The sequence below is a fragment of the Laceyella sacchari genome (genome assembly GCF_024927925.1).
GTDB lineage: Bacteria > Bacillota > Bacilli > Thermoactinomycetales > Thermoactinomycetaceae > Laceyella > Laceyella sacchari.
The window spans coordinates 1,818,907-1,876,577 of record NZ_CP103866.1 but is presented as its reverse complement, the minus strand read 5'-3'; the positions used below and the strand labels follow the sequence as shown (position 1 = coordinate 1,876,577).

The 57,671-nt window shown below is 48.5% G+C and carries 54 protein-coding genes and 1 pseudogene (1 of these 55 running past the window's edge); 41 read left to right on the top strand and 14 right to left on the bottom strand.

Annotation, left to right across the window (positions count from 1 at the left end; translation table 11 throughout):
* Positions 1-139: 139 nt before the first annotated feature.
* Positions 140-1,426 carry a cation:proton antiporter gene (locus tag NYR52_RS09335; protein WP_259435534.1) on the bottom strand — a complete coding sequence of 429 codons (1,287 nt, stop codon included), beginning with the start codon at positions 1,424-1,426 and terminating at the stop codon, positions 140-142.
* A gap of 595 nt (positions 1,427-2,021) precedes the next feature.
* On the opposite strand from NYR52_RS09335, the gene uxuA reads away from it, so the two are divergent.
* The 25 genes from uxuA to brfA all read left to right on the top strand — a co-directional run bounded on the left by uxuA (position 2,022) and on the right by brfA (position 29,476).
* Positions 2,022-3,098, top strand: coding sequence for a mannonate dehydratase (uxuA, locus tag NYR52_RS09330; protein ID WP_259435533.1), 1,077 nt, complete (start codon positions 2,022-2,024; stop codon positions 3,096-3,098).
* Positions 3,095-3,940, top strand: coding sequence for an SDR family oxidoreductase (locus NYR52_RS09325; RefSeq protein ID WP_259435532.1), 846 nt, complete (start codon positions 3,095-3,097; stop codon positions 3,938-3,940). The genes uxuA and NYR52_RS09325 overlap by 4 nt, the downstream gene beginning before the upstream one ends.
* 36 nt (positions 3,941-3,976) lie before the next feature.
* Positions 3,977-4,954, top strand: coding sequence for a sugar kinase (locus NYR52_RS09320; protein ID WP_132220748.1), 978 nt, complete (start codon positions 3,977-3,979; stop codon positions 4,952-4,954).
* Between the two features lie 13 nt (positions 4,955-4,967).
* Positions 4,968-5,627, top strand: coding sequence for a bifunctional 2-keto-4-hydroxyglutarate aldolase/2-keto-3-deoxy-6-phosphogluconate aldolase (locus NYR52_RS09315; protein ID WP_259435531.1), 660 nt, complete (start codon positions 4,968-4,970; stop codon positions 5,625-5,627).
* 473 nt (positions 5,628-6,100) lie between these two features.
* On the top strand, positions 6,101-7,777 hold the full coding sequence (locus tag NYR52_RS09310) for a hypothetical protein (protein ID WP_259435530.1): 1,677 nt from the start codon (positions 6,101-6,103) through the stop codon (positions 7,775-7,777).
* A gap of 22 nt (positions 7,778-7,799) precedes the next feature.
* Complete coding sequence (locus NYR52_RS09305; protein ID WP_259435529.1) at positions 7,800-9,083, top strand: ABC transporter substrate-binding protein; 1,284 nt, start codon at positions 7,800-7,802, stop codon at positions 9,081-9,083.
* Positions 9,084-9,154: 71 nt separating this feature from the next.
* Entirely contained in the window at positions 9,155-10,072 is a 918-nt protein-coding gene (locus NYR52_RS09300) for a carbohydrate ABC transporter permease (RefSeq protein WP_158283260.1), read from the top strand.
* Positions 10,069-10,914, top strand: a complete 846-nt coding sequence (locus NYR52_RS09295) for a carbohydrate ABC transporter permease (protein ID WP_259435528.1) — start codon at positions 10,069-10,071, stop codon at positions 10,912-10,914. The genes NYR52_RS09300 and NYR52_RS09295 overlap by 4 nt, the downstream gene beginning before the upstream one ends.
* 12 nt (positions 10,915-10,926) lie before the next feature.
* Complete coding sequence (locus NYR52_RS09290) at positions 10,927-12,087, top strand: Gfo/Idh/MocA family protein (RefSeq protein WP_259435527.1); 1,161 nt, start codon at positions 10,927-10,929, stop codon at positions 12,085-12,087.
* Entirely contained in the window at positions 12,084-13,007 is a 924-nt protein-coding gene (locus NYR52_RS09285; RefSeq protein ID WP_259435526.1) for a Gfo/Idh/MocA family protein, read from the top strand. Before NYR52_RS09290 ends, NYR52_RS09285 begins: the two co-directional genes overlap by 4 nt.
* A gap of 35 nt (positions 13,008-13,042) precedes the next feature.
* Positions 13,043-14,758 (top strand): DUF4091 domain-containing protein, encoded by a 1,716-nt coding sequence (locus NYR52_RS09280; protein ID WP_259435525.1) that lies wholly within the window; start codon positions 13,043-13,045, stop codon positions 14,756-14,758.
* A 17-nt stretch (positions 14,759-14,775) separates the two neighbouring features.
* Complete coding sequence (locus NYR52_RS09275) at positions 14,776-15,918, top strand: GNAT family N-acetyltransferase (protein WP_259435524.1); 1,143 nt, start codon at positions 14,776-14,778, stop codon at positions 15,916-15,918.
* Complete coding sequence (locus NYR52_RS09270) at positions 15,918-17,726, top strand: polysaccharide deacetylase family protein (RefSeq protein WP_259435523.1); 1,809 nt, start codon at positions 15,918-15,920, stop codon at positions 17,724-17,726. The genes NYR52_RS09275 and NYR52_RS09270 overlap by 1 nt, the downstream gene beginning before the upstream one ends.
* Entirely contained in the window at positions 17,719-18,957 is a 1,239-nt protein-coding gene (locus tag NYR52_RS09265; RefSeq protein WP_259435522.1) for a DegT/DnrJ/EryC1/StrS family aminotransferase, read from the top strand. Before NYR52_RS09270 ends, NYR52_RS09265 begins: the two co-directional genes overlap by 8 nt.
* Before the next feature lie 22 nt (positions 18,958-18,979).
* Positions 18,980-19,840: a sugar phosphate isomerase/epimerase family protein gene (locus tag NYR52_RS09260; RefSeq protein ID WP_259435521.1), complete on the top strand. Its 861-nt coding sequence runs from the start codon at positions 18,980-18,982 to the stop codon at positions 19,838-19,840.
* Positions 19,837-20,868 (top strand): Gfo/Idh/MocA family protein, encoded by a 1,032-nt coding sequence (locus NYR52_RS09255; protein ID WP_132220724.1) that lies wholly within the window; start codon positions 19,837-19,839, stop codon positions 20,866-20,868. Before NYR52_RS09260 ends, NYR52_RS09255 begins: the two co-directional genes overlap by 4 nt.
* Positions 20,865-22,106 carry a neutral/alkaline non-lysosomal ceramidase N-terminal domain-containing protein gene (locus NYR52_RS09250; RefSeq protein ID WP_259435520.1) on the top strand — a complete coding sequence of 414 codons (1,242 nt, stop codon included), beginning with the start codon at positions 20,865-20,867 and terminating at the stop codon, positions 22,104-22,106. The genes NYR52_RS09255 and NYR52_RS09250 overlap by 4 nt, the downstream gene beginning before the upstream one ends.
* Before the next feature lie 51 nt (positions 22,107-22,157).
* Positions 22,158-23,126: an ROK family protein gene (locus NYR52_RS09245; RefSeq protein ID WP_259435519.1), complete on the top strand. Its 969-nt coding sequence runs from the start codon at positions 22,158-22,160 to the stop codon at positions 23,124-23,126.
* Between the two features lie 37 nt (positions 23,127-23,163).
* Positions 23,164-24,213, top strand: a complete 1,050-nt coding sequence (locus NYR52_RS09240) for an SIS domain-containing protein (RefSeq protein WP_259435518.1) — start codon at positions 23,164-23,166, stop codon at positions 24,211-24,213.
* Positions 24,214-24,307: 94 nt separating this feature from the next.
* A complete protein-coding gene (locus NYR52_RS09235; RefSeq protein ID WP_259435517.1) occupies positions 24,308-25,180 on the top strand; it encodes a class II fructose-bisphosphate aldolase in 873 nt (290 codons plus the stop codon).
* 34 nt (positions 25,181-25,214) lie between these two features.
* Positions 25,215-26,006, top strand: coding sequence for a glucosamine-6-phosphate deaminase (locus NYR52_RS09230; RefSeq protein WP_259435516.1), 792 nt, complete (start codon positions 25,215-25,217; stop codon positions 26,004-26,006).
* Positions 25,993-27,186, top strand: a complete 1,194-nt coding sequence (locus NYR52_RS09225; RefSeq protein ID WP_259435515.1) for an N-acetylglucosamine-6-phosphate deacetylase — start codon at positions 25,993-25,995, stop codon at positions 27,184-27,186. Before NYR52_RS09230 ends, NYR52_RS09225 begins: the two co-directional genes overlap by 14 nt.
* Positions 27,179-27,934, top strand: coding sequence for a sugar isomerase domain-containing protein (locus tag NYR52_RS09220; protein ID WP_259435514.1), 756 nt, complete (start codon positions 27,179-27,181; stop codon positions 27,932-27,934). Before NYR52_RS09225 ends, NYR52_RS09220 begins: the two co-directional genes overlap by 8 nt.
* A gap of 90 nt (positions 27,935-28,024) precedes the next feature.
* Entirely contained in the window at positions 28,025-28,993 is a 969-nt protein-coding gene (locus NYR52_RS09215) for a 1-phosphofructokinase family hexose kinase (protein ID WP_259435513.1), read from the top strand.
* Between the two features lie 285 nt (positions 28,994-29,278).
* Complete coding sequence (brfA, locus tag NYR52_RS09210; RefSeq protein WP_259435512.1) at positions 29,279-29,476, top strand: ribosome rescue factor BrfA; 198 nt, start codon at positions 29,279-29,281, stop codon at positions 29,474-29,476.
* Between the two features lie 42 nt (positions 29,477-29,518).
* On the opposite strand, the gene NYR52_RS09205 is transcribed toward brfA, so the two are convergent.
* The 3 genes from NYR52_RS09205 to NYR52_RS09195 all read right to left on the bottom strand — a co-directional run bounded on the left by NYR52_RS09205 (position 29,519) and on the right by NYR52_RS09195 (position 32,416).
* Entirely contained in the window at positions 29,519-30,394 is an 876-nt protein-coding gene (locus NYR52_RS09205; protein WP_259435511.1) for a carbon-nitrogen hydrolase family protein, read from the bottom strand.
* 3 nt (positions 30,395-30,397) lie between these two features.
* Positions 30,398-31,024 carry a GNAT family N-acetyltransferase gene (locus tag NYR52_RS09200; protein ID WP_132220702.1) on the bottom strand — a complete coding sequence of 209 codons (627 nt, stop codon included), beginning with the start codon at positions 31,022-31,024 and terminating at the stop codon, positions 30,398-30,400.
* A 270-nt stretch (positions 31,025-31,294) separates the two neighbouring features.
* Entirely contained in the window at positions 31,295-32,416 is a 1,122-nt protein-coding gene (locus tag NYR52_RS09195) for a CapA family protein (RefSeq protein WP_259435510.1), read from the bottom strand.
* A 211-nt stretch (positions 32,417-32,627) separates the two neighbouring features.
* On the opposite strand from NYR52_RS09195, the gene asnS reads away from it, so the two are divergent.
* From asnS to NYR52_RS09180, 3 genes are all read left to right on the top strand, one after another.
* Positions 32,628-33,920 (top strand): asparagine--tRNA ligase, encoded by a 1,293-nt coding sequence (asnS, locus tag NYR52_RS09190; RefSeq protein WP_132220698.1) that lies wholly within the window; start codon positions 32,628-32,630, stop codon positions 33,918-33,920.
* A gap of 170 nt (positions 33,921-34,090) precedes the next feature.
* Positions 34,091-34,819, top strand: a complete 729-nt coding sequence (locus NYR52_RS09185; protein ID WP_158283257.1) for a DnaD domain protein — start codon at positions 34,091-34,093, stop codon at positions 34,817-34,819.
* Positions 34,820-34,987: 168 nt separating this feature from the next.
* Positions 34,988-36,265: an ammonium transporter gene (locus tag NYR52_RS09180; RefSeq protein ID WP_259435509.1), complete on the top strand. Its 1,278-nt coding sequence runs from the start codon at positions 34,988-34,990 to the stop codon at positions 36,263-36,265.
* A gap of 63 nt (positions 36,266-36,328) precedes the next feature.
* Here NYR52_RS09180 and NYR52_RS09175 read toward each other — a convergent pair whose 3' ends face one another.
* A complete protein-coding gene (locus tag NYR52_RS09175; protein ID WP_259435508.1) occupies positions 36,329-36,886 on the bottom strand; it encodes a hypothetical protein in 558 nt (185 codons plus the stop codon).
* Positions 36,887-37,019: 133 nt separating this feature from the next.
* On the opposite strand from NYR52_RS09175, the gene ku reads away from it, so the two are divergent.
* Positions 37,020-37,901: a non-homologous end joining protein Ku gene (gene ku, locus NYR52_RS09170; RefSeq protein WP_132220690.1), complete on the top strand. Its 882-nt coding sequence runs from the start codon at positions 37,020-37,022 to the stop codon at positions 37,899-37,901.
* 232 nt (positions 37,902-38,133) lie between these two features.
* Positions 38,134-38,919 (top strand): arylamine N-acetyltransferase family protein, encoded by a 786-nt coding sequence (locus tag NYR52_RS09165; protein WP_132220688.1) that lies wholly within the window; start codon positions 38,134-38,136, stop codon positions 38,917-38,919.
* 72 nt (positions 38,920-38,991) lie between these two features.
* Here the strand turns inward: NYR52_RS09165 and NYR52_RS09160 are convergent, their stop codons facing one another.
* Complete coding sequence (locus NYR52_RS09160; protein WP_132220686.1) at positions 38,992-39,534, bottom strand: GNAT family N-acetyltransferase; 543 nt, start codon at positions 39,532-39,534, stop codon at positions 38,992-38,994.
* 688 nt (positions 39,535-40,222) lie between these two features.
* Complete coding sequence (locus tag NYR52_RS09155; RefSeq protein WP_259435507.1) at positions 40,223-40,834, bottom strand: superoxide dismutase; 612 nt, start codon at positions 40,832-40,834, stop codon at positions 40,223-40,225.
* A gap of 410 nt (positions 40,835-41,244) precedes the next feature.
* Here NYR52_RS09155 and NYR52_RS09150 point away from each other — a divergent pair, with 410 nt between their 5' ends.
* From NYR52_RS09150 to NYR52_RS09140, 3 genes are all read left to right on the top strand, one after another.
* The gene (locus tag NYR52_RS09150; RefSeq protein WP_132220682.1) at positions 41,245-42,180 is read left to right on the top strand and encodes a zinc-binding dehydrogenase; all 936 of its coding nucleotides are present in this window, start codon (positions 41,245-41,247) and stop codon (positions 42,178-42,180) included.
* A gap of 185 nt (positions 42,181-42,365) precedes the next feature.
* Positions 42,366-43,457 (top strand): PAS domain-containing sensor histidine kinase, encoded by a 1,092-nt coding sequence (locus tag NYR52_RS09145; RefSeq protein WP_132220680.1) that lies wholly within the window; start codon positions 42,366-42,368, stop codon positions 43,455-43,457.
* Entirely contained in the window at positions 43,429-44,085 is a 657-nt protein-coding gene (locus NYR52_RS09140; protein WP_259435506.1) for a response regulator, read from the top strand. The genes NYR52_RS09145 and NYR52_RS09140 overlap by 29 nt, the downstream gene beginning before the upstream one ends.
* 87 nt (positions 44,086-44,172) lie before the next feature.
* Here the strand turns inward: NYR52_RS09140 and NYR52_RS09135 are convergent, their stop codons facing one another.
* Both NYR52_RS09135 and NYR52_RS09130 read right to left on the bottom strand, forming a co-directional pair.
* Positions 44,173-44,544: a DUF5367 family protein gene (locus NYR52_RS09135; RefSeq protein ID WP_246026861.1), complete on the bottom strand. Its 372-nt coding sequence runs from the start codon at positions 44,542-44,544 to the stop codon at positions 44,173-44,175.
* Positions 44,545-44,554: 10 nt separating this feature from the next.
* On the bottom strand, positions 44,555-45,142 hold the full coding sequence (locus NYR52_RS09130) for a TetR/AcrR family transcriptional regulator (protein WP_259435505.1): 588 nt from the start codon (positions 45,140-45,142) through the stop codon (positions 44,555-44,557).
* A 218-nt stretch (positions 45,143-45,360) separates the two neighbouring features.
* Between NYR52_RS09130 and NYR52_RS09125 the strand changes: the two genes are divergently transcribed.
* The 3 genes from NYR52_RS09125 to NYR52_RS09115 all read left to right on the top strand — a co-directional run bounded on the left by NYR52_RS09125 (position 45,361) and on the right by NYR52_RS09115 (position 46,390).
* Entirely contained in the window at positions 45,361-45,807 is a 447-nt protein-coding gene (locus tag NYR52_RS09125) for a hypothetical protein (RefSeq protein WP_259435504.1), read from the top strand.
* Positions 45,797-46,009 (top strand): hypothetical protein, encoded by a 213-nt coding sequence (locus NYR52_RS09120; protein WP_259435503.1) that lies wholly within the window; start codon positions 45,797-45,799, stop codon positions 46,007-46,009. Before NYR52_RS09125 ends, NYR52_RS09120 begins: the two co-directional genes overlap by 11 nt.
* Positions 46,010-46,144: 135 nt before the next feature.
* Complete coding sequence (locus NYR52_RS09115; RefSeq protein ID WP_259435502.1) at positions 46,145-46,390, top strand: hypothetical protein; 246 nt, start codon at positions 46,145-46,147, stop codon at positions 46,388-46,390.
* Here the strand turns inward: NYR52_RS09115 and NYR52_RS09110 are convergent.
* A pseudogene (locus tag NYR52_RS09110) lies at positions 46,371-46,693 on the bottom strand (nucleoside triphosphate pyrophosphohydrolase). The gene NYR52_RS09115 and the pseudogene NYR52_RS09110 overlap by 20 nt on opposite strands.
* Before the next feature lie 125 nt (positions 46,694-46,818).
* Here NYR52_RS09110 and NYR52_RS09105 point away from each other — a divergent pair.
* Positions 46,819-47,280 (top strand): hypothetical protein, encoded by a 462-nt coding sequence (locus NYR52_RS09105; RefSeq protein WP_259435501.1) that lies wholly within the window; start codon positions 46,819-46,821, stop codon positions 47,278-47,280.
* 333 nt (positions 47,281-47,613) lie between these two features.
* Entirely contained in the window at positions 47,614-47,949 is a 336-nt protein-coding gene (locus NYR52_RS09100) for a hypothetical protein (protein ID WP_132220664.1), read from the top strand.
* A 73-nt stretch (positions 47,950-48,022) separates the two neighbouring features.
* Here NYR52_RS09100 and dinB read toward each other — a convergent pair whose 3' ends face one another.
* Complete coding sequence (gene dinB / locus NYR52_RS09095) at positions 48,023-49,069, bottom strand: DNA polymerase IV (RefSeq protein ID WP_259435500.1); 1,047 nt, start codon at positions 49,067-49,069, stop codon at positions 48,023-48,025.
* A gap of 152 nt (positions 49,070-49,221) precedes the next feature.
* Here dinB and NYR52_RS09090 point away from each other — a divergent pair, with 152 nt between their 5' ends.
* Both NYR52_RS09090 and NYR52_RS09085 read left to right on the top strand, forming a co-directional pair.
* Positions 49,222-50,976 (top strand): cell wall-binding repeat-containing protein, encoded by a 1,755-nt coding sequence (locus NYR52_RS09090; protein ID WP_259435499.1) that lies wholly within the window; start codon positions 49,222-49,224, stop codon positions 50,974-50,976.
* A 383-nt stretch (positions 50,977-51,359) separates the two neighbouring features.
* Positions 51,360-52,844: an AAA family ATPase gene (locus tag NYR52_RS09085; protein WP_259435498.1), complete on the top strand. Its 1,485-nt coding sequence runs from the start codon at positions 51,360-51,362 to the stop codon at positions 52,842-52,844.
* A gap of 52 nt (positions 52,845-52,896) precedes the next feature.
* Here the strand turns inward: NYR52_RS09085 and NYR52_RS09080 are convergent, their stop codons facing one another.
* From NYR52_RS09080 to NYR52_RS09070, 3 genes are all read right to left on the bottom strand, one after another.
* Positions 52,897-54,375 carry an IS1182 family transposase gene (locus tag NYR52_RS09080; protein ID WP_375163142.1) on the bottom strand — a complete coding sequence of 493 codons (1,479 nt, stop codon included), beginning with the start codon at positions 54,373-54,375 and terminating at the stop codon, positions 52,897-52,899.
* Between the two features lie 797 nt (positions 54,376-55,172).
* On the bottom strand, positions 55,173-55,802 hold the full coding sequence (locus NYR52_RS09075) for a LysE family translocator (protein ID WP_259435497.1): 630 nt from the start codon (positions 55,800-55,802) through the stop codon (positions 55,173-55,175).
* Positions 55,803-55,887: 85 nt separating this feature from the next.
* Positions 55,888-56,511 (bottom strand): FMN-binding negative transcriptional regulator, encoded by a 624-nt coding sequence (locus NYR52_RS09070; RefSeq protein WP_259435496.1) that lies wholly within the window; start codon positions 56,509-56,511, stop codon positions 55,888-55,890.
* A 133-nt stretch (positions 56,512-56,644) separates the two neighbouring features.
* On the opposite strand from NYR52_RS09070, the gene pdxR reads away from it, so the two are divergent.
* A protein-coding gene (gene pdxR, locus NYR52_RS09065; protein ID WP_259435495.1) for a MocR-like pyridoxine biosynthesis transcription factor PdxR crosses the window boundary here: on the top strand, positions 56,645-57,671 show its 5' portion. 356 nt of this gene lie beyond the right edge of the window; only the first 1,027 of its 1,383 coding nucleotides appear in the window; its start codon is at positions 56,645-56,647; its stop codon lies beyond the right edge, outside the window.

Sequence of the window (57,671 nt, the reverse complement as noted above, 5' to 3'; positions counted from 1 at the left end):
ATCCCTCCAGTGTTTGATTGATGCATACATTGAGTTGCAGCAATGCTGGCCAGTGAAGCTGCTTTGGGCTGCGCCTGTTTGGAAACGGGCGTATGTATGCGAATAGGTAATTGTTATTTCCGTAGGGGATTGAGCGCCATTAAGATTGTTTGGGCAAAGGTTTCAAGTCAATAACTCCTCGTTTCTCCTTCGGATGTGTGGGATAAAGCAGGTTGAAAACCGGCGTTGCCCCAATGGTTGTCACCAGGGTCATTAACACCAAAATGGCGAACAACTCGGTGGTGATGATATGATAGGAAATTCCGATGTTGACCAAGATCAGTACCATCAACCCTCTGGCGTTCATCAACATCCCGATGGCGGAAGCTTCCCGCCAAGAGTATCCGATGCTTTTCATAGCCAGCGCGCATCCGCCGTATTTACCGGCGATCGATGCGATCAGCACGACTATAGCAGGGATCAGCAGGGACATGTTGCTGAAAATGGTGGTTAAATCGGTGTTTAACCCAGAATATGCAAAGAAAATGGGCAACAACAGTGAAATGACGACCGGCTGGAATTTGGATTGCAATTCGCGAGCAAACACTTTATGTCTCGGCATTGCAAGACCGACGATAAATCCGCCGAATACGGAATAGATGCCAATATAGTCAGTGAACCAAATGGCGAGGAGGAGGAGCAAAAGAATGAGAGAAAAGTGATTGATCGAAAGGGAACCTGCTTTTTCGACTTTGTCTCCCAAACGCACCATCCATTTTTTTACAAGCAATAACATAAAACACGCAAATATAGCGCCAAACACAATGGCAGATACACCGGCAAAAACCCCTTGGGCTTGAGCCAACGCAGTGATTAATGCTACCAAACACCACGCCAGGGCGTCATCGATGGAAGCCGCTAGCAAAGCCAATGTGCCAAAGTGTGTGGTCGTTAGATTCCGCTCTTGGATAATCCGTGCTAGCATGGGGAAGGCCGTCAGTGACAGCGCAGACCCGATGAATAAGGCGAACAAGAATGGATGAACGTTTGGAAGGGATAGTTCAGAATAGTAGAAAAAACCGATTGCCACTCCTAACAAAAGTGGAACCAAGATCCCGGATGTAGAGAGAATGGTGCATTTGCGAAGGAGGCTCTTAGTCAGCTTATTTTCATCCACCTCCGCCCCAACCAAAAACATGTACATGCCCAACCCCAAATTGCTGAGGATGTACAAAATGCTTTTAACATCGGCAGTGAAAAGAGTAGACATGGTTTGTGGTGCGAAAATTCCTAAAAACGAAGGGCCGATCAGTATTCCTGCAATCATTTCACCGACAACTTTGGGTTGTCCAATATATCGGGCTAAATTGCCGCATATATATGAAGCGACCAATACCAAAATCAATGCCGGGATAAAATCTAAAAACAAATGCATATTGTTGCCCAAGATTTTATTTGCCCCTTTCGATAAATTAATTTTTTCGCACTTGATTTCATATGATTGCCAGTGGCGAGAGGGTGGATATGGGCGTCTGAATCCCAAGAAAAAAGCTTATTTTCTTTATCACCTCCATATTAGTTCGGAAAATGGTTTATATTCTGCATTATATAATATTATATAAGATTATAAAATATCCTCTTACTAATTTACTATTTTAAAAAGTTTTTTTTAAATACATCCATGGCGTTTTTGTTGGTATCACTTTAGCTCGCTACGTCATTGATAACGGTGAAAAAAAGTCTGGATGTGATGCTTGGTGCCGTACCTCTCCTTTCCTGAAAATGGATGGATGGTTGTTATATTCGGGAATCAAAGTGGTCTGTTTTGGATTTGAATGGCTGATAGACCAAAAGAATCTGTTGCCGGCTGTTTCGTCTGCTGATTTGATGGATGAAAGAGGAAATTTCCCATTAATCGAGAAGTTATTGAATAATTCAACTTGAATATGATGAGGTAAGGAGGGGTTGTAGAAAGGTTTTATGTTTATTAAACAGAGTATTTGGCGTCCTGGCGGTTTCATGCCTGAATGGAGGGATCAACAGTGAGAATGGTGTTTCGCTGGTATGGTGAGGGCAATGATACGGTCAGTTTGGCTCAAATCAAACAAATTCCCGGTGTGGAAGGGATTGTGTGGGCTCTGCATGATGTGCCGGCAGGTGAAGAATGGCCGCTCGAGGAGATATTGAGAGTCAAACAGGTCGCTGAGGAGCATGGGTTGCACATTGAGGTTGTCGAGAGTGTGAATGTGCATGAAGATATTAAATTGGGATACCCTTCTCGTGAAAAATATATTGAAAATTACAAAAAAACAATCGAAAAACTGGCACAAGTCGGGGTGAAGGTGATTTGTTATAATTTCATGCCTGTGTTTGATTGGACCCGGACGGACTTGTATAAAGAGATGGAAGACGGGTCAACGGCGCTTTTTTATGAAAAAGCAAAAGTGGATCAGATGGACCCTGACGAGTTGGTCAAGCGGATGGCGGACCAACGCGATTTGACCATGCCCGGTTGGGAGCCGGAGAGATTGAAGGATCTGGAGAAGCTGTTTGCGGCGTATCGGCATGTGACTGAAGAAGACTTATGGAACAACTTGAAGTATTTCTTGGAACAAGTGGTTCCCGTCGCAGAGGCGCATGACATCAAACTGGCGATTCACCCTGATGATCCGCCATGGCCGGTGTTTGGATTGCCCAGGATTATCACGAGCAGGGAAAGCATCAGAAGGGTGTTGAGTCTCGTAGACAGCCCTTCCAATGGAGTAACTCTTTGCAGCGGCTCTTTAGGAGCCAACCCGGCCAACGATGTTGCTGCCATGGTCAGGGAATTTGCCGATCGTATCCCATTTGCCCACATTCGCAATGTGAAAGTTTACGAAAATGGCGATTTCATTGAGACATCGCATCGAACTTGCGACGGCTCGCTCGATATATGCGATATTGTGAAAGCGTATCATGAGAGCGGATTTAAGGGTTACGCACGGCCGGATCACGGCAGGCACATATGGGGAGAGAAGTGCCGGCCGGGCTACGGTCTGTATGATCGGGCTCTCGGGATCATGTATTTATGGGGGATTTGGGATGCGCTGGAACAAGCGAGGCAGGAGAGACGTGCATGATAAGGAACGAGAACTTACAAGGAAAAGTGGCGGTGATAACGGGCGGAAGCGGGGTTTTGTGCGGTGAAATGGCGCGGGAGCTCGGTCGGCAGGGGGTAAAGGTGGCCATTCTGAACCGAAGAGTGGAACGCGGTGAACAAGTGGCGCATGAAATCGTGCAATCCGGAGGTGAAGCGATTGCCATCGCTTGTGATGTACTGAACCCAGACAGTGTGAAAAAGGCGGAAGAGGTCGTATCCAGGCGTTGGGGCGCATGCGATATATTGATCAACGGCGCGGGCGGAAATCATCCGCAAGCAACCACGACCCATGAAACATGGAAAGCGGAAGATGACAACAAGGAGGGGATCACCACCTTTTTTGATTTGACGAGTGAAGGATTTCAAGCAGTGTTTAATCTCAACATGCAGGGTACGCTTATTCCGACACAGGTTTTCACAAGGAAAATGGTCAACCGGAAAGGGGCGGTGGTGATTAATATATCTTCGATGAGTGCTTCTTGCCCGTTGACCAAAGTGCCCGCTTATAGCGCAGCCAAAGCAGCGGTGGAGAACTTTACCAAATGGCTCGCCGTGCATATGGCCGAAGCGGGGATTCGCGTGAATGCGATTGCACCGGGCTTTTTCCTGACATCACAAAACCGGGCATTATTATTGAAGGAAGATGGGTCGTTGTCCGAACGATCCCAAAAAATTTTGTCCCACACGCCGATGAGTAGGTTTGGTGTCCCACGAGATTTGCTTGGTACGTTAATCTGGTTAGCCGATGAAAACATGTCCGGCTTCGTCACGGGTGTCACTATTCCGGTTGACGGCGGTTTTGCCGCTTATTCCGGGGTTTGATGTTGCAAGGGAACGAGGCGTTTGAAGGGAGATGTGATGAGCTTGGCTGATCGGCATCCATCTTTTCCGCACGTTGATGTGGTGACGTTTGGTGAAACAATGGGTTTATTTACGCCGATGGGTGGCAAAGGTATTGCCCATTCCACGCTATTTGAAAAATCCTTCGGCGGTGCGGAAAGCAATGTGGCCATCGGCATCGCGCGCTTGGGATATGCAGCGGGCTGGTGCGGCTTGTTAGGGGACGATCCGATCGGGCGCCACATTGGCAAGGTATTGCGGGGTGAGGGGGTTGATGTATCACAAGCCCGTTTTTTAACGGATGCAAACACCGGCCTTATGCTCAGGGAAACGATATCTGAGCGGTCTGCTGTTTATTATTACCGCAAACATTCTGCCGCCAGTTTGATGTCGCCAGCTGATTTGAACGAAGCATATATCACCAACGCCAAAATTTTGCATATCACGGGAATCACGCCCGCGTTGAGCGATTCTTGTCACCAAACGGTGCTTCGCGCAGTTGAGGTGGCCAAATCTCAACAGGTCAAAGTTTGCTTCGACCCTAATGTACGCCTCAAACTTTGGTCTGTGGACCAAGCGCGGCCGATTTTATTGGAGCTTGCGAAAATGGCCGATTATTTTCTCCCCGGGTTGCCGGAATTGCGGTTGCTTTATCAAACGGACGATTTTGCGGAGATTTTGGAACATGTGCAAGCGTTGCCGGGCGCTACGATCATCAAAGGTGGGGCCAATGAAACTTACGTGCACGAGCGCGGAAAAATTACGGTTGTCCCCCATGTCAGAGTTGAGCGACCGACAGATACGGTGGGGGCGGGTGATGGCTTTTGCGCTGGATTCATCGTCGGACTTCTGAAAAACAAAAGCCTAGCGGAATCGGCGCATTTGGGCAATGTGGTTGGAGCCATTGCCGTTGGTTCGCCGGGTGATTGGGAGGCATTGCCTACATGGGAAGAAGTGGAGCAAGTACTTGGTACGCGCAACCATATTGAAAGGTGAGAGGTGGCGGGGAGTGAAGAAGTTGAAAACATTGCAGTCATTGATGGAGGCAGGAGTGGTGGCCGTCGTGCGCGGACGTTCGGCGGAAGAAGCAATCAACATCTCGCGGCATGCGATCAACGGGGGAATCAGAGCGGTCGAAATCGCTATGACTGTCCCGAACGCCTTAAATGCGATTGATTCATTGACAGCAGAGTGTGCCAGTGAGGGTGTCGTGATCGGTGCAGGATCGGTGCTTGATCCGGAGACGGCGCGAGCGGCCATTCTCTGCGGGGCCGAATTCATCGTGTCTCCCGGCTTATATGAAAACACTGTCATCTTGTGCAATCGCTATCGTGTGCCTGTGATTCCTGGAGCGGTCACATTGCGGGAAATGCAAAAAGCGCTGGAGATGGGTGCGGACATAATAAAGTTGTTTCCTGCAAATCAGTTTTCCCCCAGCCTGCTCCGTGCGGTGAAGGGACCATTGCCTCAAGCCAATCTGATGCCGACGGGCGGGATCACCCCTGAGAGAGTGGGAGAGTGGATCGCAGCTGGGGCGACGGCGGTGGGAGTTGGTTCGGAACTGACCAAAGGGATGGCGCCCGGTGGGGATGATGCCGTGATCGCCAAAAGAGCCAGCTTGTTTATGCGTGCGTATAGGGAGGCGAAACAGAACGCGGCCAACCAGTAGAGTAAAGGCGGTGGCCTTGACTGCTTGGAAAATTCATGATATTTTGAAATATATATGGTTGAAATTAACATACAAGTTTTCCCTGTTAACCCTGTTGTTTTTTCATGCGGACATATGCCCTTTGTGCGGTGCAGGCGGACTGGCTGTCAATCGTTGTCCCGGGTTTGCCACCCTGCCCCCGATTTTTGGTTTCCTGGTGTGATGTTCCATCGAAGCCAGACACATGAGATTTGTTCCGACAAACGCATGATCCAACCCATCGTCGAATAGAATGATGTTGGAGTTGTTGCTGTTCCTAGTTATCAGTCTAAAGGCATTTTTCCGTGCAGTTTTATGTTCGGGCTGACATCGGTGCCCAATATATAGCCAGCTTCGTCAAATCCCGAGGGGAACGGAGAATCGGGTGGTTTGTTTGGGTTTCTCAGTGGTTGCTGCGCTTGTACGGTTTAAATCCATTTACAGGGGAGAGCAGAATGAAAAAAGGGATGTACTGGTTGGCCCTGATTGTCATCCTGTGGGGGGCGTTGAACATCGGCCCACCCCCGGTTGTGAAAGCGGAACCTGTGTCCAGCCGCAGTCACATAGACGCCAAACTGTCCGATTATGCGGGATTTGAGCGGGAAGCCACACCACGGGCCGACGGTGTCCGGCATGTGGACACTCCGGCTATGATCAAAAAACTGAAAGAATTAAACGTCAATACGTATTACTATTTGAATTGGTACCAACCGACTGATTGGGATGACTTCAAAGACGAGTTTTTGCCTGCTGCCAAGAAAGCCGGCATCAATGTTGTTTTGTATTTGGTTCCCCCGTCGGAATCGACAGGTAGCCGCAAATCTTACCCATACACAACGGATTATGTGGCGTGGGGGAAAGCGATTGCTGAGCTTTCTGTACAATATGACAATCTCATCGGTTGGGCGATTGATGACTTCAACCATAATCTTGATTTCTTCACGCCAGAATATATGGCGAAGATGAGAGAAGCCTCCACAGTGATTAACCCCAATCTGAAGTTTTTGCCTTCGTTTATGCCCCTCATGTATTTCCCTGCTTTAACAGAAGAATTTCTAAGAACCAGAGGAGACTATATCGATGGTGTGATTGTAGCTTATCGCGATGATCCTTACCGTAACACCTCGGTCTGGTCCACTGAGCAACAACAGATTGATGAAGCTTACCAGTTGTTAAAAAAATATAATTTGCCCCTCGTGTGGATGGTTTACACTTCGTACTTGACCAACACGCCTGGCAACCCATCGGTGGAATATGTTCGCGAAACAGTCCAGACTGCAGTGGACAATCTGCGGAAAGGTAAATTGGCAGGCATTATCACGTATGAATTGGAGAAAGAGTTTATTGCAGAGCCTGACAAGAAGGCGGCTACTGGCAACGGTTATATGAGCTTCTTTGTGCCGTCGGGGGTTTCGACCAAGCCGGGTGATAACGTTTCCGCCAGCCAGGTTATCCATCCGGATGGATCGGGCAACTATGCGCTTTCTTTCCGAACGATGGCCGAAGGTCCCAAATTGGAGGGCTATCACGTTAAGCAACTGTTGATTGATGAGCAGGTGGTGTGGGAGCAGGATGTAGCCCAAAACACCGTGAGCGGCCAGTGGGAAGAGGTGAATCTGGACTTAACCCCTTACCTCACTGGGAAAAAATCGGCGACATTGACCATCCGGTTGTATGAAAAAAACGGGGTTGGAAATTACTGGGATAATGTCGGGTTTGATGACTTCAACGCACGCGGTTTTACGATGAAGAACAGCGGCTTTGAGAAAAAAAGCGGCTGGAACATTTCCAGCAGTTACGCCGGGATGATCGGCGAGAATATCATTTACGACCCCAATCGCCGCGAAAAGGCGTTCCGAGCGGTCGAAGCTGCTTACGTTTCCTATAAATTGCAGGATGAGATCGCCAACGCTGATCTTCGTCATGGGATTAAGCGCAGCCTGTTGAACAAGATGAACCGGGCCATCGACGCCCATTTTTCGGAACGGAATCGTAGTGCTATTCAGTCACTCAGTATCTTATCGCTTGAGATCCGTGCATTGACGGGCATCCATATTCCAAAAGAAACAGCGGCATTGTGGAATGGCAAGATCGAACGATTGGTTCAACTTTATCGCATGAAATTGGAATAAGAGGGCCAAGGGGGAAACAAGGATGAAAATCAGTCGTGCGGCAGCTTGGATCTTGTCCTTCTTGTTGGTTGTGGGGATGACAGGTTGTACTGGCTCCGACCCGGCGGCTGACAATTCCGAACGGATTAAGCTGGAATTTTGGACGATCAACCTGAAGAAAAATTTCTCGGGCTACATCGAGGGTGCCATTCAGGAGTATGAGAGAAACCACCCCAACGTGGATATCCATTGGGTGGATGTTCCCGGGGCGGACATGACCGGAAAGTTGTTCACTGCTTTGTCAAGTGGCAGCGCTCCCGATTTGGTCAATGAGACGAGTGAAGGGTTATCCGTTTTGCAAGGCTATCATGCATTAAGACCGATTTCAGAAGTGGTCGCCAAAGAGAAAATGGCCCCTTATATTGACGGGCTGGTTAAAAGTGTGACCAACCGTAATGGCGAAGTGATGGCCATTCCTTGGTACCATGCGGGGCCGCCAATCGGCTTGATTAACACCGAGCTGTATCAAAAAGCGGGACTTTCGTCCGACAAGCCGGCGCAAACGTGGGATGAACTGTTTGCATATGGCAAACAAATTCATCAACGATTGCCCCATGTCTATGGCTCCAATGACTTGCCTGGGTTGGAAACGTTCGCCACCGAAGGATTGCCGATATTAAGCGCCGATGGGAAGAAGGCTGTATTCAATTCTCCTCAACACATCGCATTTGTGGAAAAATTCATCCAAGCGTACAAGGACGGGGCGATTGCTCCGGGAGCGCTGGTAAAAGATGATCGGCAATTGCAGCAAACCCTTGACAACGGATTGACGGCGCACGTCGGTTTGGCCAGCTCGTTTCAGTTGAACAACATTGAGAAAAACGCGCCCAATGTCCTGTCCAAACTGAAAGTGGTTCCGCCAGTTACCACGACGGGAAAAGTGGCGGTCAAGGATATCCAGCTGTTTGTGATACCAAAGAAAGCAAAACATCCCAAAGAGGCGGCCGACTTTGCCCTATTCTTGACCAGCCCGCAAAAACAGTTGGAATTTTGTAAATTGGTCCCGATCTTCCCTTCGACGGAAGATACGTTGAAAGACCCCTTTTTCACTAATTTTGAGGTGAAAACGATTCAAGACCACGCGCGCAAAATGATGGTTACCTACGCTCCCCACCTCACCTTGACTTACATGGGCCACCCCAAGCAAAAAGAACTGCGTGAGTTTTACCTGGAACAGATCCGGGCGGCCATGCTTGGGAAAAAAACGGTGAAAGATGCACTTGATACAGCAGTCAAGCATTGGAATGAAGCCCTTGCCAAGTCATAGCCGCCCACATGGGCACAGGCGGCGAAGCATTTTTTCGCCGCCCGATTTTCTTCAATGGGGAGAGATGCGATTTGGGCAATGAAACCGTACCAACCGCCGAATATCGCGCATCTAAAAAAAAGAGGAGGAACATTCCCTTACTCCCTTATCTGTTTTTACTTCCGGCGTTGCTATTGTTCTTCACCTTTGACTATTTACCTATTTTCAGTGCGTTTTATTATTCATTCACTGAGTACCACATCTTGTCTCCCGCCGAATGGGTAGGATGGGAGAATTATCGGGCATTGATGCAAGATACGAAGTTTTGGATCGCGGTCAGCAATTCGTTGACATATTTCCTTATCATCGTTCCTTTACTGTTAACGGTGCCTTTATTCCTCGCGATATTGGTCAATCAGAAACTGCGAGGCATCCAATTGTTTCGAGTGGTCTATTATTTGCCTGTGGTCACCTCGATGGTGGCGGTGGCCATCGTATGGAAATATTTATACCATCCCGCCGGCTTGCTTAACGCTGTTTTGCAGGGAATCGGCCTCCAAAAAGAGGCCGTCAACTGGCTTCTAAACCCCGACACTGCCCTCCCTGCCGTCGCTGTGTTGGAAGTTTGGAAATCGCTTGGTTTTTACATGGTGATCTATCTCGCCGGCTTGCAGACGATTTCACAGGAGTTGGTGGAGGCCGCCAAGATGGATGGTGCCGGCAGAGTAAGGGTATTGTGGCATGTCTATTTGCCGCAACTACGACCGACCATTGCCGTGATCCTTGTCTTATCCACGTTGGCTAGCGTACAGATGTTTACCAGCATTTATATCATGACGGGTGGCGGACCATTTGACAGCACGTTGACATTGCCGCTGTACATTTATCAAAAAGCATTTGTGGAGCTGGATATGGGGTATGCGACGGCGATGGGGATGGTGCTCTGGCTCATTTTGATGGTCTTGACGATCATTAATTTCAAGTTGTCCAACGGGGGGCGGGTAGGATGAATGCGGAGCGCAAGCGCATGGGGATTGCCATCGCGCGCAAAGCGTTGATGTATCTGGTGCTTCTTTTGATCGCACTCTTGTTTGTCGGTCCCTTTTTGTGGCTGCTGTCGACAGCGTTCAAATCGAATGCACAGGATGTATTCACATTTCCGCCTGACTTGATCCCGAAACCGCCGGTATGGGATCAGTTTGTGGAGGCTCTGACGGTAATCCCATTCCCGAAATATTTGTTGAATTCTTTCATCCTGATCGTGGTGATGGTGCCTGCCCACCTGTTTTTAACCTCATTGACCGCGTATCCGTTGGCGAGGATGACATTTCCGGGCCGAGATCTGATTTTTTATGCAATTATCGGCACCATGTTTTTTCCGGAAGAAGGCAAACTGGTGCCGTTATTTATCATTACGCAAAAACTGGGGCTCATCGATTCGTGGTGGGGATTGATCATTCCCGGATTGGTGGGCGGATTTTCCATCTTTTTGATGCGGCAAGCGTATCTCAGCATTCCGAAAGAGCTGGAGGAAGCGGCCATTTTGGACGGATGTGGCCCGTTTAGGATGTGGTGGAGCATCATGTTGCCATTGACGAAACCGACACTGGCGGCGTTAAGCGTATTTTCGTTCATATCCGTGTGGAATTCCTTCATCTGGCCGTTAATCGTGTTAAAGAATGATGACTTGTATCCCTTGGCGCTGGGGCTTGCGTATTTGTCGGGCACCTTTGGCGATGATGTGCGAGTCATGGCTGCTGGCACGGTGGTCTCCCTGTTGCCGATCATCGTTTTCTATCTGATGATGCAACGTTATTTCGTTTCCGGCATGCAAGGGGCCATTAAAGGATAGGAGGGAACTGCGGTGCGGTTGGGTGTTATCGGGTATGGACGGCGGATTCGGCACATGGTGGCGGAAATGCGCCGAATCGATCCGGATTGTCGGGTGGTGGCCATCAATGATTTGCAAAACAATGTTATTAAGCAGGAGTTGGGAGAGGAAGCGACAGAGATCGTTTTTTATGACAGTCCGGAAGCAATGGTGCAGGGGGCCGAATTGCATGGCATATTGATCGGCACCCGGTGTTCGCTACATGCGGACATGGCCATCAAAGTCTTGCCGAGGGGGATTCCCCTGTTTTTGGAGAAGCCGGTGGCTACAGATGAGCATGCATTGCTTCGACTCAAACAGAAATACGAGGCGACCGGAACCGAAGTGGTGGTATCCTTCCCACTTCGGGCGGCGCCATTGGTGACATTGGTCAAAGAGATTATCGATTCGGGAAAGATCGGTACGGTGGAGCATGTGCAAGCCGTTAACAATGTGCCCTATGGCGGCGTGTATTATCATCACTGGTACCGCGATGAAAAGGAAACGGGCGGATTGTTTTTGCAAAAAGCGACGCACGATTTTGATTACATCAATTATCTGTTGGGGATGCAGCCGACGCTGATTTGCGCGATGACGTCCAAGCAGGTGTTCAAAGGGAATAAGCCGGCCGGGCTCAAATGCGTTGATTGCGATGAGCAGCATGCATGTCCTGATAGCACAGTAAATATTCGCAGATTGCCCCATGAAACACCAGCCGGTGAATACTGTTGCTTTGCGGTGGATACGGGGAATGAAGATGCAGGAAGCGCGTTGATCCGGTATGAGACCGGGATGCACGTCTCTTATTCACAAAATTTCTTCGCCAGAGGGAAGGCTGGAAGCAGGGGAGCCCGCTTACTGGGCTACAAAGGAACGTTGGAGTTCGACTTCTACACAAATACAGTCAAAGTTTACATGCATCATTCACCAGTGGTTGAGACATACGAAATGACTGAAGAGGCGGGCCACTTCGGTGGAGACGCAGTGCTCGCCCGCAATTTCATCGCGGTGATGAAAGGGGAGGCGAAGTCGATTGCGCCGATGGAAGCCGGATTGCTAAGTGCGTTGATGTGCTTGAGGGCGAGAGAGTCGGCGCTGACCAACGCTTTTTTGCCTATTGGCTGGCCGGAGGATCAAGAAGGGAGCAATTCGTGACGGAAGAGGTGAAAACCTTGAGTGCATTGAGATTGGGCATCATCGGTTTGGATACGTCGCATGTGACGGCGTTTACGAAATTGTTGCATGATCCAAAAGAGCCACATCATGTGCCTGGTGGGCGGGTCGTTGCGGCATATCCTGGTGGGTCCCCTGATTTTGATCTGAGTCGAACACGCGTGGAAGAATATACGCGTCAGCTGGCCGATCAATATGGAGTTGCCATTGTCAGCACGCCTGAAACCGTCGCCGAACAAGTCGATGCCATCTTGTTGGAATCGGTTGATGGGCGGGTGCATTTGGAACAATTTAAAAAAATTGCTCCCTACGGCAAACCGGTGTTCATCGATAAACCATTGGCGCTCACCAGTACCGATGCGGATAAAATCTTTGCTCTCGCCGACCGATATCAGGTGCCGGTATTGAGTTGCTCCGCGCTCCGATACGCGGAAGCGCTGACAACGGCGCTAGCTGAAACGGAACCAGGTGATGTTTACGGAGTGGATTGTTACGGCCCCATGCCGCTTGAACCGACGCAACCCGGCTGGTTCTGGTATGGGATTCACACCGTGGAAATGCTGTTTGCCATCCTGGGCAAAGGATGTGTCCGCGTCACTGCGGCAGGCAACGATGAACAGGATGTGGCGGTAGGGATATGGGAAGATGGACGTATCGGCGTTGTTCGCGGCAACCGCAAGGGAAACAATGGGTTCGGCGCTTTAATCCATCGATGTGGAGGCACGCGCGCCGTGGATGTGAACGCCAGCGCCAAACCGTACTATGCCAGTCTGCTCACGCATATCATGGAGATGTTCACCACAGGGAAACCACCTGTTGATTTCCGGGAAACACGGCAAATCATCCGCTTCATCGAGGCGGTGAATGAAAGCCGCCTGACCGGAGAAACCGTTGCGTTATAACCCCATCTTAGCGCTTGCAGTCTGGAGGGATCGCGTTGCATTTCGGTTTGGCCACGATGTTTCACAAATATGTAAAGGGATCACTCACTTGGGAGGAAGTGCGGCAGGTGACGGCCACTAAACGTCTGGATCTCGCTTGTTGTCGGAGAGATAGCGTTGCTTTCCAAGTGCTCATGGCTGCAGATGAAGCATTTCTGCTCACTACAAGCACCGATCCCCTGTTTTGGAAAGGCGGTCCGCTCACCATTGTGCGGTTGGAAATTGACACGGATGCGCCGGTGCGGACGGAAGTCCGTTTGATCGGATTGATTGAGGATGATGATGGGTGTTTGAAATCGGACGTGTTGCTGGAGCAAAGTACGGTGTTTGTAGAACGTCGGCATTTGCAACAAGTGTGGGTGGAGTGCGAAACGACCGATGCCAGCCAGCCAGGTGTGTATAGCGGCATGGTGCGAATATATGCTCGCACGTTGTTTGAAGATGAGCGGCTGTTGGGTGAGTGCCCGTTTTCCCTTACCATCAAAGATTACTTGTTGCCGGAACCATCGCAATACCGGTTTTATCTCGATTTGTGGCAGCACAACTCCAACATCGCCAGAAAGTACGACGTCCGTCTGTGGTCTGACGAACATTTTGCAATTCTTGACCGTTATCTGCACAGTTTGGCGCAATTGGGGCAAAAAGCGGTGTCCGTGGTGGTGTCGGAAATTCCGTGGTCGGGACAACACAGTCATCGTGATCCGGAACCTGCCGATTTGTTCGAATACAGCATGGTTCGGGTCACTCGGCGCGGGGACGGCCAGTTTGTATATGATTTTTCTGCCATGGACCGCTATGTAGCTCTGGCGGAACGATATGGGATTGCAGAGGAGATCGAATTATTCGGATTGTTGAACATCTGGCAGGACCCCGAGGCGGGTTATGGGTCTGTCATCGCGGATCATCCCGATGGTGTCCGCATTCGCTATTATGACAGCGGGTCGGGTACATTTCGCTTTATGCGCCGGAGAGAGGATTTCGACGCCTACGTGCGGGCGTTGCAAGCGCATTTCATCGAAAAAGGTTGGATTGACCGCGTCCGCGTTCTTGCTGATGAGCCAAAAGAGTTTGCCGTGTTTAAAGAGAGAGTGTCTGCTTTGCGGCAAGTCGCTCCCTGTTTTCGTTATAAGATTGCCATCGCTCAAACGGCATTTCTCCACCACAATCTTTCCGAAATCCATGATTATGTTCCCATCTTGCAATGTGTGGCCGCCGAGTATGAGCAGCTGCTGGAACGAAAACCGCAAATCCCCGGAAAGTTGTTGTATTATGTTTGTTGTCACCCCGACTTTCCCAACACGTTCATCGGGTCGCCGCCGGTGGAGTGCCGACTGATTCCATGGCTAGCAGAAAAGTGGAAGTTGGACGGCTTTTTGCGTTGGAATTACACGGTTTGGCCGGAGCGCCCCTTGGAAAAGTTGTCATATCGGGCGCCGGTTTGGAAAGCGGGAGACATGAATTTTGTTTATCCGGGGGCTACCGGAAAACCGTTGTTGTCGCTTCGATACAAATGGTTGCAACGGGGAATCCGGGATTATGAATTGATGCAGCTGTTAAAGGAGTCGGGGCAGTCGGATCAGGTGGAGCGAGCATTGAACAGGGTGTTTCTGTTTCAGGATGCAAGCGAGTTCTGTCCCGAAGCGAAAAAGAGGCGCGCCGAACTATACAGTTTAAATCCAGCTGACTATGATCGATTGATTCTCGAATTGTGAGAAAGGGGAGCATGCCCATGGTCGATGTCCGTTTGTTGCATGCTGATGAATTAAAGACAGCTGTTCGGCTTTCTGACGAAACGTTTCGCACGTCTAGCCAGCCTTCAATGGCGCAGGCTTTTCCCCATGTATTTTCATCTAGTCTGGGCCAGTCATACGGCGCGTTCGCGGATGGCGGGCTTGTTTCATTTGTAGGCTTGGTGCCGAGCATTGTGCGCATCGGTAGCGCCCGGTTGAATGTGTTTTCGGTCGGTTCGGTTTGCACTCATCCTGACTATCGCGGAAAAGGGATTGCCGGAATGATTCTGCGGCGCATCTTGGCTCATATCGACGAAGCGGAAGCTTCTTTATTGCTGGTGTCCGGCTATGGGCCGTTGTATGAGCGGATAGATTGTTTCCGATTTGGCACGGCTACCCGTTTCATGATCGGATCGGATTCAGCATCGGAGATTGGCCGGAACGTCTCGGCGGATGCGGAGGTGCATCTGAGGGAGTTAGAGCCGACGGATTGGTTTAAGGTGACGGAATTGGCGCGGAAGAGAGAAGTCAGATTTGAGCAGAGTGTTTGGGATATAGCCGCCCTGATGCAGGCAGAAGCGAATGCCAGTTGCATGAACTTGCGTCACCGCGTGTTGATTGCTGAAGTCGAAGGGCAGGTTAAAGCCTTTGCGGTAGTGGCTGTGCCTGCGGACGAGGGAGCGGCAACGCCTGCCCTGGCCATCGAATGGGCAGGGGAACCGCACTTGGTCGCGCTTGCGTTGGCGCATGCTGTTAAGCGTTATCGGCTTGAGCGCTTGGACGCTCCGGTTTTATGGCATGAGACGGAGTTGGCACAAGCCTTGGCGCCTGCGGAACAATGTGCTGAGCAAAATCTGGGAACCGTGCGCATCGTCCATCCGGAAAGGCTGATGCAGCAACTGCGCCCATATCTGCAGGAGAAACACCAGCGCCTGGGCACCGGTTTGGAAGTGCGGGCTTTGCCAAATGGCCGCGCGGAACTGCGTCTTGATGGGGAGACGGTCATCTTGGATGCACAGGCGTTTGTGTCGTTGCTGTTTGATCCGGCCCCTCACACGAATCACCTTCAGGGTTCGTTCTCTGTTTTGAAAGAATTGTTTCCGATTCCGTTTCCCTATGCCGGTGGATTAAATTATGTCTGATGGCGGATTTGAGTGACTTTTCCAAATGGAATGAGAAGGTGGATTTGGCGATGAAGATGGCCCGAGTGGGTGTGTTGTTGGATCGGAAAGCAGCTCTTAGAAGATGGGACAATGGATTAAATGTGTTTCAAGTCTATCTTGGCGAAATATTGTCCCATGCCGGCATTCCGTTTGAATGGATTGATGATGTCGAGCAGTTGACAGAGCGGGCATTTGATGTGTTGTTGGTGGCGTTAGACCGAAAAGAGGAGAAGGCGGTAACGCCGATTTGGCGCTTTGCGGAGCAAGGGGGGATCGTGATTGCCTATGGGGGGCTGTCCTCTTTGGCGGGTCGGCTCGGATTTGCCGACAGGGGCTCCGTTGGCAAAGGGTATGCGTGGTTGCCTATGCACGTTGGCGTATCGCATCCGCTCAGGTACTTGCGGGCTACTCCCTGGATCGCGATGTCGGAAGACGGGCCTCCTTATAGCGCGATTGGCCAGATTCACTCGGAGCATCCGCAGGGAGCCAGCCTTGGTTCTGCTTTGCTTCAATTCGATGTGGGAAAAGGGATCATTGATCGCTGGGCGGTTGATATAGCGGAAACCGTCGTCGGTTTGCAGCAAGGTGCCGAGCCGGTGATAGAAGATGGGATTCCGGCGCTGGATGGCACTGGTTCCATTGATGATGGCATGTTGAAAGCAGACGATGGCATGGCGATGGATTGGGAATTGGATCGCTTGACAACGGAGACCGCTACCCCCTATTTTGCACATCCTTATGCTGATTGGTGGCGAGAAGTGTTGATTGGCCATCTGCTAAACAGGGTGGTCGACAGGGGATTGACGTTGCCTTTTGTTGGTTATTGGCCCGCAGGCATAGAGCAAGTGGCTATGATTTCTCTCGATAGCGATTTGAATGTGAATGAATCGGCCGAAACGACGCTGGCGGTGTTGCGGGAACACGGTGTCAAAGCTACTTGGTGCATGATGGAACCGGGATATGACTCTCACATTTATCCACGGGTATTGGCCGAGGGACATGAGTTGGCTTTCCATTACAATGCAGTGGAGCATGACCGGGGAAAGTGGGGGGAAGCGGAATTCCAGCGCCAATTGCAGTGGCTAAAAAAGGCAACTGGCTTGACAGAAATCCATTCCAACAAAAATCACTATACTCGATTTGAAGGCTGGGGCGAATTGTTTCGGTGGTGTGAAACCCATGGCATAGCGTCAGACCAAACGAGGGGGCCGAGCAAAAAAGGAAATGTCGGCTTTTTGTTTGGCACATGCCACCCTTACTTTCCGATCTCATGGGCGGATGAGAAAAACCGTCTATATGATGTGTTGGAAGTCGGTTTTTTGACTCAGGACTTGAATCATCCCCGGTTAGCTGACATGAGTGTGACTGTCCCGTTTCTTGAACGGGTTCGCCAGGTGCGAGGGGTGGCCCATTTTCTGTTTCACCAGGTTCACATCCACAATCAACCCTCGGTGCGTAAGGCGTTGCGAAATGTCGTGCATGAAGCCAAACGTCGGGGATTCGTCTTCTGGACCGGCAAACAGATCAGTGAATGGGAGCGGACTCGTCGCACTGTGCGCGTCGTAGGAATGAACGAGGATGGAACGGTACAGCTGACCAGTGGCAAAGACGTGGCTGATTTGGTCGTGTGGGTGCCGGTTCCACGGGGCCAGCGCCACCTGTCAGCAGAAACGATGGCACGTCCGTTTGGGGTTTCCTGTATCAAAAAGGTGGTGTCAGTGAACAAAGCCGAGGAGGATCGCGGGGGTAAGCAAGGAAAATGGGCGGGAGGGATGCGGCATGGATGAACGTCGGTTGGCGATTCATGGTGGACCGAAAGTGAAAACGACGCCGTTTGGCACGGGGAAACGCTTTGGCGAGGAAGAGGCAAGAGAATTGTTGGAAGCGCTGGAGCAAAATACGCTTTTTTACCATCATGGAAAAAAAGTGAAACAATTTTTGCGGGATTTCAATGATCTATATGGTGTGGATTACAGTGTAGCCGTTTCTTCCGGCACGGCCGCCATTCATGTCGCTTTGGGGGCGGCCGGGGTGACGGTGGGTGATGAAGTGATCACCAGCCCGATCACTGACCAAGGCACCTTGATCGGCATCCTTTATCAAAATGCAATTCCCGTTTTTGCCGACTTGCATCCCCATACTTACAACATGGATCCTGCGTCGATCGAGTCCCGCATCACCCCGCGAACCAAGGCCATCCTGGTCGTGCATCTGGCGGGGAATCCCTGCGACATGGATGCGATCATGTCCATCGCCCGCAGGCATGATCTGAAGGTGATTGAAGATTGTGCCCAAAGCTACCTGTGCCGATACAAAGGTCGATTGGTCGGTACGATTGGCGACTATGGCTGTTTCAGTACCAATGACTTTAAGCATATCTCCACCGGGGATGGCGGAATCGTAACAGTCAATTCGGGGGACGAAGAGGAGTATCGCCTGGTTCATGCTTTTGCCGATAAGAATTATCAGCGGTTGCAGGGGCAAGTGCGACGGGAACTTTCTTATTTGGCTCCCAACTATCGGATGACCGAACTACAAGGTGCGGTCGGCGTAGCCCAATTGAAAAAACTGCGGCAGATTTGTGAAACACGGAGACGCTACGGGGATCGCATCACGGAAGGCATCAGCGGACTCCCAGGTATTCAGCCGCATCAGGTATATGAAGGAGGAACATGCTCTTATTGGTTTTACATGTTTCGCCTTGATTTGGATGCGCTCACATGCAGTCGTGCGGAATTTTCCGAAGCGCTGGCGGCTGAGGGCATTCCCAACCAACCGGGATATATTCCGGAAGTCGTATATTTGCAACCGCTCTTTCAAAAGCGACAAGCGTATTTGAACAGCCATTTCCCATTTGACTTGTCGGATGTTACTTATCCGCGAGGCTTGTGTCCGACAGCGGAACAAATCTTGCAGACAGCGGTGCGCATTGGGGTGAGCGAGTTTTTCAATGAGCAGGATATTGAGGACATTATCCAAGGTATCCGCAAAGTGACTGCGCATTTCCAAAAAACATGATGAGAGAAAGGGGGTGGCGTGCATGCTCAAACGGTTGGGTGTGGTGACCGACGAAGTGTCGAGTGACTTGACTGAAGCGTTGGATTGGGTCGCAGACCAGGGGTTGTCGCATGTGGAAATCCGTATGGTGAACGGAAAAAATGTTGTACATTTGACCGATCACGAGATCGCGTGGGTGTACGAAGCGGTGGTGAAGCGTGGCTTGTTTGTGTCGACAATCGCTTCCCCGTTGTTCAAATGCGCCCTTGATCCGTCACGCCCGGTGGCTTCTGGGGACAGGTTCGGCCAACCTGAAGAGGATATAGCTACACACTTCGCTATGTTGCACCGCACGATCCAGATAGCCAACATGTTGCAAACGAGAAATATCCGCCTGTTTTCGTTCTGGCGGGAACGGGAACCACGGCGGTATCAAGCGGAGATTGTCGGTCATTTGCGACAGGCAGCCGCAATAGCGGAACAAGAACGGATGTTGCTTTTGCTGGAAAATGAACCGTCTTGCAATGGTGGATATGCCGAAGAAGTAGCCAGTCTTGTAGAAGAAGTCGATTCTCCTGCCCTCCGGGTGCTGTGGGATCCCGGCAATGAAGAGTACGGGGGTCGCCCTGCTTTTCCGGAAGGGTACAGATGGGTGAAGGATTGGCTTGGCCATGTGCATTTGAAAGACGCGTTGGTCGACGACCACGGTAAACCGCAATGTGTGCCGATTGGCCTTGGCCGAGTGCGCATGCTAGAACAGTTGCAAGCGCTAGAAGCCGATGGGTACAAAGGATACTACACCATTGAGACGCACTACATTCCGCCGGGCGGAACCGCAAAAGATGGCACGCAACAGTCGTTAAGAGGGTTGCAAAAGCTCCTGAAGGAGGCGGAGTGGTTGTGAAAACCTGGGGGTTTGCCTTGATTGGTTGCGGGGCGATCGCCGAGTTCCACCTGCAAGCGATCCGCAAGATAAAAGGGACCCGGCTGGTAGCAGTCGCCAGCCGGGATGAGCGGAAAGCACGTGCTGTCGGTGAGCGTGAAGGATGCAAATGGACAACGGATTACCGTACATTGTTGCGCAATAAGGAAGTGGACATCGTTTGCGTGACGACCAGCAGTGGTAGCCACGGCGCCATCGGCTTGGAGGCGCTACAGGCGGGAAAACATGTGGTGGTAGAAAAACCGCTTGCGATGAGCGCGGTGGAGGCGGATCGCCTGATCCAAGCGGCAGAAGCAAACGGTCTTTATTTGACGGTGGTGTCACAACGTCGCTTTGAACCGCAACACCAATTGGTCAAACGCGTCTTGGACAGCGGGGGGATCGGTAAATTGCTGATGGTGGAAGTGGCCTGTCCATTTTATCGCCCACAAGCGTATTATGACAGTGCAAAGTGGCGGGGGACGTTGGCCGAAGACGGCGGGGCGCTGATGAACCAGGGCATTCATTCCATCGATTTGATGTTATGGTTGGCTGGCCCGGTTCGGTCGGTTTTCGGCAAAACAGCCACCCAGACGCACCGTATGGAGGCAGAGGATATGGGCTTGGCTGTACTCACGTTTGCCAATGGAGCATTTGGCACACTTCTCTCTTCCACCAGTATTCGGCCGGGCTTTGCACCCACTCTCTCTTTTTATGGGGAAAGCGGCACCATCAAATTGGAAGGGATGGCGATCACACATTGGAGCGTTCCCGACATGCCACGGCCGCAACTTGACGGGGGGCGTGGCGACGGAGCGGGTGTCACTGATCCACGTGCCATCCCATCTGAATATCATCAATTGCAACTAACCGACTTTGTGAACGCATTGGCTGAAGGAAGATCCCCTGCTGTTGCTGCCCGTGAAGGAAGAGATGCAGTACGGTTGATTGAGGCAATTTACCAGTCCAATGCATCGGGTAAGGAAATACACTTGGGGGATGACACATGACACCGGCATTGGCATTGGGAACGGCCAAGGTTGACATCACCCCGACTTGGCCGGTGCCATTGGCGGGATTTGAAGGGCGGGTAGGGAAATGTCGTGGTGTATCTTTGCCATTGCGCGCCCGAATGTTGTTTTTTGAACAGCGGAACGACGCCGGGCAAACACAGTCGGCGTTGCTTGTGTCGGCTGATCTGATCTGGTGGGGGCCAGAATTGGTTGAGAGTTTGCGCCGCCGCTTGGCGAAGAGATGGGGGATCGAGGCGCCGTTTTTCATCCTGCATGCAACACACACCCATTCGGGGCCACAGACAACCCACCGTTTTTCTCCCGCATTGGGAGAAGCCGATCCAGGGTATCTAACATGGTTGGAAGAGAGACTGCTTCAGGGGATTGCATTGGCTACTGCCAATGTGGAGCCGGTGGTAGTGGAGCGGGGAAAGGGCGCCTGCCGCTTCAGTATCCACCGTCGCAAATGGGTTGCCGGAAAGATTGAGATGGCGCCCCATCCCGACGGACCCGTCGATCCGGAAGTGCATGTGGTGCGTTTCCGCACGAAAGCGAACCAAACCAAAGCGTTGCTCGTCCATTATACTTGCCACCCCACGACCACGGATGAGCCGCTCGTTTCGTCCGAGTATCCCGGCGCGGCTATGGCACTGCTTGAAAGCCGTTTGGATTCGGGGGCAGTGGCCGCATTTTTACAGGGATGTTGTGGTGATGTTCGGCCTGCATTGGTCAAAGAGGGGCGGTTTTATAGAGGCGGTGAGCGGGATGTTTACCAGCTGGGCAAGTTGCTCGCGGAGGAAGTGACCCGGGTCTTAAACCAACCAATGGAAACATTGGCTCCATGTCGTTTGATCGGGAGAATGACGCATGTCCCGTTGCCTTTCCAATCATTGCTGGTCCGGAATGAGTTAGCGAGGGATGAACCTTGGCATCATTTGCCTCCCATCCCGTTGGAGATGGCTTGGTTGAAGCTGTGCGAGGGGCTGTCGTTGCTGATGATGAATGCGGAGATGGTGGTCGAATATGGATTGTTCATCAAACAACGATTTGCGGGGGCTGTGTTGCCCGTGCCTTATAGCAACGGCATGATCGGATATGTGCCCACGCAACGCCAGGTGGCCGAAGGCGGTTATGAGGCGCGGGAGTCGATCGTTTATTTCTGTCTGCCTGCTCCGTTCAAAGCCACCATCGAAACGGCCATCCATGAAGCGATCAACCGGTTGATCAATCAGTGATCACTTCTTGCAGATGGTGCGGCGATTGTCGTGAAACGGGGGCGAATCATCATGAAATATCTGGTGGGAATTGATGTGGGTGGCACCAACATCGTATGTGGGCTGTTGGATGGTGAAGGTCGTCTGCTTGAAAAAATCAAGCGGCCAACCGAAGCCTATCTTGGCAGTGATCATGTGCTGGAGGTGATCGCCCAGACGGTGAGGACACTGATTTCATCTCGAAATACGGATACCAGTCAAGTGTTGGCCGTGGGAGTGGGGAGTCCCGGACTCGTTGATCCGGAACAGGGGATTACCCTATTTGCTGGAAACCTCGGTTGGCACCGTGTGGAAGTGGCCAAACAGTTGGGCGAAAAACTGAATCTTCCGGTTTTTGCTGACAATGATGTGCGGATGTATGTGTTTGGCGAAGCGATCACGGGTGCCGGCAAGGGATATGACCATGTGCTGGGAATCACGCTTGGCACGGGGGTAGGTGCGGCAGTGATCGTCCGGGGTCAAGTCTATTATGGCGGCGGTTTTATGGCTGGCGAACTCGGACACATGAGGATGGAGGGGGAACAGGCTGCTTGTGCTTGTGGCATGCAGGGGTGTTTGGAGACGGTCGCTTCGGCCACGGGCATTGTCAGGCAGGTGCGCGAAGCTGTTGCCCAGGGGGAACAGAGTGTTTTAGGTACTTGGTTTCCCACTGCCAATCTGTCGGGATTAAAGGCGGCCGACGTCTCCAAAGCGTATGACGCCGGTGACCGGGTGGCGCAGGAAGTGCTGGATCACACCGGCAGGGTGTTGGGCCGGGCTTTAGCATACGCCGTGACACTGTTCAGTCCGGACGTAGTCGTGATTGGCGGGGGAGTGGCCGAAGCGGGAGAGCGGTTGCTTGCGCCGATGCGGGAAGAATTGCAACGATCCGTTTATCAAGGATATTGGTCGCGCCTTGCGATACGCACGGCCTATTGGCCGGATGATGCGGGGGTGATCGGCAGCGCGCTTTACGCCAAGCAAAAAATGGAGGAGGCGTGACGGCACATCACTTAATTGAGAAAAGAGGAGGAGACGGATGGTGCAAACACACACCTACCGGGAAATCAAACAACAGCCAGAGACTTGGCGGGAGACGATCGAATTAGTGCTTTCCAAAGCGGCGGAGTTGAAACAACTCTTTAACAATCTCCATCCGGATGAAGTATTGTTCACTGGATGCGGAACGTCTTATTACATTGCGATGACCGCGGCATCGACATTTCAGGAAAAAACGGGAATTTCCGCTAAGGCGGTACCTGCTTCGGAAGTTTTCCTCAATCCCGGTGCCGTTTTTAGTAAGAACAAACGGACGGTGTTGATTGGTTCCTCCCGTTCGGGAAACACCACGGAGGTTGTTCGAGCAGTTGCCTTTGCCCAGCAAAACAAACTGGCACATTGCCTCGGGATTACCACCCGACCAGATAGTGAGTTAGCCCGCATAGCAGATGAAGTGATCAGCTTGCCTCACTCCCAGGAGAAAAGTGTGGTCATGACTGGCTCATTTACAAATCTGTTGCTTGTTTCACAGTTGCTTGCGGGTATCCTGTCTGCGGACGAAGGTTTTTTGACGGAATTGTCATGCTTGCCCGACATCGGTGCGTCGGTTATCGCCCGTGTCGAACCAACCGCAGAATCAGTGGCGGCGGATGAAGCGTATGGTCATTTTATTTATCTGGGTCTTGGCGCATATCTGGGTTTGGCCTATGAAGGGATGTTGAAGTTAAAGGAGATGACGCAACTGTACGCTGAAGCGTTTAACCCGCTTGAATTTCGCCACGGCCCGATTTCGGTACTGGACGGGCAATGTCGGGTTCTTCTGTTGAGTAATGGGGCGATTCGCTCATATGAGCGAGCGTTGGTGGATGATATGCGGAAGTTTGGAGCTGACGCGGTGGTGTTGGGCGATGGATTGGATGATTTCCATTGCAACGTGAAAATTGCATTGGACAGCGGTTTGGGCGATCTCAGCCGGAGTCTGTTGTATTTGCCATTTTTGCAACTGTTTGCTTATTACCGTACGTTGAAGATGGGCTTAAATCCTGACTCACCGCGTAATCTGGAGCAAGTGGTTGTGCTGGATGAGTAGGTCTTGTTATCTATTCGCTTGGCAGGGGTGCAAGACAACTGCTTTTCCAGTCAGTTGAGGCAATGGGCGGAATGGATGAGGAGGGGATGTCGCCATGCCATTGGTAACTTCAAAAGCCATGCTGGAAGATGCATATCGCCATCATTACGCTGTTGTGGGATTTGCCATCCATAATCTGGAGGTTATGAAGGCTGTGACCGAAGCGGCGGAAGAGCTGGAGGCCCCTGTCATTTTCCAGACAACCCCACGGACGATTCACTATGTTGGGCTGGATTATATGGTGTCGATGGCAAAGGTGGCCGCACAGTCTGCCAAGGTACCGATTGCGTTGCACTTGGATCACGGAGACAGCGTGGAGACGGTAGTCCGATGCTTACGTGCTGGATATACGTCATTGATGATTGATGGCTCTCATCTTCCATTTCAAGAGAATGTGGCGCTGGTCAAACGGGTTGTGGAGATCGCCCATGCCGTTGGCGTGCCCGTGGAAGCGGAGTTGGGTACCATTGGCGGAGCCGAGGAGGTAGGTTCTGTCGGTGAAGCGGAAGCCACTTATACGGACCCCGCTTTGGCGGAAGAGTTTGTTGCCCGAACCGGAATTGATTTTTTGGCTCCGGCGTTCGGCACGGCGCATGGCGTTTACAAAGGCGAGCCTCAACTGGATTTCGCCAGGTTGCAAGCGATCTCTCGGCGCGTCGCCATCCCGCTGGTCATGCATGGAGCGTCAGGTTTGCCGGATGATGGGGTGCGGCGGTCGGTGCAATGTGGTGTCAGCAAGGTGAATATTTCTACTGAGCTGAAATTGCCGTTTGCCGAAGCATTGCGAGACTACTTGCTTGCACATCCGAATGAGGCCGACCCCCGCCGCTACTTCCTTACAGCGCGGGAAGCGGTCAAACAAGCAGCCAAGAGAAAAATCCTGCTGGCGCAACAAAGCAAAGGGGAAGCCAACGATTCGTCGACGTAAGCACCGCGTCCAATTGCGGGAAAGGGGGAGGGGCATGGATGCCAGATGGCAACCGGTCGTGCAAACCACTGTGGACCATTTGCGGATTCGCGTCTATAAGAGCCGAGATGCCATGGGTGCGGCGGCCGCGGCCGAGGTTGTGAACAAGATGAAGGAAGTGCAAGCACGTAAGGGAAAGGTTCGTATGGTGTTTGCGGCCGCACCGTCGCAAAATGAACTACTCATGCATCTTTGTCACGCAGAAGGAGTGGATTGGTCATGTGTTGAGGCGTTTCATATGGATGAATATATCGGGTTGCCGGAGGACTCACCTCAGCGATTTTCCTATTATCTGCAAGAACATTTGTTTCGCCACGTCCACCCGGGGCAAGTGCAACTGATCCGGCCAGACGGTGATCCAGAGCGGGAGTGTACCAGGTACGCCCAGTTGTTGAGCGAAGCGCCGATCGACATTGTGTGCCTGGGGATTGGGGAGAATGGACATATCGCATTTAATGATCCTGACGTGGCTGATTTTAATGACCCCGCTGTTATCAAATTAGTTTGCTTGGACGAAAAATGCAGGCAACAACAGGTAAACGACGGGTGTTTCCCTGATCTTGCATCCGTTCCCAAGACTGCGCTGACTCTGACTGTGCCAGCACTGATGTCCGCCGATCACCTGATTGGCGTCGTACCAGGTCCGACAAAGCGCGAGGCGGTGCGCAGAGCTCTTACAGGTCCCGTGTCTGAGGACTGCCCTGCGTCGATCCTGCGCAGGCACCAAGATGGGGTATTGTTTCTGGACACGGTTGCATACGGGGTGAGCGAATATGCAGAGGACTGAGATCCGACACATCGAGGGAGTGGATTATCGGACGGGATGTTCGATTGCGGTGGAAATCGAGAGGGGAATTATCAGCCATATCCACCGTATTCAGAATCGATCGGGTTTGCCGTGGCTGGCTCCCGGACTGGTGGACTTGCAGGTGAACGGATTCGGTGGGAAGGACTTGAATACACCGCCTTTTTCCCCCGATTTGGTCATCGCCTTGACTCACATGTTGTGGCGGGAAGGGGTGACTGCTTATTTGCCAACCGTTATCACCAACCATGACGAAGGAATTGAAGAAGCGGTACGGGCCGTTGCTGAAGCGATCCGGCAGTCTCCTGCACTTGACCGTGTGATACCGGGAATCCATTTGGAAGGCCCGTTTATCTCACCGCAGGACGGCCCGCGAGGAGCTCATGATCCCGCCTTTGTTAAAGCTCCGAATTGGGAACTGTTTGAGCGATGGCAAAAGGCGGCGGACGGACGAATCCGCTTAGTGACCTTATCGCCGGAGTGGCCAGGCGCACACGAATTTATAGAAACCTGTGTCCGACACGGGGTGAAAGTGGCCATCGGTCACACTGCGGCCAATACTGAGCAACTTGCATTAGCGGTGCGGGCTGGAGCAACCCTGTCTACTCATCTCGGCAACGGTGCACATCCGATGCTCCCCAGGCATCCCAATTACATTTGGGATCAGCTAGCCGAGCCGGACTTGTGGGCGTGTATGATTGGTGACGGGTTTCACTTGCCTGATTCGGTCATCAAGGTGATTATGCGCGTGAAGCGGGACAAAGCCATGCTGGTCAGTGATGTGGTGCAGCTGGGCGGGCGTGAGCCGGGAGAGTATGAGACACATATCGGCGGCCGTGTGGTGTTGACACCGCAGGGCAAACTCCATCTGAAAGGTAGGCCGCAGCTGTTGGCCGGTTCTGTCCAGACCTTGCGGCAGGGCGTATGGAACTTATTTAAGAAACAACTGTGCGGATTGCAAGATGCATGGGACATGGCATCGATAAGACCTGCCGCTTACTTGGGATTGTCGGCGCGGCGGGGATTGGCTGTCGGTGCGCCGGCTGATTTGGTCGTGTTTGAACCGGAGGATGAGGAGGTGCGGATACTCCGCACGATCAAACAAGGGGCGATTCTGTATGAAGCAGACACCCATATGCAAGGGGGCGGTGCCGATGGCTGATACCATCATGGAACAGTATTTGCGGAAGATCGTCGCTCACTTGGAATCACTGCGTGAGGAAGCGGACGCGGTCAATCGAGCGGCGCGCCTGATTGCCGACCATGTCAGCCAAGATAAGATCGTTTATGTGTATGGCCCAGGGGGTCATTCCAATCTGGGGGCGCAGGAAGTCTTTTTCCGGGCCGGGGGGCTGATGCATGTTAGTGCCATCCTTGATGAAGGAACCCTTTTGAGCGGAGGCGCCTTGCGCTCGATGGCCATCGAACGCACTCCGGGATACGGGACGATTGTCATCGACGATTACAATCTGCAAGCGGGTGATTTACTTATCATCGTCAACGCGTATGGAATCAACGCGGCGACGATCGACGCGGCGCTGGAAGCGAAACGGCGGGGAGTGACCACCATCGGCGTCACCTCTGTGAAACATGCCACTGCCACACCGGAGAACCATCCAGCACGCCATCCGAGCAAAAAAAATCTGTTTGAATTGGTTGATGTGGTTTTAGACTGCAAGGTAGAAGTGGGAGATGCGGTCATCAACATTCCAAATCTGGATCAACCGGTCGCCGCCATGTCTACCTTTGCTAACGCTTACTTATTAAATTGCGTGATGGCGGAGGCGGTACGACTGATGGTGCAAAAAGGGATCACACCACCGATTTGGATGAGCGGCAATGCACCAGGCGGAGATGAGGCCAATGCGCGGTTTATCGAACGGTTCAAGGGGCGCATTAAAAAGTTGTGACGATATAAATGGGTGCTATCTCTGAATTGGTTGTCATATTTTTCCGTCAATGCCACGCGCTCGATTTGTAAGGCAGATGAGGAGGGGGATATGAGCCGGATTTTGACAGTGACATTAAATGCCGCTTTGGACATCACGTATGTAGTGGATAATTTTCAAGCTGGGGAAGTACACCGAGTGCGGCAAAAGTATACCCAGGCGGGAGGAAAAGGCATTAATGTAGCCCGGACCATTCACCGTTTGGGAGGGACAGTGACGGCGACCGGGTTTGTGGGCGGGGACAATGGGCAAACCATCATCAGAAAATTGCGGGGAGAGGGAATAGACGCTGTATTTTGCGAAGTCCCGGAGGGAGAGTCGCGCATCTGCTTATCCATCATTGATGAAAGCTACCTGAAGGCGACAGAGATTTTGGAGCCGGGCTTACATGTGACAGCTGGCCTAATGGAGCGGTTAAAAAGGCGTCTCCAATCTCTGATCACTCCAGGTATGATCGTCGTGTTTTCCGGGAGCTTGCCGCCAGGTCTTACGATGGAGGAATGGCGTAGCTTGCTTCGCTTTGTCCGTCAGCGGGGCGCGCGTGTGGTTGTTGATACCAGTGGTACGGCCTTGGCGGACGCCATTGCTTGTCAGCCCAGCATCATAACACCGAACCAGTATGAGTTCGCGGCTTTGACGAAAGCGGATGCCGGGGAGCAACCGACGGCGCCAATCCTCCAACACTGGCGCAAACCATTGGCTGACTTAGTCTTAAAAGGAATCGACTTTCCCATTATTACGCTGGGTGACCAGGGGGCTGTCGCTTATCACCGATCGATCTATTACCATGTGCCTGCACCGCGAGTCGATGTGGTGAATCCCGTCGGCTCAGGCGATGCATTTTTGGGGGGACTTGTGTGGAGTCTGGCCAACGGTTCTACTGCAAAACGTGCGCTGGCCACAGCGGTGGCGGCTGGAGCGGCGAACGCGGCGCACCCGGTGGCCGGCATGGTTGATAGAAATGTTGTCACCACACTGGCTGATCGTGTCTTGGATGAGATCGAAGAAGAAGGAGAATGATAGGGTGATTTGACTTGTTCATTTATCGAGATCATAAAGTTGGGGAAGCGTGAAACGAATGAGAAAATGGTTTTGGAGGCGCTAAATTTCAGAAGAGGGCTTAGGGTTGCTCGCTGACGATCTCGATGGCTTTTGTTGGGCTTGCCTTGATGATGTTTTTGTGATCAGTCACCTGAGTGGGGCGAATGCATGATTAACCCGGTTCCAAAACAGTTATAACATGGCTATTGGAATGGGATCACCAGTTGATACACCATAGGAAACAAAAAGGGAGAGAAACGAACGATGGCCAGAAGCAAAGCGAAAAAACACCGACTAAAACAAATTAGGGAAGGCAAACTTGATCCTGCCTTAAGCCGTGAGATGTGGGCGATCAATCCCGTAGCTAGAAAAACGCCAACAAAGGCGGAGAGAATAAGAAAGCGTGAGAAAAAGCACTTCTCCAATAGTCTGGGGGAGGCTTTTTATTTGCATATAGCATAAGGCACGATCCCTGATAACGATCGTGCCTTTCGTTGATTATGTTTATTGAGATAGTTGGCCGGCCAACTGTTGGTATAACTCAGGCTTCCGATCCCGATAAGGAGAGACTTGCCCTTCTTCCCAGTTGCGCTTCAGTTGGGTAAGATCGAGATCGACAATGACCAGATCTTTTTGCATGCGATCTGTGATACACAGTACGCCATTAGCCGGGAATGGAAAGTCGCAAGGTGAGAAACAGCCGCTTTTGGCGTAACCTGCATCGATCTGCGGAATGTACGGCAAGCTTCCAACCATTCCGCTCAAGGCGACAAAGCGTTGGTTCTCGATCGCCCGCGCTTGGGCGCAGTGGCGGACGCGATAGTAACCGGACGCTTGATCGGTATAAATGGGATTGAGGATGAGCGCCACTTCCTGTTCAGCCACGATGCGGGAAAGTTCCGGGAATTCGATGTCATAACAGACGAGAATAGCCACTCGTCCGAAATCTGTCTCAATGATATTAAGGCGGTTGCCTGGGGTCAGATGCCAGCAATTGCGTTCCTCAGGTGTCAAATGGAGCTTCTGCTGGGTCTCGATTCTACCGTCCGGGAAAAAGAGATAGGCTTCATTTACATAGCCGTTGCCAACGCGGTGGATGTGCGTCCCCGCCAGGATGATAATGCCAGTGTCGTGACTTAAATCGCTGAAAAAGTGGATGTATTGATCGGTGAACTGATCAAGGTAAGGAGCCGCTTCATCGTGGGCGAGCGGCTCGCTCAAGGCCAAGAGGTGGGCGGTTAAGTATTCTGGATAAATCAGCAATTGTACCCCGTCAGCTTTCGCTTGGTTCGCATCGCGCCGGATGCTATTCCAAAAGTCCACTTCCGACTTTAAGGGTGCCAGCTCGTATTGCACAATGCCGATGCGCAGTGGTTTCATTGTTCATCCCTCTTTTTTGTATGGATTTTTCCATTCCACCAAGACGGCAAAATGGCAAGACTCCTCATCATCCAGGTAATGTTCCAAAATTTGCAAAGGTTCAAGTCCCTGACTGAGCATAAAGCTAAGTACGCTATCTCTTATTTCGTTTTGTTTCACTTTCCTCACGTATGCATCAACCGACAGCGCCTGCTGATAGCGGTGATAGCCTGGGATTCGGCATCCGGCGATCAGCCGCGTCAAGCCTAAGCGCACCACCAGCTCTTTGCGCGCTTGATATAGTGCTTGCGCTATGCCTTGACCGCGGAATTGTGGCCGCACGCAAACATCGATGCCGTATAGACTGTCCCCGTCTTGGACATGGGTTCCTTTGATATACCCGTTGTCAGATACCTCTGCCCACGTGTGGGGCTTGCCTGTGTAGTGGACAATCAAAGCGGTCGCCGAACCGGCCGCTACCCCATCCACTTCAGCCAGAAGGGCCCCTTCGGGAAATGTGTGGACATGGGCGGAGATCTGATCGCGGTTCCACAGAAGATCCTCGGGAAACGGAGGCGGAAAGGACTCTTTTTGGATCTCCAGCAGTTGTGGGAAATCGGCGAGCGTGTAAGGTCGGACCTGGATGTTCATGGGGAGCCACCTTTCTTTTAGATTGGATACATCAATTTATTATATCTTAATTTTTTTGTGAACTGGGCGACAATAAAACCGAACGTTTGGAAAAGGTTGCCTTGCTAATGCGGTGTATGAACTACAAATGCCGGAAGCACAGGGATAGTGGGATGAAAAAAGCACTTTCACATGGAGAAAGTGCTTAAGCTGTTAGATTAATTTAAAAACGACATGACTGGAAACATGAATTAAGTGAAGCGCGTTAGGGCTTTGCCCATATAATGGGGGTCATGGGCAATATACGGGAAAGGTTCCTTTCGCGTTGATTAAGGAAGTGGTGTGTTGCCATACGCTTTGCCATTTCGCTTTGGTGATGCCAGGATATGGCGGCAGTCGCTCCGGCAATCGTTCCGTGAGTGGAAGCACGGTATATTGTAAGCCTTTTTGACCGATATAGCGGTGGGTCAAAGTCGGCAAATACGCGATGTTGTCCAATGTGATCTGCTTGGTGTCCGGGTGTTGCACCACATCAAAATACCAAATGATCCCCTCGTCAGTGTACCGTTTTTGCTGGTTGGAGATGAAGTTACCCATCGAATAAATGATCAGCTTGTCCTGGCCATTGATGTTTACTTTTTCGGCATGTTGCACCACATGGGGATGGTTGCCCAATATTACGTCCGCCCCGCTGTTCAAGATCTGTCGGGCGATACTGATCTGCTTGGGGTTTGGTTGGCGTTGGTATTCCACCCCGAAGTGAAGAGACACGATGACCGTGTGTGCCCCCTGCTTTTTCGCGTCAGTAATATCTTTTGCAACCTGCGTAAGGTTTAGCCGGTTGACCAGATAAGGTTTTTCTTTGGGGACGGGCAGGCCATTGGTCGATTCGGTGTAAGCGAGAAAAGCCAGGGTTAAGCCGTTTTTGCGCACCAACACCGGCTTTCTGTCCTTTGCCGACGGGGCTGTGCCGATCGGCTGCATGCCTGCCTTCCGCACTTGTTGGTAAGTTCGTATCACCCCTTTTTCGCCGGTGTCCATCGCATGATTGTTGGTTGTACTCAAAAGGTCTACGCCGGCGTCAGTGAGGGCTGTCAAGATTTCATCAGGCGCGTTGAATCGGGGGAAGCCGCTGAAAGGCAATCGTTTGCCGGCCAAAGTCATTTCCAGATTGCCGATGGTCAGGTCGGCGACGGAGAGGTAAGGCTTGATGTCCTTGAAAAAGGGTCGGAAGTCGTATCCCCCTGCCGCGGTTTTGCCCGCTTTTATTTGCGGCATATGCATCATTACATCGCCAAATGCCGCTATTGTAACAACCTTGGGTTGAGAGGGTACCGGGTTGGCTCTGGGCGGGTTCTTTGAGGAAGGGGGGTGCGCACGCGGAATCCAGAAGGAGGAAAACAGAATGGCCAAAATGAGGAGAAAGAAAAGGGCTGCAAATGTTACTGTCTTTTTCAGAGAGAGTCACCTACTTCGTTGTTAGTAATTTATTTAACTTTAATTTATATGTTATAAACTTATGGCATGTTTATGCATGAGTGGGATGATGGCGGTTCATTGACTGTTCAAAATGCAGAGTTGTATAATTGAATCGGTTTAACTTAAGAGATGGGGGTTTACATACGTGCTAACTACGATTAAAGACGTAGCCGCGCATGTTGGCCAGGAGGTCAAATTGGGCGGTTGGCTATATAATAAGCGCTCAAGCGGAAAGATCCAATTCCTGCAATTGCGTGATGGCACCGGGTTTATTCAGGGCGTGTTGGTGAAGAGCCAAGTCGCTCCGGAAGTATGGGAAGACGCGAGCAAATTGACGCAAGAAAGCTCCCTGTACGTGACCGGGACCGTTCGGCAGGATGACCGGGCGCCAAGCGGATTTGAGCTTGATGTGAAACATGTGGAAATCATTCAAGTGGCAGAGGAATATCCGATTACTAAAAAAGAGCATGGTGTCGACTTCTTGATGGACCATCGCCACTTGTGGTTGCGTACACCGCGCCAACGTGCGATCCTTACCATCCGCGCGGAAATCATCCGGGCCATTCAAGAATTCCTTGATCAAAAAGGATTTACCTTGGTTGACCCGCCCGTGTTGACGCCTTCTTCTTGCGAAGGAACGACCAACCTTTTCCACACCAAATATTTTGATGAAGACGCGTTTCTCACGCAAAGCGGCCAGCTCTACATGGAAGCGGCGGCTATGGCTTTGCGCAATGTATATTCTTTCGGTCCCACGTTCCGTGCCGAAAAGTCGAAAACGCGCCGCCATTTGATTGAGTTCTGGATGATCGAACCGGAAATGGCTTTCGTCGAACATGAGCAAAGCTTGGAAATCCAAGAACAGATGCTCAGCTATGTGGTGCAGCAAGTGCTGAAAAATTGTGAGCGTGAATTGAAAACACTGGATCGGGATATCAGCAAATTGGAAAAAGTGCAGGCACCTTTCCCGCGGATTACCTATGATGAAGCGGTTGAGTTATTGCATCGGGAAGGGTTTACCGATTTCAAGTGGGGTGAAGACTTTGGCGCACCTCATGAAACGAAAATTGCCGAAAGCTTCGACAAGCCTGTTTTCATCACGCATTATCCGACCGAGGTCAAAGCTTTCTACATGAAACCAGATCCCAACCGTCCGGAAGTGGTATTGTGTGCCGATTTGATCGCTCCGGAAGGATATGGAGAAATCATCGGCGGAAGCCAGCGGATTGACGATCCTGCCTTGATGGAAGAGCGTTATGCCGCGCATAACTTGCCGCTTGAGGCATACCAATGGTACCTGGATTTACGCAAATACGGCAGTGTACCGCACTCTGGCTTCGGATTGGGCTTGGAACGGACCGTTGCCTGGATCTGTGGCTTAGATCATGTGCGTGAGACCATTCCATTCCCACGCATGTTGAACCGACTGTATCCGTAATAGGAGACGCGCATCGTTTGTGAAAGCCATTTTTTCACCGCCGTTCGTTGTGGGGAAAAATGGCTTTTCGCATTGCGGGCTGGAAATCTTTCAACGTGTTTTTGTTTTTCAAGTCTATATCTGATTATCCGTGCGTGATATAGTAAAGTGGATAAGTGAGGTGGATGAACATGGATCGAAAAGGATCAGTGCAGACCGCTCTCGTTCATCTCCTTGAACAAGGTTCGCTTTCGCTGCCTGTGCTGTTGTTGACGGAATATAAACGGGTAGGTTTGACAGAGCCGCAAGTGATGCTGATGATCCATATCATGCTCTATCAGCAAAAAGAACATAAGGCGTTTCCGACGGCAAGCGAATTGTCCGAACGCATGAACATGACAAAAGAACAGATCGTCGGTTTGATTGAGCAGTTAGTGCGGGGCGGCTTTTTGCATATTGATGATGAAGTAAATGAATACGGGTTGCGCAGCGAGCGGTTTTCATTGACGCCGCTGTATCAGCAACTGGTCTCTTCCTATATCGCCAAGGAAGAGGAAGACACTTCAACCAACGAGGAATCCTATCAATTTATTTTCCGTTTGTTTGAACAAGAATTTGGCAGAGCCTTGTCTCCCATGGAGTGCCAAATGTTGGCGCGGTGGCTGAGTGAAGATGGACACCGGGAAGAACTGATTGAAGCCGCGTTGCGTGAAGCCGTGTTTTGCGGCAAATTGAATTTCCGCTATATCGACCGGATTTTGTTTGAGTGGCAACGCAACCAAGTCCGCACAGCAGAAGATGCTGTGGAATATTCCCGTAAATTCAGACAAAAAGGGATGCTGTACCAAACCAACGTACAAGAGAGAGCTACGCGGCCCAATGGCTTTTCATTTTATAACTGGGTGAACCAAGAACAATAAATGATGCAGAAACTGACCGGCATGCCGAAAAGGATCGGCAAGGCTGGTTTTTTATTTTCTGCTCGATTTATATGTCATATTATCTAACATGATTGTGGTTAGGAGATGCTTTGCATGTTAATATGCCCTTAAGATGTTAATTAACGTGACATAAAGGGGCGTGCGAAGATGTCAGCCATGTTGGCAGTAGATGGTGTTTGGGTGATGTTGTCAGCCATTCTCGTCTTATTTATGCAAGCGGGGTTTGTTTTGTTGGAAGCCGGGGCCACCCGGATGAAAAATGCGGGTCACATTGCTGGCAAACAATTGCTCGGGTTTTCAGTAGCCGCATTGGCTTTCTGGGCTGTGGGTTACGGTCTGACTTTTGGTGAGGGGACATGGATTGGCCAAACAGGGTGGTTTCTTGATCTGCCGGAGGAGAAAGGCGCCATACCCAATGAACTTTCGTTTTTGTTCCAGCTTTCCTTTGTGGCGGTTTCCTTGGCCATCGCTTGGGGGGGCTTTGCTGAACGAGCCAAATTAAGTGTGTATCTGATTTTTGCTTTTATTTATACCGTAGCCATCTACCCGGTGGTCGGGCACTGGATTTGGGGCGCGGAAGGCTGGTTGCACAGCTTGGGTAAACAAGATTTCGCCGGATCAACGGTCGTTCATTTGCAAGGAGGTGTCGCGGCGCTGGTCGCTACGCTGATGTTGAAACCGCGATTAGGCAAATACAACCGTGACGGTTCATCCAATGTGATTCCAGGACATAACCAAGTTTATTCCATATTGGGCGTGCTGATCATTTGGTTGGGTTGGTTCGGTTTTAATCCAGGAAGCACACTTAGCGCGCAAGACGGATTTTATGGGTATGTGGCGCTGACCACGGTGTTGGCGGCGGCAGCAGGGGTTTTGGCGGCCTATTGTACCTCGCTCCTGTTGACGGGAAAAGCGGAAATTCCAGCCATCTTAAACGGAGTGCTGGCCGCTTTGGTTGCGATTACTGCGGCGTGTGCGTTCGTGGAGGCATGGGCGGCAGTGGTGATCGGATTGGTGGCTGGTTCCCTGACCACATACACTGCTGTCTATTTCGACAAAAAAGGCATTGATGACCCTGTGTTTGCTTTCTCTGTCCATGGCATTGCCGGAATCTGGGGCAGTCTGTCCACGGGATTGTTCGCTGCGCCGCGCTTGGTGGAGAAAGTGGGAATCGGCAAAGCGGGATTGTTCTATGGCGGTGGATTCAGCCAATTGGGCGTGCAAATGGTCGGTGTGGTCGTGGCGGCTTTGTATGTTGCCTTGGTTACTTTTATTGCACTTTGGATATTGGATAAAACCATGGGGCTCCGCGTGTCGAAGGAAGATGAATTGAAGGGGTTGGATATCAGTGAACATGGCAGTTACAGCTATCCTGAACATGTGATGTTTATGAGACATGAGGAAGAGATTCGACGCGTCATGTAATAAACATGGGTAAACCCCATGTTTTTTTGTTTGGTTATGTAAATGGCGGGTAAGCGGGTTTTTTCAGCTTTCTTTGTCCAAGAGAGCGGCGATATCAAATGTTCGTTTGAGCAGTTCCACCAGATGGGGTTGGATGACCTGCTTGAGGGTGGCTAAGGGATCATCCTCCTTGAAAATACGGGAATGTGGAACCGTCTCAACTAATTCATCCGGGTCAAAAAAGAACTGAACCCCTCCCTCTTCTTGCGCTTCGTCCAATATTTCTACAAATGCATCGTCTTCCAGCTTCGCGTAATCTTCCATTGTATGCAGGTCAGCACATCGCAAAGAGAATGTTTCGTTTTGGAAATTGGTCGCAGTGAGCATGGCGGCGCCGTCGCTTTCCCTATTGTCCACAAACTCGGCATGCGCGACAAACGGTTCGATTTGTGGTTTCACCTCTTCGCTGATTTGGGCGAATAAGTTAAACAGCTCGTCGGCGTGGTCAATCCATTTGTTGTTGATGTTCGCTTTTTTTAGTTCTTTTTGTTTCTGTTGCTTGTAATTCTCCACCTGCGAAGATACGAACTCCTCAAAAATCGTCCCTTTGGCTTTGGCTTTGATTTCCGCTAATCTTTCCAACACATTCCACACCGTCCGCATTTCAATTTGGATATAGGGTGGCCTGGCAAATAGACCTTTATGCGTCGGGGTGCTGAGTGATTCAGGAATAGGTTGGAGAACATAAGTGAAAAGAGCGAAAGGGTGGATGTCCATGCGATCCATGTGGAAAGGGAGCATCAGTTTTGGGTTGGTCAATATCCCCGTCAGCCTGTACAAGGCAACGGAAGACCACAAGACCAGCTTTCGCAGTTTGCATGAAAAGTGTAAGCACCCAATTCAATACAAAAAATGGTGCCCGGTATGTGACCGTGAAGTGGGAGCCAAAGAGGTGATTCGCGGTTATGAATACGCTCCGGGAAACTATGTCATCATCACTGATGACGACATCAACGAATTGCCTTTGCCTACCTTGCGCACGATTGAGATTCTTCATTTCACAGACAAAGATAGCATTGATCCCGTTTACTATGAGAAGTCATACTATCTGGGGCCTGGAGGATATGGAGGAAAGCCGTACAAGTTGTTGCATGAAGCGATGAACCGGACAGGGAAGGTGGCAGTCGCCAAAGTTGCGTTTCGCACCAGCGAACATCTGGCGGTTATTCGGGTCCACAAAGATTGCCTCTTGCTGAACATCATTCATTATCCGGCTGAAGTGAGAGCAGTTGAAGGCGTGCCCGGCATCGAGGGGATTGCGGCAACAGAGGTGAGTGAAGCGGAGTTGGAGATGGCAATCAAATTAATAGAGGAAATCAGCAAGCAATTTGGTGACGATTATAAGAGCAACTACGAAGAAGCACTAAAAGAGTTGATTCAAGCTAAAATTCAAAACAAGGAAATTGAAGAGCCAGATGCTGCGCCGCGAACAGACAATGTGGTCGATTTGATGGAAGCGTTGCAACGTAGCTTGAATGCGTCCAAAGTGGCACCGACAATGACAGATACAGGGATGGGGACGGAGACGCGAAGGGCGACTGGAACCGAAACCGGTCCGGCGGCTAACCCGACACCGCGCAGGAGACGGAAGATGTAATTACGAGCGATGCGTTAACCCCTTTGGTCTATATGAAAAGGGGTTAACGCGCATGAAAAAACATGGTAGCACGAATGAGTACGGAGAATAGCTGTTATAATGCAAAGAGGGTTTATGATGACTGATTATTTGGAATTTGACTTTTTATTTCACAATTTACAAGGATTGAAAAAGCGGCAGTAGGGGTATTTATAGAATGTAGAAAAATACGCAATATTAGGAGTGGTTATTTATGACGTTGACAATGCATGCCTTGTTTTGCAAGCGAATTGGGTTTCCCGTCGATGAAAAAGTCACATTTGAAGCCTTGGGACGAATTCTAGAAAAGACAGCGACGGCCATCCCGTTCGAAAATTTAAGTGTCATCCGCAAGGAAAGGAAGGCTATCACCAAGGAGAATTTGATCGACAAAGTATTGGTGAGAAATGAAGGCGGCCTGTGTTATGAATTAAACACGCTTTTATACTATTTCTTGTTGGAGCATGGGTTTCATGCCATCATGGTCAAGGGGGCGGTGTACAACGTCGAAATGCAAGACTTTGAGGAAGTGGGGAGAACACATGCCGTCATTTTGTTGACACATGAAGGAAAAACCTATCTAGTGGACACCGGATTCGGGGGAAATCTGCCCTTGCGCCCTGTACCGATGAGCGGCGAGGCCGTCACATCGCCGAATGGAGAGTTTCGAGTGGAACAAATGGATACCGAATACGGTGATCATGTTTTGAAAATAAAAATAAAGCATACCGACAAGGACTGGCGGATCGGATATGCGTTTGATTCCAAACATCCGGTACAAAAGGCAGCAGAATTGGAAGAGATCCAATCCATCATCGCCGAACACGAAAAATCTCCCTTTAACAAAAAGCCGTTAATCACCCGTTTGACGGAAAGGGGAAGGTTAACGTTAACAGAAGGATCTTTCACGCGGTGGGTTGACGGACAGGCGACGAAAGAAGAGATTGACCAAGAAACCTTCAATGAATTGGCCAAACGGCACTTTGGTATCAGCAGCTAGGTCGCCAGTGGGAAGGAAGGGAAAATGACTTGAGGCGCTATGTGGACTCAAGTCATTTTTTGTTGTTCTTCCTCAATCTTCTTCGTTAATGATGGCGAGATGCACATGATCTTCCCATTTTCCGTTGATTCGCACATTTTTTTTATTGATGCCTTCGGTGTGGAATCCTGCTTTTTTCAAAACTTGGATTGAACCGAGGTTATGGGGCATCACTCCGGCTTCAATCCGATGCAATTTCAGTTCGCTGAAGGCATAGGAGACGACTAGGCGGACGGCTTCGGTCATATAGCCTTTGCCGTTGTGACGTTTATCCAGATAATACCCGATCCAGCAACTTTGCAAGTGGCGTCGCATCACTTCCGAAAGAGTGATTTTGCCGATCAATTCCCCGTTTTTGGCTAGGAAGATCCCAAACCAGTATTCTTGATCAGCAGCTTTTCTTTTCTCCATTTGTTTGAGCAGTTCCTGTTGCCTTTCAACCGTGTAAAACGCTTCGTCACGCGAGGGGGTGTACGCTTGAAAAAAATCGCGGTTTTCCGTTTCAAGACGCGCCAACGCCGGAGCGTCACCAACTTCTAGCATTCGGATGAAGATTTCTTTCCCTTTTAATTCCATTTACTATAACCTCCTCATTCATGCCCCAAATACTCGTCCTGGATAAAAAACGCCACAGGTTGGCCCTGTGGCGTTGGTATTGCGATATACGAAACCACGGGGCTAACGACCCGTGGTGTGTGATCCATCCTTCATTTTATAACCTTTCTGATCAAAGGGTGACGAGTCGTTGGTAAGCTTTGTTTTTAGACAGACTGATCCCGTGATTAGAAAGATTGTAAAAAACAGCTGTCGAGTACCCAACACCTTTGGACAAAAATACCAGTGATTTCTTTTTCATGTGGGTACTCTCCCTTTCGCTGGTTTATCCGTATTGTAGCATTTACTATTTGCGCAAGCAACATAATTAATATTTTTAATATTATTCGGTGTAAATAGCAACCAAAGAAGGTTAAATAAATGAATTTATAGAAAATAAAAAACGGAGGTGAAAGCGGGATGAAACATCTGTATGGCGAACCGCCACAAGCTTAAGGTTACATAAGGAGTATGTCGAAAAGCGCACACAGTATATGGATGCCATGACACATAAAGCATTAGGCCCTTCACATAACCAGGAGGGCTTATTCCATTTCCAGAAGCGGGAGCGTCAGTCTGCTTTTTTTAATCAGTATGTTTTTAAATGAAATAAACGACTGAACGCACATGGCTCAGCCGTTCATTTCTGCGCTGGCGTAATGGATGAAAGTTACGCGCGCGCGGCAAGATAGCGCCGGTTTACTTCATTCCAGTTGACCACATTCCAGAAAGCCTCGATGTAAGCCGGGCGCTTGTTTTGGTATTTGAGGTAGTAAGCGTGCTCCCATACGTCCAAGCCCAAGATTGGTGCAGCCCCTTCCATCAGCGGGCTGTCTTGGTTAGGGGTGCTGGTCACAGCCAACTTGCCATCTTTCACCACCAACCAAGCCCAACCGCTACCGAAGCGTTTGGCCGCTGCATCGGTAAATTGTTTCTTGAAGTTGTCGAAGCTGACAAAGGTGTCCGCGATTGCTTGGGCCACTTCACCGATCGGCTCACCGCCGCCGTTGGGACTTAAGATTTCCCAGAACAGGCTGTGGTTAGCGTGGCCACCACCATTGTTACGAACAGCGGTGCGCACGTTCTCCGGCAGTGCATTCAGGTCGGAGATCAAGGCTTCCACGGAAGTAGCGTTCACTTCTACCCCTTCCAGAGCGGCGTTCAAGTTGTTCACATATGTGGCATGATGGCGGTTATGGTGGATTTCCATGGTTTGCGCGTCAATATGCGGCTCCAAAGCATCAAAGGTGTAAGGCAATGCGGGCAGTTCGAACTTCGCCATATCAGAACCCTCCTATGTAAATGGTTGATTTCATTCCTTTCTAACTTAATTATGCAATAACTTGCTCATTTAATCAATATATTAAATTAAAAAGTGTAAAAATAGCGACCGGGAATTGCTACCGAAATGTCCGGTAGATTTTTATGCTGGATCAGTGAATTCCCTGAAATACAATTATGACCTGATGTTTTAAGATAGACGTGAAGAGTTGGCAGATGCGGCATGCCAATCGATCGGAATGCGGAGAGCCCATTGGGTCGTCCTTTGCCTGAATACCGGATACAGATTAACACAACCAACCGTTCGGTTATGACCATAATCGACCATTACCCATAAATAAAGAAAGCCAACTCAACGGATCACTTTGCGGTGGGGATTTTAACCAACATCGGTGATGTAGGAGGAGTAAAATGAAAGTGGCTGTTGTGAATCGGTTTTTTAACCAGCTTGAACTGAAAGAGATGTCTGCGCCCTTGATTGGAACTGGTGAGGTATTGATACGAATGCATGATTGCTGCGGGGGTTGTCACATAGGATGCCACTCAACCGCCTGTGTCACAGCGTCTTCCAATCGCCCTTCGCCACAATACATGGGGATCGTATGCGGCATTGGCAAAGGGGTTTCATCGCTGGCCGTGGGTGATCGTGTTGGCCTTCCCTGCTTTCATTCTGCTTGCGGCGAATGCGGGTATTGCCGGTCCGGAAAGGAGAAGATGTGCGAACATCAGCTGGAAGACAGTGAGGCAGTGTTTGGCGACGGTGTCGATTATGGTGTTTTCCCGGCTTCGCATGTGGTCAAAATTCCTGGAAATCTGCATTTTCAAGAGGCAGCTCCTATTTTTTGCAAGGGCGTCTTGATTTACAAAGCGTTAAAAGAAAGCGGTGTCAAACAAGGTGAATGGGTAGCCGTGTTTGGAATGGCAGGCCAGGGACATCTTGCCGTGCAGTACGCCAAAGCGATGGGCTTGAGGGTAGTAGCAGTGGATGAACGGCGAGAAAACAGAGAGTTGGCGAAAAAGTCGGGAGCCGACATGATTTTGAATGCTGAAGAGGCGGATCCCGTTGCCGTGATTATGCGAAACATCGGAGGTGTGCATGCGTCCCTCTGTTTGGATATCAGGAAAAATCCGTTTCGGCAATCTTATCTGGCTGTCCGGCGGGGCGGAACCGTTGCCCTGGTTTGGAGTCCCCATGAGGAGTTGAAAGTACCGCAATTTGACAAGGTGTTGTTTGGAATCAGAATCAAAGGCTCGATTGTGGCTACGAGAAAGGATGTCAAGGAAGCGCTCGATTTTGTGGCTGGTGGCAAAGTAAAGGCATGCTTGAGAAGGTTGAGCATTGGATAGCCTCGGTTGTTTGTACAAAGGGGCACCGGGTGGAGCACTCATCAGGGAATTCCCCCATGGCGTAGTCTGCCTGCTCCAAGGTAGACTAAGAGTGGAAAATATGTTGGTTAGATTTCAATGAATCATGGTAAGCACCCCGGGGTGGCAGGGGTGCCATTTGAACTGTTTGATGGAGGGGGCGATACATGATGTCTTATTTGAGCGGCGAGAGCGATTTGGATGTTCCTTCTTATTATGAGGCCATTTTTCAACACGCGGCGGATGCGATCTTTGTCGTTCAGCCCGGCGGTGTCATCCGGGAAGCCAATCGGGCCGCTTTGACATTGACCGGATATAGTCGATCAGAATTGAACAACATCCTTTTTTGTTCGATTTGCAAAGGGATTGCGACGTGTGTGGAGGAGGCCAGTTGTACAGGCTGTTTTTTCAACCATCAGTCGCTGTCTTCCTTTGAAATGCAGATCAGGGCCAAGGATGGCAGACAATATCCGGTGACGGCGAGCGCGGCGACCTTGCCCGAAGATCCGCTGGGCTCTATGGTCATCGTCATCAGAGATATGTCGCAATTGCAACGCACAGAGCGGGAGCGGCATCATCGGCTTGTTACCAATAAAATCATTCAAGCGCAGGAAGAGGAACGTAAAAGAGTGTCCCGCGAACTGCATGATGGTGTCGGACAAGCGCTTTACAGCATTTTGATCGGCTTAAAAGTGATCAATCATCTCCCACTTGATGACGAGAAAAAGAGGCATTTGCTTGATGTGCAAGCGATGGTTGAGCAGACGTTGGATGAAGTGAAAAACCTGGCTACCGATTTGCGGCCGTCGGCACTTGACGACTTGGGATTTTTGCCAGCGATCCGTTCATACGCCAAAAAATTTGAAGCCACTTTTGACATCAAGGTGGAACTTGTGGTGAAAGGTCCCAAACGTCGCTATTCGTCTACCGTAGAGACGGCATTGTATCGGATTGTACAAGAGGCGATGATTAATGCAGCCAAATACGCGGCTACCGACAAAATCAAACTCAGTCTCATCGACACTGCGGCAGAAGTTCGCCTGTTTATCGAGGATTTTGGCAAAGGCTTTGATCCGTCCCAAGTGGAGGGAGAGGGGACCGGATTAGGTTTGTACGGGATGAAAGAGCGGGCCGCGCTGTTGGGGGGAGCATTGCGGATCGAATCAGCTCCCAATGAAGGAACAATGGTGTATGTTCGTATACCAATAGACAGAGAGGGGGAGTCTGTTCATGCCGACGAGGGTACTCATCGCGGATGATCATGCCATTGTCCGTTCAGGGCTGACATTGCTTATCAATTCTCAGCCCGACATGGAAGTGGTTGGGGCAGCGATCGATGGCAAAGAAGCAGTGGATCTGTCTTTAGAACTTCAGCCGGACATCGTTTTGATGGATTTAAGCATGCCTCCCGGAGAGAACGGATTGACGGCCACCAAAAAACTGAAAGAAGCGGCTCCGGAGATCAATGTACTGATTCTCACCATGCACGATGACGAAGAATACTTGTTTCGGGTATTGCACGCGGGCGCTTCTGGATACATATTGAAAAATGCCGAAGATATGGAGTTGATCCGGGCCATACAAACGGTTTCCCAAGGGGAGGCCTATTTATACCCTTCAGCCACCAAGATGTTGATACAAGAATTTCTTAACCGTGTGCAAATAGGGGAACAGCTGGAAGATTATCATATTTTGACGCAGAGGGAGCAAGAAGTGTTGAGTTTGATCGCCCAGGGATACACGAACAAAGAAATCGCTGAGAAACTGGTCTTATCTGTTAAAACGATCGAATCGCACAAAGCTAACATCATGGAAAAACTACATTTGAAAACGCGGCCAGAATTGGTTCGCTATGCTCTGAAAAAAGGGTTGCTTGATTTTGTTTGACAGACCATCGGAGATAGAAAAGAGCCGGTACATCAACAGTCCGGCTCTTTGCATTAGGTTTAAAGGGGCATTTTATCAATGCTTAAGTCAACTTTTTGGGGTGACTTGTTTTTTGATGAAACCACAAGAGATGATGATTCCATATGCCCACAGTAACCATGCGGCTAGCAAGGTGACTTGCTGAGGGTGAAGCGCGGGAAATACGCTCTCGTGAAAGATTAAGCTGAAAATGTCAAGCAACATCCCGGGAAGAGCGATTAACACTGTACTGTGCAGCCGCATGTTCACAGGGATGCGCTTGAGCGCCGGCAAAAGCGGAATCGCCATGATGGGCACGGCAACGAACAGAGCGACAAGGACAAGCGGATGTTCCACATCAAGCAGATTGGTACCGAACGCCCGGAAGATCAACGTGGCGATAAGCCATAGCGAAGTGCCGAATAATGGAAAATACACCATCAAACTCACCTCATTTTTCATTCTTTTTGATTCTCTTCGTTAACAAAGACTCCAACTCACTGTAAACAAGATCAGCAGGAAAATTTCGATTTAACAACGCTTGCAGAGCCAATCCGTCAATCAGCGCATTGAATAAAATACCTGCGGTTTGCGGTGACATCTCTGGGGGGAGAAATTCGGCTCCCAGCCGCTCAAGTAATTGTGCCAGATAATCGTTCTCCTTCTGAAATAACGCCCCCAGTTGTTCACGCATGGTTGGGTGATGAAAACTGGTGACGACGAGCGATAAGAGCACTTGATGATAGAATGATTCATAATCGCATCGGCTTCGGGCCGAATGAAGTGCTTGTGCTACGGCTTGTTTAAGATCAGAATGTTCCGTGTTGACGAGCTCGTTCCATGAAGATTCACATATTTCTTTGACAATTTGAAACAACAATTGCTCCTTGCTCTTGAAATGGTAATACACAGTCCCTTGCGTAACGCCGGCACCTTCGGCTACTGCCTTGAGCGACAATTTGCCGATGCCGTTTTCGGCAATGCAACGCATGGCTGAGGAGATGAGTTCCTGCTTTGATATGCCATTGGGTTTGGCCACGAGAATGTCCCTCCCTTAGTTAGTTATCTGACTAACTAATTATATGATGCATTTTATTTTCGCGCAAGTGCGATTATTTGCTGTGGGGTGTCGATCCCGTTCATTGAAGTTGGCTGGATAGACGGTATAGTACAGAACCATCTTTTGTGATGCGTTATAATTGTTAAAAATTGGAATAAAAGCCGCATAGTTGTTTTTTTTGAAAAGAAGGGATTTGAATGCAGTTTTCATTAACCAACAGTAAAATATATCGAAAGTTATTAAGTGCTTTGTTTACATGGATTTTGCTTTTATTCGTCTATTCGTATGTAATCATTGAATCTACGACAGGTGAATTTTTGTTTTTTCTAGCCATTGCAGGTTATGTTTCTTTTATTGGTATTTTTGGGTTTGGAGTAATGACATCAATCTTTATTGATGTTATAACCAAAAAAATAAAAGGTGGTACAAAGTATATTGTTAAGTTGCTTTTCTTTATGATTTCCGGTGTGATTGGAAGCGTTATTTTATTAATCAGCCATGATCCATACAGTAGCTGGTTGATACGGATGAGGTCAGGGTGTGTCAAAGGTTTCCGCCGCTTCTTCGCCACCACTCGATTTGCCAGACACACCTTAAGCACGGTACTTATTATTTTAAGGAAGAGGGGATCTCATGCGCAATGATCGCAATCTTCAGCAATTGTCAGATGTCCTTTTGTTGGAGCAATTCCAAGGGGTGGGGCGAGTTGTGATGGATGAGAAGGAGTTAAGTAAATATATTCCGCCAGATCGTCATCGCTATAGGCATATTCTTGGTGTTGTGGAGCGGATGAAGGAAGTATTGGCACAAATAGAGATGGAAGAAGAATCAAAGGAGCTGCTTTAGCATGATATTGGGTACAGCGACAAGCTAAATCAATATGACTATCATCCCCTTGATGGAGCGTTTTTTGTACAACAATGCGGCTTTCCTAAATCAGTGATTGCGGCGGCCTTATTTCACTCGGGAGCATATGAAAGCGTGAAAAAGACAAGGCCGAATCTGGTTTCGATTTATGCTTACAACGCGCAATGGTTGGATGAAACCGATCAGTTGTTTATCGACTTGATTACTTATTGTGATTTGCATACATCGCCAGTGGGGAAAAAGATTTCTGTGAAAGAGCGGATTGACGACATTGTCACGCGATATGGGGCGGAGCAATTGCTGGTAAAAAATAAAGTTGCTGGATGGAATAACCAGCAGTCTAATCTTCAACATCGATAAGAAAGATTTTTTCCTTAAATCCGCCACGTTGCTCGATTTCTTCTGACGCAGGCTTTCCAAATCGTGAAGAGTGTAACCATGATATATTGTCAACGCATGTATCAACTCCAAAATGTCGGCCAACTCTTCCAACGCTTCTTGGTTGGATTGACTATGCAGGTATTCGCTTACCTCTTCACCCAATTTTTTGTGTAATTCAACGATGTATTCCTGATTATCCAGGATTCTTGTGTTGCACTTTTTCCCTGCTTGTTCGATCACTTGTGGGATTAAATCACGGACCAATTTGTTATATGTAGGCATTATCATTCTCCTTTTTAACTTGTTTATTTATTAGAGAGTTTAGCACGATTGGTATTGAAAATAGTTAAAGAGAGACTTTTGGAGAGCGATGCCCCTGTATGCTAGTGATGTGATGGAGGGTTCGGTTGGTAGCAAAAATAAATGATTACAACGAGGATTGGTTTGAAGAATGGCTAATGCTACTTCCAGATGAGTTGGAGAAGATAGAAAAGGCACTCCACCATCTTGATCTGGATTATTCGCCGGAATCGTTACTACGCTTAGAGGGTTGGATATTGGATCATTATCCGTCAATGGATGCCATACTGGACGATCGGGAAAAAATGATTTTAGATGCTTTGTTACGCTATGTTGGAGAAGTATTCAGGATACATCTACAAGGAAAATGGGAGATCGTACGCGGTGATCCTCAGTATGTCTTTGATTACCTGCCTATCATCCGCTTTTCAGGAAGTATTCCGAATACCTCTCCATTATCGTTGATTATTGCTAGTATAGATCGACATACTGGTGAATTTATATATGCTTCACTAATGAAAAAAAGGCGCTTTATGGAGAACCAAGGGTTAATTGATGTTCAAAAGTAAAAAGTATTATCTTAAGAGAGCCGTCTGTCGATGTATTACAGACGGCTGCTATGTATGTACCGCCAGATAGAATAGGATATATAGGCAGATTGGCAGCATGAGCCAATAAATGGCCAAAGCTATTTAAACATCTCGTACATTTCATCCTCTTATCACCGTTTAATTGCTACTTTATTATCATTTTTCATCTATTCATTCGTGTTCATTTGCGGTGTACCAACCACTTTGAAACCATCGCTTCATTTTGGAAATTTATAATACAACAAATTATAATAATTAGATGTTATAATATTACTGCAATAACAAAAAATTAAACATCTGGAGGGAACACGTATGAAAAAGACTGTTGTTGCATGGTTAACCGCATTCACTCTGCTGGCGGCACCCTTGCTCGTCAGTGGCAACGTCGCGCACGCTGCCGTGAAAGAGAGTGACGCTGTCATTCAAAGTTGTGATAAAAGGAAGTTTTTGGATATTGGCTCCTATCTTTATTTGTATGGCGATCAATTTATTGTTCACTTTGGTGAAAGTGATGGCGTGATTGAAACTTGGTTTCAATATTCTTACCCACGGTTGAGAGTTACTGGATTGAAAGAGGGCGAAGCAGTGATTGAAGCGAATGACGGTGGGAAATGGATCACCTATTGCATTTATGTGTCCGACCGGTAACAATAAAAAGCAGGCAAAGGCGGCCTTATCTGTAGAAGGCCGCCTTTGCCTGCTTTCGATGCCATACACCCGTTTACTCTTCCTCCAGGGGGAGTGTCAATTGTTCATAGCCTCCAACCATCGATTCTAAGAAGTTGGAAAAACCCACCCCAACCAACCGAACACCTGCTGTATAATCAAAGGCGTTAAGCAATTCTTCCAATACTTTCTCCCAATCGGTGCCAGGCTCAGTTGTCCGCTGTTTGGAGCGCAACGTGAAATCAGCATATTTGATTTTAAGGGTCAAGGTCTGTGGGGTCACCTTTTCATCAATAATCTCTTGTTGCACTTCCGCTAACAGCTCTCTGGCTACTTCCGCGATATCCTCCCGCTCAAACAAATTCTCAGGCAATGTGGTTTCACGACTGTGCGACTTGGGTGCCCGATCCATAACAATTTCTCGGTCATCCTGCCCTCGTGCCCGATAATACAAGGCATGGCCGAACTTGCCAAACATCCGAACCACTTCCTCCAGGGAGAGTTGCCAAAAGTCGGAAATGGTGAAGATCTCTTTTTTCGCCAGCCGCTCCTGAGATTTTTTGCCGATGCCGTGAAGGGTACCGACTGGCAAATCCTTTAGAATTTCTAACGCTTGTTCCGGTCTGATGATTACAAACGCATCCGGTTTTTTTAAATCACTGGCGATTTTGGCCAAGGATTTATTATATGATAAACCCACACTACAGGTTAGCCCGGTCTCTTCCTGAATCCGCCGCTTGATTTCCCGGGCGATGGGAACAGCATTGTCATAATGGGAGACATCTAAGTAAGCTTCATCCAATCCCACAGTCTCATAGTGGTCACTATATGCGGTATAGATTCGGCGTACCTCCGCCGATTTTTCACGATATCGTTCGTACCGCACTGGCAAAAAGATGCCTTGCGGACATTTCTTACGAGCCATCGCCATCGGCATAGCCGAACGTACCCCGTATGCTCTGGCTTCGTAACTGCAAGTGGAGACCACTCCACGTTTCTCCAGACCACCGACGATCACTGGCTTCCCTCTCAATTCGGAGCGGTCAAGCTGTTCTACACTGGCGAAAAACGCATCGAGATCCATATGCAAAATTTTCTTCACCAGTGAATCACCTTCCATGCAAACATATATTCCTAACCTATTATGGACAGACAAAAGAAGAAATGCAACTTTGGTACCAGCTCTACCATGACAAAAAATATCTTAATTTCACGAATTAATTATATGAAATCAACTTTTTAAAAGGAGATGACATGGAGAGAATGAAGAGGCAAACCAAAAAAATCTTCCTCCTCACCGGTTTAGCTTTAACCGTCGGAAGTTTGCTGGTTGTTCCACCCTCTTTTGCCCAGACCAACCCTCTGCCACGCACAGAGACCGAGATGACGCAACAACAAAAATTCAAACAAAGCTTGGACCGAATGATGATTCAGCGCGCAGAATCTCTTGCAGATCCTTCTACCGCTGAACCTTATACGGACCCAGTCGAATACAAGGGAGAAGTGAATGAAGGCATCCTTCATATCTACCGCTTCCAAACCGTCACCGAAGGAACAATCAACATTGACATTAAGACCGGTTTCGAGCGCTTGAATTACTATATTTCGTCAGAATGCGAAGAGGGACAAGAAGATTGCCCAACAAATTTCTATAAAGACGGGGACACGCTCCCTGCCGGGAAATATGCGTTGTTTATTAAAGAAGATTTTTTGAATGATCAGGATCCCCGTGATGATTATGTCAATAAACCATATCATTTTGTCATCAGTGGGTTGACATTCGCCGGACGGCCGGATACCACCTTGCCGTTGCTGAACATCACCAGTCCTGCTGAACAGCGAGAGAGGTTACCTCTCGGCAGCACTTCCATCACTTTCACAGGCGAAACGAATGCCACCAAGGCATATGTTCACTATATGGAGGATGGGGAAATAACCATTTCCGGCAAGTTTTCATTCAGGCTTGGTAAGGAAGAAGCGTCTTATGGTGGCGTCTACTTTTATGCCTATAATGCTAACGGCAATATGTTGAGCATCGATTATTATCCCTTGTTTCCTGAGTTTCAGCGAATCGGCGGCAAAGATCGTTACGAAGTGGCTGTCAACAGCAATATAGCCATGGTGAAAGCATTAGAAAAAAATGTCCACGACGGATTTGATCCTACCGGGCGCACCATCGTTATCTCCAGTGGCACCCAATTTGCTGATGCGCTGGGAGCGGGGGCATACGCGGCCAATAAAGTATATTCCTTCTTTTTGACCCCCTCTGCCGGATTAACACAACAAACGATAGACCGCATTCGTCAACTCCAACCGAAGCAAGCGGTCATTGTTGGGGGAACCTCATCCGTATCTACCAATGTTGAAAAACAATTGAGTGATCTCTCCATTGGAGTGAGCCGGATTGACGGCAAGGACCGCTATGAAGTGGCGACCGGGATCGCCGGCAAATTTAACTCCTCCGGAGATACTGCCCTCATTGCCAGTGGTCAGGACTTTGCCGATGCTTTGTCGGTCTCAGCAGTGTCGGGACGGCATAACATGCCCTTATTGTTGACCACAGCCAAGAGTTTACCAGCCTCGGTGGTCACGTTCTTAAAGAATCATCCCAACTACACCAAGTTCGTGATCGTTGGGGGACCCGGCTCTGTGTCCGATAACGTCGCTTCCCAGTTGGCTGCATTCGGAAAAGTGACACGAATCGGCGGCAAGGATCGTTACGAAGTGGCTGTCAATGTGGCGAAATACTTCAAATTGGAGCCGCACCACTTTCTGGTCGCCCGGGGAGATGTCTTCTCAGACGCATTATCTATCACTCCGCTGGCCGCGTTTGTTTACTATGGCGGTGCTTCCCCGATCTTGCTGACCACGACGACCGCATTGCCGCCCGTAGTGGAGCAATACCTAAACGAAAATCGCTACTCCTTGCTCAGAGGCTATGTGGGTGGGGGACAAGCATCCGTACCATTGGAGATTGAGAAGAAAATCAAAGAGATGTTATCGCCTTAAGGTGTCTGACACTTTCATTGTCAGATAGAAGCGAGGGTAACGGTTTTTCCGCTACTGGCCACTAGACATCCTTTGAAATAAAAGCCTGCTGAACATTTCAGCAGGCTTTAGCCCAAATAGATCATAGCCAAAGGAAGAAGTATTATCTTTCTGTTTGGCTAGGTAGGTTGATAGTTGCCTTAAGGTGTAGATTATATTTTTATTGCTTCACATTGGCTAATTGGGAAAAGGTTATTTGTTACTTCTAACAGCCAATGGGTTTACCTGACACGCCCTTGTATATACTAACGGAGGGATAGTTCATAGAAAATTGATAATTATATATAATGTTATTTAGAATGCATGATATATATGATGTAAGCATTAGTGAGGGTTGATTAAGTTTGAGGTCTATTAATTTAAATTCCTATGTAGATGCCTTTAAAACGTTGAATCAAGAACAATTTAAAAGGTACCTTGATTATTTTGGTATCCAAGTCAAGAAGCAGGAGAGTGCTGATATTTGTGTGTTTGTCAACGAAATGCTAGGCAAGGGTGTATTTTCAAACCAGTTAAGTAATTTCTTTGTAAGCTACTCAATTCCTCAAATATCGAAAGAGTTTGATCTGTTGCGGTTTGGTGATAACTACACCTTAAATATAGAGATTAAACACAGTAGTAGTGAGGAACGGATAGCAAAACAGTTGACACAGAATAATTACTATCTAAAAACATTAGACACACCAGTCGTTATTTACGCTTATGTCGTGCAGACTCATAACGTATTTACATTGGACGAAAATGAACATCTCAAAAAAACAACCCTTGAAGAACTGGTAGCTGCCATCAACGATCAACAACACAAAAAGATTGATAACATTAGTGCACTTTTTAAACCAAGCGTTTACTTAGTTTCACCTTTAAATTCAACAGAGAAGTTCATGGCTGGAAGTTACTTCCTTAATGGTAATCAGTCAGAGGTGAGGACGGATATTATCAAAATGTTTGCCGAAAATTCGGTTCCTTTTATTGCAATCGAAGGGAAACCAGGGACAGGCAAAACATTACTAACTTACGATATTGCTAAGTATTATATAGACCTAGGATGGAACGTCTGTTTATTTCACTGTGGATATCTTGCTGAAGGGCACGAGATTTTGCGTGACAAACATTCCTGGAACATCTCACCAATCAAGGACATTTATCATGTTTTAGAACAACCAATAACGTACGATTTGATTATTGTTGATGAAACCCAGAGGATTTACACCGAACAGTTAGAAACAATCATCAAGTATGTTACTGATAATAAAATGAAATGTATTTTTTCTTACGACCCTGAGCAGGTAATTTCTTTTTCCGAATCCAAACGCAATACTGTCGGGAAAATCGAACAATTAACTCATAAAAAGTATAAACTTTCTGAGAAGATAAGGACGAATAAGGAGATTGCATCCTTCATTACTAACTTATTTAACAAGAATAAAAGTAACCCTAATATAGAATACAAAAACATCCATCTCCAATACTTTGATTGTTCAAACTCCTTACGTCACTATCTCGAACAGTTAAATGAGGACGGTTGGGAAGTGATCAACTATACTACTTCCAGCTTTTATAAGTTAACATACGATCAGTATCAAGTAGGAACTCGAAACGCGCATCTTGTTATAGGACAAGAATTTGATAAAGTTGCGGCTGTTATTAATCAACATTTTTATTATGATGATCTGGGATTTCTCTGGGCTAGAAGTGAACCAGGAGCACCTCCTTATCGGTTAGACAAAATGCTGTACCAAATACTGACGAGAGCAAGGCAGGAGATTGCTATAGTAGTTTATAAAAACAAGCCCATGTTAGAGGCTTGTTTGAAAATATTGGGTAAATAAACTTGCGCTCTCTTCAAGAACTTAATGACGTTATAATGAAGAGACTTCTTATTTAGAAGTCTGAGAATGTTGACAAACCCTGCGAATCAACTTTGTTGATCGCAGGGTTTTTGTATATAAAAGGGATATAAACAATTAATGGATGAATATCAACCCATATAAACTTAAAACCACCTCCCTTACCTGCTCTCGAAAGCAGCATAGCCAACTTTTTTATGTTTTGAGCCACAGCAGTTAGGAGGCATTGCTCTTGAATTTTTGCAAGCCCCCTGTAGCGTGCGTATCGAAGACCATGAAGTTCCTTCGCGTCAGCGAAGCTACGTTCAATCGTTTCTTTTCGACGCTTATATAAAGTTTTTCCACGTGGGCTCAAGCGATTTTGTCTAACCCACTCTTTTGCATCTTCCCATACATGACGTGTTAGGATTTTTGTGTGGTTCTTTGACTTTGTGCAATTCTTAAGAAAAGGACATTGCTTACAAATCTCGGGATTGGATTTGTACTGTCTGTATCCTTCACGGTTGGTCGTTCGATATGTAAGTTGATGCTTTGCTGGACAAAGATATACATCTTGCTCAGGAATATACTTAAATCTCCATTTCGGAAAGAGGTCTTTATCTGGTCGAAAACTCCGATGTGCAATAACCGTAAAGATTCCTTGTCCTCTCAATTCACGACAAATAGGCATAGTTAAATAACCAGAATCCAGAGCAACAGCTTTCACCGAAAAGCCGAAGCGGCTTTTCTGACGATTTAACCTTTCTAAATAAGGAACTGAATCATGGACATTTCCTGGTGTAACAAATACATCTGTAATGAAGTTATGTAAACCATCGACAGTACGATGATCGAGATAGAAAAAGCCTTCGGGTTTTCCATCTCGAACCATATAACCACTATCTGGATCGGTCGTACTTACACGAATTTCTTTCGTTTCAACCTTTATGGGCTTTTTTTTTAAAGGCTTCTTTCCGTGCTCTTCTCGATCTTGCTCAATTGCTTGTTCTAAATCATCCATATATCCTTTGGGAGTAACTTTAACTAATTGTTTTTTGAACTTTCCTTTATTGGCATTGGCTTTAAGAAAAGTGGAGTCACTAAAAAGCTCTTTTCCTTGAATAAATCCATGTTGGATCGCCTGAATGACAATTTCATCAAATATTTCCTGATAAATAGTGGAGCTTTGGAACCGTCTTCGACGGTTTTGACTGAAAGTAGATGCATGTGGGACTGGGTCGGTTAGAGATAACCCTACAAACCAACGGTAAGCGATGTTAACTTTAATCTCCTCAATGAGTCGGCGTTCGGAACGAATGCCGAACAAATATCCAATGAGTAGCATTTTAAATAACATAATTGGGTCAAGACATGGACGCCCATTATCTTGGCAGTATAATTCTTTACATTTCTCAGCAATGAAGGAGAAGTCGATCGTTTCATTAATTTTCCGTAACAAGTGATCTCGTGGAACTAATTCTTCTATGTTAACTAGTTCTGGTTGATGTTCTTTACTCGGGTTTGTTCTAAACATAGAAAAAACTCCTTATAGAGTGTTTTTTATTGATTCGACAAAAAAGGCTGCTGACCCTGCCTTTCAAGGCAGTTTGTCAGCAGCCTCAGACTTCTTATTTAGAAGTCTCTGCTTTTTTAACTATTCATGTGTCATTTTATATAAATTCTGTCTTTTGATTAGGAGTTTTCTGACTCATCTGTATCTAGATGGTGATTGATCAACGAAACAAGATGAGGTTGGGAGATGACGCTGATTTGCTTAAAAGAAGTGAGGGATGACACTATATCGGAGGTCTACCATATCCTTTAGTGCACTAAAAAGTCTGTGAACCTCCTGGGGTTTTTGCATTATGAGCGGTTCACAGATTATTTTGGTTTTTGATATAATGAACATGCTTGAAATGACTGAAGTTCACATACGGGTTTTAGTTGTAATCATAGTGGTATTGAAACTTAAACCCATGTTTCCACCCCCTTATTTAACTAATGTTTTAGTTGTAATCATAGTGGTATTGAAACTGGTGTTCGTTTTGTCATTTCCGCCATGTGTTGCGCTCGCTTTAGTTGTAATCATAGTGGTATTGAAACGTTTTTCCACTCTCTCCAGAGATAGGAGTTTTTTGAGTTTTAGTTGTAATCATAGTGGTATTGAAACTTGATGATGTTTAAGCCGACCGTTTTAAGTTCTGGGTTTTAGTTGAACCATAGGTATTAAAACCCATGACCCCGCCATGAGTGATTTCTGCCAAGAATAGACGAAAAAAGCCCGATTTCAAAGAGAAATCGGGCTTTTTCTCATTTGATTAGATTTACATGCTACGTTTTGCTGGGGCTTGCAAAAGAGGAGAATACCCCTAGAGCAAGATATAAATAGCCAGTGATCCGATTCTGCAATCTTGAACTCACTTGAATTCGTTTCATTATACTAGCGGCAAGAATGGCATACAGGCCATCACTGATCAATGCAAGGATAACAAAGATCGTTCCTAACAGAACAAATTGTACGGTGACGGATCCGGCAGAAGGCGATATGAATTGTGGAAAGAAGGCTAAAAAGAAGAGGGCTGTCTTAGGGTTCATTATTTCGATAAGTGCGGATTCACAAAAAATCTTGCAAGCTGATTTGCGAGTCCCGCTTTGCTTTTCCGAAGTCGTCAGATCTGTTGTAGAAAATAACGTTTTGCATCCCAAATAGATAAGATAAGCAGCGCCTAGGTATTTCACGATATTAAACGCGGTTGCGGAAGTCATGAGAATCGCGGAAACGCCAATCGCTCCAGCTAAAACGTGAACTGCACCGCCCAGAGAGACACCCAGAACGGATACCAGGCCCGCTTTCTTTCCTTGATCTATACTTCTGGCCATAATATAAAGCACTGCTGGTCCAGGTATGATTAATAAGGTCGTGGTAGCTATGATAAATAACCATATAGTTGAAAATGGCATATACTCATCTCCTCATTGTTTTTTAACGGGATTCCTCCTGGACACTGAAAACAAATCAGAATAATGGAACGAATATACAAATTATTCAAACAAACAAGTTTCTGCGTTGTTTGCGCATCCACTGAGCGAGTTCTCTTTCCACAGGTTCATTCGATTTTTCTAGCTCTGCAACAATCGCTTGATAATCGGTGTGGTTGCGATTCTGGCTCAATTTGGCTGCTCCTTGAATGGAGGTGATTTCAATTTCAAAACCGACGATCCCTTTCATTTGACTCTTAAGAAATGCTGGCTCAAACGTATCCCAGAGTCGGCCATTTTTTCGATGAGCCTCATAGCGTTTGAGCATATGTTCCAAAGCCGATGCCAGCTCGTTATCCGTGATGATCCGCGATGTTCCATAAGCATGGACTGTTACATAGTTCCATGTAGGTACATCTTCAGACGCATACCAACTTGAAGAAATATAGGCGTGAGGCCCTTGGAAAATAAGTAACACATCCTTATTATTTTCCAACGTTTTTTTCTGCATGTTGCCGGATGCAATGTGCCCCGTCGCAAATATTTTTCCTTCCACTTCACGAATTTCTACAGGAATATGTGTAGCTAGAGGATGATGGCCATCGGCAGTAATCAAGATGGCAAACGGGTAAGACTTCATGATTTGAATTGCCTCATCATGATCGATACGATATTTCTTAGGAATGTACAAGAGAAATCATCCCTTTCCCAGTAATGGATAGTAACCATATGGTCAATATGAGTTGGTAAAAAAAGATTACTACACAAGCTGACATATCAAAAGGTACAATAACGGGAAAATATACATGTCAGAAGGGATAAGGATGAGAAATATTATTTTTCCATTCAAAGATCATTTGCCCAAATACAAACAAATCTACGATGAGATTAAATTGCTTATAGAACAAGGTGACATAAAGGCAAATGAGCAATTGCCTTCTATTCGTCAACTGGCAGATTCCTTAGATGTGAGCCGCAATACAACATTAATGGCATATGAGCAACTCATTGCGGAAGGTTATATTCGTGGAGAGAGTCGAAAAGGATATTTTGTCAATGCGTTGGAACCTCATTTGCATGAAGAAGTCTCCGACGCTTTAAATGCTCACCAGAAAACAGAGATAGCGCCATCTGTTCGTATTGATTTTCGCGCAGATGCGATCGATCAACAGCATTTTCCTTTAAAGGCATGGAGAAGGATCGCTAATCAGGTATTAACAGCAAAGGACGTCTATCGGTATGGGGACCATTTTGGCGAATTATGCTTGCGTAAGCAAATCGCGGCATATATTCTCCAGTCACGGGGAGTGAAGGCAGATCCAAATGCCATCATCATCGGCAGTAGTACACAACAAATGCTTGTATACCTTGGACACATATTGAAGGATGAGTTCGAACGGATAATCGTTGAAGACCCTGGTTTTGACGGTGCCAGAAAAGCGTTTCAATTCCATCGTTTCCATTTTGAAACGTTGCCAGTTTATGAAACAGGTGCCGACCTTTCAAAATTGGAACATATGAAATCACGATTAATCTATGTAACCCCTTCGCATCAAAGCCCTTTGGGAGTAAGCATGTCTATTCAGCAACGACACAAGCTGATTCATTGGGCAAATCAGGTGCGAGGGTATATTATCGAAGATGATTATGACAGTGAATTTCGCTATACACAAAAACCATTTCCTGCGCTTCCCTCCATCGATGCAACAAGAGTTATCTATTTAGGGAACTTCTCGAAATCATTTCTTCCAGGAATCCGATTAAGTTATATGGTGTTGCCGCAACCTCTGTCAGATCACTATAAAGAACGATTTGGCCTCTTCGAAAGTACGACTTCGCTTCTCAGCCAGC

Coding starts and splice junctions, on each gene's coding strand:
- NYR52_RS09325 (WP_259435532.1), top strand. CDS start 3,095: ATGATAAGGAACGAGAACTTACAAGGAAAAGTGGCGGTGATAACGGGC.
- NYR52_RS09320 (WP_132220748.1), top strand. CDS start 3,977: ATGAGCTTGGCTGATCGGCATCCATCTTTTCCGCACGTTGATGTGGTG.
- NYR52_RS09310 (WP_259435530.1), top strand. CDS start 6,101: ATGAAAAAAGGGATGTACTGGTTGGCCCTGATTGTCATCCTGTGGGGG.
- NYR52_RS09305 (WP_259435529.1), top strand. CDS start 7,800: ATGAAAATCAGTCGTGCGGCAGCTTGGATCTTGTCCTTCTTGTTGGTT.
- NYR52_RS09295 (WP_259435528.1), top strand. CDS start 10,069: ATGAATGCGGAGCGCAAGCGCATGGGGATTGCCATCGCGCGCAAAGCG.
- NYR52_RS09275 (WP_259435524.1), top strand. CDS start 14,776: ATGGTCGATGTCCGTTTGTTGCATGCTGATGAATTAAAGACAGCTGTT.
- NYR52_RS09270 (WP_259435523.1), top strand. CDS start 15,918: ATGGCGGATTTGAGTGACTTTTCCAAATGGAATGAGAAGGTGGATTTG.
- NYR52_RS09265 (WP_259435522.1), top strand. CDS start 17,719: ATGGATGAACGTCGGTTGGCGATTCATGGTGGACCGAAAGTGAAAACG.
- NYR52_RS09260 (WP_259435521.1), top strand. CDS start 18,980: ATGCTCAAACGGTTGGGTGTGGTGACCGACGAAGTGTCGAGTGACTTG.
- NYR52_RS09250 (WP_259435520.1), top strand. CDS start 20,865: ATGACACCGGCATTGGCATTGGGAACGGCCAAGGTTGACATCACCCCG.
- NYR52_RS09245 (WP_259435519.1), top strand. CDS start 22,158: ATGAAATATCTGGTGGGAATTGATGTGGGTGGCACCAACATCGTATGT.
- NYR52_RS09240 (WP_259435518.1), top strand. CDS start 23,164: ATGGTGCAAACACACACCTACCGGGAAATCAAACAACAGCCAGAGACT.
- NYR52_RS09235 (WP_259435517.1), top strand. CDS start 24,308: ATGCCATTGGTAACTTCAAAAGCCATGCTGGAAGATGCATATCGCCAT.
- NYR52_RS09230 (WP_259435516.1), top strand. CDS start 25,215: ATGGATGCCAGATGGCAACCGGTCGTGCAAACCACTGTGGACCATTTG.
- NYR52_RS09225 (WP_259435515.1), top strand. CDS start 25,993: ATGCAGAGGACTGAGATCCGACACATCGAGGGAGTGGATTATCGGACG.
- NYR52_RS09220 (WP_259435514.1), top strand. CDS start 27,179: ATGGCTGATACCATCATGGAACAGTATTTGCGGAAGATCGTCGCTCAC.
- NYR52_RS09215 (WP_259435513.1), top strand. CDS start 28,025: ATGAGCCGGATTTTGACAGTGACATTAAATGCCGCTTTGGACATCACG.
- brfA (WP_259435512.1), top strand. CDS start 29,279: ATGGCCAGAAGCAAAGCGAAAAAACACCGACTAAAACAAATTAGGGAA.
- NYR52_RS09205 (WP_259435511.1), bottom strand. CDS start 30,394: ATGAAACCACTGCGCATCGGCATTGTGCAATACGAGCTGGCACCCTTA.
- NYR52_RS09200 (WP_132220702.1), bottom strand. CDS start 31,024: ATGAACATCCAGGTCCGACCTTACACGCTCGCCGATTTCCCACAACTG.
- NYR52_RS09185 (WP_158283257.1), top strand. CDS start 34,091: ATGGATCGAAAAGGATCAGTGCAGACCGCTCTCGTTCATCTCCTTGAA.
- NYR52_RS09180 (WP_259435509.1), top strand. CDS start 34,988: ATGTCAGCCATGTTGGCAGTAGATGGTGTTTGGGTGATGTTGTCAGCC.
- ku (WP_132220690.1), top strand. CDS start 37,020: ATGCGATCCATGTGGAAAGGGAGCATCAGTTTTGGGTTGGTCAATATC.
- NYR52_RS09165 (WP_132220688.1), top strand. CDS start 38,134: ATGACGTTGACAATGCATGCCTTGTTTTGCAAGCGAATTGGGTTTCCC.
- NYR52_RS09160 (WP_132220686.1), bottom strand. CDS start 39,534: ATGGAATTAAAAGGGAAAGAAATCTTCATCCGAATGCTAGAAGTTGGT.
- NYR52_RS09155 (WP_259435507.1), bottom strand. CDS start 40,834: ATGGCGAAGTTCGAACTGCCCGCATTGCCTTACACCTTTGATGCTTTG.
- NYR52_RS09150 (WP_132220682.1), top strand. CDS start 41,245: ATGAAAGTGGCTGTTGTGAATCGGTTTTTTAACCAGCTTGAACTGAAA.
- NYR52_RS09145 (WP_132220680.1), top strand. CDS start 42,366: ATGATGTCTTATTTGAGCGGCGAGAGCGATTTGGATGTTCCTTCTTAT.
- NYR52_RS09140 (WP_259435506.1), top strand. CDS start 43,429: ATGCCGACGAGGGTACTCATCGCGGATGATCATGCCATTGTCCGTTCA.
- NYR52_RS09135 (WP_246026861.1), bottom strand. CDS start 44,544: ATGGTGTATTTTCCATTATTCGGCACTTCGCTATGGCTTATCGCCACG.
- NYR52_RS09125 (WP_259435504.1), top strand. CDS start 45,361: ATGCAGTTTTCATTAACCAACAGTAAAATATATCGAAAGTTATTAAGT.
- NYR52_RS09120 (WP_259435503.1), top strand. CDS start 45,797: ATGCGCAATGATCGCAATCTTCAGCAATTGTCAGATGTCCTTTTGTTG.
- NYR52_RS09100 (WP_132220664.1), top strand. CDS start 47,614: ATGAAAAAGACTGTTGTTGCATGGTTAACCGCATTCACTCTGCTGGCG.
- NYR52_RS09090 (WP_259435499.1), top strand. CDS start 49,222: ATGGAGAGAATGAAGAGGCAAACCAAAAAAATCTTCCTCCTCACCGGT.
- NYR52_RS09080 (WP_375163142.1), bottom strand. CDS start 54,375: ATGTTTAGAACAAACCCGAGTAAAGAACATCAACCAGAACTAGTTAAC.
- NYR52_RS09075 (WP_259435497.1), bottom strand. CDS start 55,802: ATGCCATTTTCAACTATATGGTTATTTATCATAGCTACCACGACCTTA.